At 66.3% G+C, this 57,671-nt stretch carries 47 protein-coding genes and 1 riboswitch (2 of these 48 cut by a window edge); of the genes, 23 read left to right on the top strand and 24 right to left on the bottom strand.

Annotated elements, in window-relative coordinates; translation table 11 throughout:
- Positions 1–739: the 5' portion of a DNA-binding transcriptional regulator gene (locus AB4Y40_RS02260; protein WP_069268209.1), read on the bottom strand. Its footprint begins 473 nt before the window's first position; the window shows 739 of its 1,212 coding nt (coding positions 1–739); its start codon is at positions 737–739; the stop codon falls past the left edge of the window.
- Between the two features lie 310 nt (positions 740–1,049).
- Between AB4Y40_RS02260 and xylA the strand changes: the two genes are divergently transcribed.
- The 6 genes from xylA (at position 1,050) to AB4Y40_RS02230 (ending at position 11,372) form a co-directional block, all read left to right on the top strand.
- Positions 1,050–2,372, top strand: coding sequence for a xylose isomerase (gene xylA / locus AB4Y40_RS02255; RefSeq protein WP_368686268.1), 1,323 nt, complete (start codon positions 1,050–1,052; stop codon positions 2,370–2,372).
- A gap of 104 nt (positions 2,373–2,476) precedes the next feature.
- Positions 2,477–3,967, top strand: coding sequence for a xylulokinase (gene xylB / locus AB4Y40_RS02250; protein WP_368686267.1), 1,491 nt, complete (start codon positions 2,477–2,479; stop codon positions 3,965–3,967).
- 195 nt (positions 3,968–4,162) lie between these two features.
- A complete protein-coding gene (gene xylF, locus AB4Y40_RS02245) occupies positions 4,163–5,191 on the top strand; it encodes a D-xylose ABC transporter substrate-binding protein (protein WP_368686266.1) in 1,029 nt (342 codons plus the stop codon).
- 93 nt (positions 5,192–5,284) lie between these two features.
- Complete coding sequence (xylG, locus tag AB4Y40_RS02240) at positions 5,285–6,838, top strand: D-xylose ABC transporter ATP-binding protein (RefSeq protein WP_368686265.1); 1,554 nt, start codon at positions 5,285–5,287, stop codon at positions 6,836–6,838.
- Positions 6,835–8,034: a sugar ABC transporter permease gene (locus tag AB4Y40_RS02235; protein ID WP_368686264.1), complete on the top strand. Its 1,200-nt coding sequence runs from the start codon at positions 6,835–6,837 to the stop codon at positions 8,032–8,034. The genes xylG and AB4Y40_RS02235 overlap by 4 nt, the downstream gene beginning before the upstream one ends.
- Positions 8,035–8,522: 488 nt before the next feature.
- Entirely contained in the window at positions 8,523–11,372 is a 2,850-nt protein-coding gene (locus AB4Y40_RS02230; protein WP_368686263.1) for an AAA family ATPase, read from the top strand.
- Between the two features lie 73 nt (positions 11,373–11,445).
- Here AB4Y40_RS02230 and AB4Y40_RS02225 read toward each other — a convergent pair whose 3' ends face one another.
- The gene (locus AB4Y40_RS02225) at positions 11,446–13,737 is read right to left on the bottom strand and encodes an ATP-dependent DNA helicase (RefSeq protein ID WP_368686262.1); all 2,292 of its coding nucleotides are present in this window, start codon (positions 13,735–13,737) and stop codon (positions 11,446–11,448) included.
- Positions 13,734–15,476, bottom strand: a complete 1,743-nt coding sequence (locus AB4Y40_RS02220; protein WP_368686261.1) for a VRR-NUC domain-containing protein — start codon at positions 15,474–15,476, stop codon at positions 13,734–13,736. The genes AB4Y40_RS02225 and AB4Y40_RS02220 overlap by 4 nt, the downstream gene beginning before the upstream one ends.
- 120 nt (positions 15,477–15,596) lie before the next feature.
- On the opposite strand from AB4Y40_RS02220, the gene AB4Y40_RS02215 reads away from it, so the two are divergent.
- Positions 15,597–16,175 (top strand): hypothetical protein, encoded by a 579-nt coding sequence (locus tag AB4Y40_RS02215; RefSeq protein WP_368686260.1) that lies wholly within the window; start codon positions 15,597–15,599, stop codon positions 16,173–16,175.
- A gap of 131 nt (positions 16,176–16,306) precedes the next feature.
- Here the strand turns inward: AB4Y40_RS02215 and AB4Y40_RS02210 are convergent, their stop codons facing one another.
- Together AB4Y40_RS02210 and AB4Y40_RS02205 are read right to left on the bottom strand one after the other, a co-directional pair.
- On the bottom strand, positions 16,307–17,596 hold the full coding sequence (locus tag AB4Y40_RS02210) for a DUF3443 domain-containing protein (protein WP_368686259.1): 1,290 nt from the start codon (positions 17,594–17,596) through the stop codon (positions 16,307–16,309).
- Entirely contained in the window at positions 17,593–18,069 is a 477-nt protein-coding gene (locus AB4Y40_RS02205) for a DUF2844 domain-containing protein (protein WP_368686258.1), read from the bottom strand. Before AB4Y40_RS02205 ends, AB4Y40_RS02210 begins: the two co-directional genes overlap by 4 nt.
- A gap of 388 nt (positions 18,070–18,457) precedes the next feature.
- Between AB4Y40_RS02205 and bamC the strand changes: the two genes are divergently transcribed.
- Positions 18,458–19,696, top strand: a complete 1,239-nt coding sequence (gene bamC, locus AB4Y40_RS02200) for an outer membrane protein assembly factor BamC (RefSeq protein WP_368686257.1) — start codon at positions 18,458–18,460, stop codon at positions 19,694–19,696.
- 100 nt (positions 19,697–19,796) lie between these two features.
- Here bamC and AB4Y40_RS02195 read toward each other — a convergent pair whose 3' ends face one another.
- The 5 genes from AB4Y40_RS02195 to AB4Y40_RS02175 all read right to left on the bottom strand — a co-directional run bounded on the left by AB4Y40_RS02195 (position 19,797) and on the right by AB4Y40_RS02175 (position 25,438).
- On the bottom strand, positions 19,797–21,395 hold the full coding sequence (locus AB4Y40_RS02195) for an L-lactate permease (RefSeq protein WP_368686256.1): 1,599 nt from the start codon (positions 21,393–21,395) through the stop codon (positions 19,797–19,799).
- Between the two features lie 229 nt (positions 21,396–21,624).
- Entirely contained in the window at positions 21,625–21,990 is a 366-nt protein-coding gene (locus AB4Y40_RS02190) for a hypothetical protein (RefSeq protein WP_368686255.1), read from the bottom strand.
- A 343-nt stretch (positions 21,991–22,333) separates the two neighbouring features.
- Positions 22,334–22,555 (bottom strand): glycine zipper 2TM domain-containing protein, encoded by a 222-nt coding sequence (locus AB4Y40_RS02185; protein WP_042264685.1) that lies wholly within the window; start codon positions 22,553–22,555, stop codon positions 22,334–22,336.
- Between the two features lie 212 nt (positions 22,556–22,767).
- On the bottom strand, positions 22,768–24,699 hold the full coding sequence (thiC, locus tag AB4Y40_RS02180) for a phosphomethylpyrimidine synthase ThiC (protein ID WP_368686254.1): 1,932 nt from the start codon (positions 24,697–24,699) through the stop codon (positions 22,768–22,770).
- Positions 24,700–24,803: 104 nt separating this feature from the next.
- Positions 24,804–24,933, bottom strand: a riboswitch (TPP riboswitch).
- 97 nt (positions 24,934–25,030) lie between these two features.
- Entirely contained in the window at positions 25,031–25,438 is a 408-nt protein-coding gene (locus AB4Y40_RS02175; protein ID WP_368686253.1) for a GreA/GreB family elongation factor, read from the bottom strand.
- Between the two features lie 785 nt (positions 25,439–26,223).
- Between AB4Y40_RS02175 and AB4Y40_RS02170 the strand changes: the two genes are divergently transcribed.
- Positions 26,224–27,117: an EamA family transporter gene (locus tag AB4Y40_RS02170; RefSeq protein ID WP_368686252.1), complete on the top strand. Its 894-nt coding sequence runs from the start codon at positions 26,224–26,226 to the stop codon at positions 27,115–27,117.
- Between the two features lie 163 nt (positions 27,118–27,280).
- Here AB4Y40_RS02170 and AB4Y40_RS02165 read toward each other — a convergent pair whose 3' ends face one another.
- On the bottom strand, positions 27,281–27,418 hold the full coding sequence (locus tag AB4Y40_RS02165) for an entericidin A/B family lipoprotein (protein WP_368686251.1): 138 nt from the start codon (positions 27,416–27,418) through the stop codon (positions 27,281–27,283).
- 170 nt (positions 27,419–27,588) lie between these two features.
- Here AB4Y40_RS02165 and AB4Y40_RS02160 point away from each other — a divergent pair, with 170 nt between their 5' ends.
- Both AB4Y40_RS02160 and AB4Y40_RS02155 read left to right on the top strand, forming a co-directional pair.
- A complete protein-coding gene (locus tag AB4Y40_RS02160) occupies positions 27,589–27,750 on the top strand; it encodes a DUF1328 family protein (protein ID WP_028204224.1) in 162 nt (53 codons plus the stop codon).
- A 56-nt stretch (positions 27,751–27,806) separates the two neighbouring features.
- Positions 27,807–28,346, top strand: coding sequence for a bacterioferritin (locus AB4Y40_RS02155; protein WP_133181533.1), 540 nt, complete (start codon positions 27,807–27,809; stop codon positions 28,344–28,346).
- Between the two features lie 16 nt (positions 28,347–28,362).
- On the opposite strand, the gene AB4Y40_RS02150 is transcribed toward AB4Y40_RS02155, so the two are convergent.
- The 9 genes from AB4Y40_RS02150 to AB4Y40_RS02110 form a co-directional block, all read right to left on the bottom strand.
- On the bottom strand, positions 28,363–29,577 hold the full coding sequence (locus tag AB4Y40_RS02150; RefSeq protein ID WP_368686250.1) for an MFS transporter: 1,215 nt from the start codon (positions 29,575–29,577) through the stop codon (positions 28,363–28,365).
- Between the two features lie 113 nt (positions 29,578–29,690).
- Positions 29,691–30,518, bottom strand: a complete 828-nt coding sequence (locus AB4Y40_RS02145; protein WP_368686249.1) for a phosphodiesterase — start codon at positions 30,516–30,518, stop codon at positions 29,691–29,693.
- Between the two features lie 21 nt (positions 30,519–30,539).
- Complete coding sequence (locus AB4Y40_RS02140; RefSeq protein ID WP_368686248.1) at positions 30,540–31,580, bottom strand: ABC transporter ATP-binding protein; 1,041 nt, start codon at positions 31,578–31,580, stop codon at positions 30,540–30,542.
- A complete protein-coding gene (locus tag AB4Y40_RS02135; RefSeq protein ID WP_368686348.1) occupies positions 31,577–32,479 on the bottom strand; it encodes an ABC transporter permease in 903 nt (300 codons plus the stop codon). Before AB4Y40_RS02135 ends, AB4Y40_RS02140 begins: the two co-directional genes overlap by 4 nt.
- A 70-nt stretch (positions 32,480–32,549) precedes the next feature.
- Complete coding sequence (locus AB4Y40_RS02130; RefSeq protein WP_368686247.1) at positions 32,550–33,374, bottom strand: ABC transporter permease; 825 nt, start codon at positions 33,372–33,374, stop codon at positions 32,550–32,552.
- Positions 33,375–33,394: 20 nt separating this feature from the next.
- Entirely contained in the window at positions 33,395–34,399 is a 1,005-nt protein-coding gene (locus AB4Y40_RS02125; protein ID WP_368686347.1) for an ABC transporter substrate-binding protein, read from the bottom strand.
- A 235-nt stretch (positions 34,400–34,634) separates the two neighbouring features.
- Positions 34,635–35,702 carry a LacI family DNA-binding transcriptional regulator gene (locus AB4Y40_RS02120; RefSeq protein ID WP_368686246.1) on the bottom strand — a complete coding sequence of 356 codons (1,068 nt, stop codon included), beginning with the start codon at positions 35,700–35,702 and terminating at the stop codon, positions 34,635–34,637.
- Positions 35,703–36,714: 1,012 nt separating this feature from the next.
- A complete protein-coding gene (locus AB4Y40_RS02115) occupies positions 36,715–36,987 on the bottom strand; it encodes a hypothetical protein (RefSeq protein ID WP_028204216.1) in 273 nt (90 codons plus the stop codon).
- Positions 36,988–37,457: 470 nt separating this feature from the next.
- Complete coding sequence (locus AB4Y40_RS02110; RefSeq protein WP_042264780.1) at positions 37,458–37,706, bottom strand: hypothetical protein; 249 nt, start codon at positions 37,704–37,706, stop codon at positions 37,458–37,460.
- 433 nt (positions 37,707–38,139) lie between these two features.
- Here AB4Y40_RS02110 and AB4Y40_RS02105 point away from each other — a divergent pair, with 433 nt between their 5' ends.
- From AB4Y40_RS02105 to AB4Y40_RS02085, 5 genes are all read left to right on the top strand, one after another.
- A complete protein-coding gene (locus AB4Y40_RS02105; protein WP_110388677.1) occupies positions 38,140–38,754 on the top strand; it encodes a glutathione S-transferase family protein in 615 nt (204 codons plus the stop codon).
- 240 nt (positions 38,755–38,994) lie between these two features.
- Positions 38,995–39,204: a hypothetical protein gene (locus AB4Y40_RS02100; protein ID WP_133181516.1), complete on the top strand. Its 210-nt coding sequence runs from the start codon at positions 38,995–38,997 to the stop codon at positions 39,202–39,204.
- A gap of 327 nt (positions 39,205–39,531) precedes the next feature.
- Complete coding sequence (locus tag AB4Y40_RS02095; RefSeq protein WP_368686245.1) at positions 39,532–40,935, top strand: FAD-containing oxidoreductase; 1,404 nt, start codon at positions 39,532–39,534, stop codon at positions 40,933–40,935.
- A gap of 10 nt (positions 40,936–40,945) precedes the next feature.
- Positions 40,946–41,320, top strand: a complete 375-nt coding sequence (locus AB4Y40_RS02090) for a cupin domain-containing protein (RefSeq protein ID WP_368686244.1) — start codon at positions 40,946–40,948, stop codon at positions 41,318–41,320.
- Positions 41,321–41,361: 41 nt separating this feature from the next.
- The gene (locus tag AB4Y40_RS02085; protein ID WP_368686243.1) at positions 41,362–41,850 is read left to right on the top strand and encodes a metallophosphoesterase family protein; all 489 of its coding nucleotides are present in this window, start codon (positions 41,362–41,364) and stop codon (positions 41,848–41,850) included.
- A 68-nt stretch (positions 41,851–41,918) separates the two neighbouring features.
- On the opposite strand, the gene proP is transcribed toward AB4Y40_RS02085, so the two are convergent.
- The 3 genes from proP to argA all read right to left on the bottom strand — a co-directional run bounded on the left by proP (position 41,919) and on the right by argA (position 45,746).
- A complete protein-coding gene (proP, locus tag AB4Y40_RS02080; RefSeq protein WP_342923664.1) occupies positions 41,919–43,376 on the bottom strand; it encodes a glycine betaine/L-proline transporter ProP in 1,458 nt (485 codons plus the stop codon).
- 654 nt (positions 43,377–44,030) lie between these two features.
- Complete coding sequence (locus AB4Y40_RS02075; protein ID WP_028204208.1) at positions 44,031–44,306, bottom strand: oxidative damage protection protein; 276 nt, start codon at positions 44,304–44,306, stop codon at positions 44,031–44,033.
- Between the two features lie 42 nt (positions 44,307–44,348).
- Positions 44,349–45,746 (bottom strand): amino-acid N-acetyltransferase, encoded by a 1,398-nt coding sequence (argA, locus tag AB4Y40_RS02070; RefSeq protein ID WP_368686242.1) that lies wholly within the window; start codon positions 45,744–45,746, stop codon positions 44,349–44,351.
- A gap of 23 nt (positions 45,747–45,769) precedes the next feature.
- Here argA and hrpA point away from each other — a divergent pair, with 23 nt between their 5' ends.
- From hrpA to AB4Y40_RS02045, 5 genes are all read left to right on the top strand, one after another.
- Positions 45,770–50,383 (top strand): ATP-dependent RNA helicase HrpA, encoded by a 4,614-nt coding sequence (gene hrpA / locus AB4Y40_RS02065; RefSeq protein ID WP_368686241.1) that lies wholly within the window; start codon positions 45,770–45,772, stop codon positions 50,381–50,383.
- Positions 50,384–50,527: 144 nt separating this feature from the next.
- Positions 50,528–51,553 (top strand): beta-propeller fold lactonase family protein, encoded by a 1,026-nt coding sequence (locus AB4Y40_RS02060; RefSeq protein ID WP_368686240.1) that lies wholly within the window; start codon positions 50,528–50,530, stop codon positions 51,551–51,553.
- Positions 51,554–51,570: 17 nt separating this feature from the next.
- Positions 51,571–52,629 (top strand): sterol desaturase family protein, encoded by a 1,059-nt coding sequence (locus AB4Y40_RS02055; RefSeq protein WP_368686239.1) that lies wholly within the window; start codon positions 51,571–51,573, stop codon positions 52,627–52,629.
- A 136-nt stretch (positions 52,630–52,765) separates the two neighbouring features.
- On the top strand, positions 52,766–53,599 hold the full coding sequence (locus AB4Y40_RS02050) for an EI24 domain-containing protein (RefSeq protein WP_368686238.1): 834 nt from the start codon (positions 52,766–52,768) through the stop codon (positions 53,597–53,599).
- 35 nt (positions 53,600–53,634) lie between these two features.
- Positions 53,635–54,492 (top strand): competence/damage-inducible protein A, encoded by an 858-nt coding sequence (locus AB4Y40_RS02045; protein WP_368686237.1) that lies wholly within the window; start codon positions 53,635–53,637, stop codon positions 54,490–54,492.
- 114 nt (positions 54,493–54,606) lie between these two features.
- Here the strand turns inward: AB4Y40_RS02045 and AB4Y40_RS02040 are convergent, their stop codons facing one another.
- Positions 54,607–55,071: a rhodanese-like domain-containing protein gene (locus AB4Y40_RS02040; RefSeq protein WP_368686236.1), complete on the bottom strand. Its 465-nt coding sequence runs from the start codon at positions 55,069–55,071 to the stop codon at positions 54,607–54,609.
- Between the two features lie 466 nt (positions 55,072–55,537).
- On the opposite strand from AB4Y40_RS02040, the gene glnA reads away from it, so the two are divergent.
- Both glnA and glnL read left to right on the top strand, forming a co-directional pair.
- Complete coding sequence (gene glnA / locus AB4Y40_RS02035) at positions 55,538–56,953, top strand: type I glutamate--ammonia ligase (RefSeq protein WP_042264808.1); 1,416 nt, start codon at positions 55,538–55,540, stop codon at positions 56,951–56,953.
- 231 nt (positions 56,954–57,184) lie between these two features.
- Positions 57,185–57,671 carry the start of a nitrogen regulation protein NR(II) gene (gene glnL / locus AB4Y40_RS02030; protein ID WP_368686235.1) on the top strand. The gene runs 656 nt beyond the window's last position, so only the first 487 of its 1,143 coding nucleotides appear in the window; its start codon is at positions 57,185–57,187; its stop codon lies off the right edge, out of view.

The raw sequence follows: 57,671 nt of genomic DNA, 5'->3' as shown, positions 1-57,671 counted from the left end.
CCTCCGTGCCCTGGATGACCGACGAGAGCGGAATGCGCGTGAGCGTGCGGGTGAGCGGATCGTTGTCGATGCCGATGATCGCCACCTGCTCGGGCACGGCAATGCCGTGAATCAGACACGCCTGCAGCAAATGCCGCGCCCGTGCGTCGGTCACGGCGATCACGCCCACGGGCTTGGGCAGGCTGTGCAGCCAGACGCTCAACTGCTCGATGGCCTGGTTCCAGGCGCTGGCGCTGGTGGCCTGGCCCCGGTAGATCGGCGCCTGTACGCCTTCTTCGCGGGCGAGCGCCTGGAACGCCAGTTCGCGCTCCTGGGCCCAGCGGTTTTCCTGCGCGACAGGCAGGCTGTACATCGCGAGATTCGGCAGGCCCGCGCCGATCAGGTGCGTCCACGCGAGCGAGACCAGTTTGCGGTTGTCGGTCGCGATATAGGGCACGTCGGCCGGGTACTGGGCCGCGTCTTCGAATGACGAGCCCACGGCAACCACCGGCAGCGGGCAGCCGCGCAGGGCGTCGGCCACGTCGGGGTCGTCGAAGTCGGCGATGATGCCGTCCCCGTCGAAGCGCTCGATGCCCGCGAGGCGGCAGCGGAAGTCCTCCTCGAGAAAGAGGTCCCACGCGACGCGCGTGGAGCGCAGATAGTGGCCAATCCCCGCAATGATCTCGCGGTCGTACACCTTATTCGCGTTGAACAGCAGCGCGATGCGGTGGGGCGTCTGGGAAGCGGGGGCACGGGTCATGTCGTGTCGGCGGCTGGTCGCCCGGCGTGCAGCGCCGGCGGAAAACCGCCATGTCTCCAGTTCGGGGGCGGTGCGCGTCAAGGTGCACCGCGCTACGATGTCTCTGGCGCCTGCGGCGCGTCGTTTTAAGCGTCCGGTTATTTTAGGCCCACATTCGGGTTCGCGGGCACACCGGCCGCGTCCGTCGGCAGGAAACGTTAAGGGTCTCACGCAATTTCGCAATTGCCGCGCTTTGCGCGTCGCGGGCAGTATGGCGTCACACAGAGGGATGCACGCTGCGCCGCTGCGCTGCAACAACATTGGAGACATCATGTCGTATTTCGAACATATCCCCGCCATTCGATACGAAGGCCCGCAGTCGGACAACCCGCTTGCGTACCATCACTACGACCGTACCAAAAAGGTGCTCGGCAAGACGCTCGAAGAGCATCTGCGCATCGCCGTGTGCTACTGGCATTCGTTCGTCTGGCCCGGCAACGATATCTTCGGGCAGGGCGCGTTTCACCGCCCGTGGCAGCAGCCCGGCGACGCCATGGAGCGCGCGCACCAGAAGGCCGACGCGGCGTTCGAGTTTTTCTCGAAGCTAGGCACCCCCTATTACACGTTCCACGACACCGATGTCGCTCCGGAAGGCAAGGACCTGAAGGACTACACGGAAAACTTCAAGCGCATGGTCGATTACCTCGGCGAGCGCCAGCAGGCGAGCGGTGTGAAGCTGCTCTGGGGCACCGCCAACCTGTTTTCGAATCCGCGCTACGCCGGCGGCGCCGCCACCAACCCCAACCCCGAAGTCTTCGCCTACGCGGCCACGCAGGTTTGTCATGCGCTCGACGCGACGCGCAAGCTGGGCGGCGAGAACTACGTGCTGTGGGGCGGGCGCGAAGGCTATGACACGCTGCTCAATACCGACCTCAAGCGCGAGCGCGAGCAGTTCGCACGCTTCCTTTCGATGGTGGTCGAGCACAAGCACCGCATCGGCTTCACCGGCACGCTGCTGATCGAGCCGAAGCCGCAGGAGCCGACCAAGCACCAGTACGACTACGACGTTGCGACGGTGCACGGCTTCCTCACGCAATACGGGCTGCAAAACGAAATCCGCGTGAATATCGAGGCGAATCACGCGACGCTCGCGGGCCACTCGTTCCATCACGAAATCGCCACGGCGTTCGCGCTGGGCGTGTTCGGCAGCGTCGACGCGAATCGCGGCGACCCGCAAAACGGCTGGGATACGGACCAGTTCCCGAACAGCGTCGAAGAACTGACGCTCGCGTTCTACGAGATCCTGCGCCACGGCGGCTTCAGCACGGGCGGCATGAACTTCGATGCGAAGGTGCGCCGCGCGAGCAGCGATCCGGAAGACATGTTCTATGGCCACGTGGGCGCGATCGACGTGCTCGCGCTGGCGCTCGAGCGCGGTGCGGCGCTCGTCGAGAACGACCGGCTCGAGCAGTTCCGCAGTCAGCGTTACGCGGGCTGGGACAGCGAGTTTGGCCGCAAGATTCTCGCGGGGGGCTATTCGCTCTCGTCGCTCGCCGCCGACGCACTCTCGCACGGCATGAATCCGCAGCACGCGAGCGGCCAGCAGGAGCGACTCGAGAATGTCGTGAACCAGGCCGTCTACGGCCAGCGCTAGCGGTGCCACGGCGCGCGCGAAAAAACATTAGCGCGCGCCGTCAAATTCGCAATTGCGCCGTTTGCCGTTGAAGGCAAACTGACGAAAAAAATCAGGACGGAGACATGTTCATCGGTATCGACCTCGGCACGTCGGGAGTGAAGGCCGTGCTGCTCGACCGCGCGGGCGATGTGCTCGGCAGCGCGAGCGCGCCGCTCACCGTGAGCCGGCCGCAGCCGCGCTGGTCCGAACAGGCGCCGCAAGACTGGTGGCTCGCCACGCAGAGCGCATTGCGCGCACTCGTCGACGAGGCGCGCGGGCGCGGTATCGACGCGGCGCGCATCGAGGCGCTCGGCCTGACCGGCCAGATGCACGGCGCGACGCTGCTCGACGCGCAGGGCGAGGTGCTGCGTCCCGCCATTCTATGGAACGACGGTCGTTCGGATACCGAATGTATCGAACTGGAACGCGCCGTGCCGCAGTTGCACGCCATTGCGGGCAATCTCGCGATGCCGGGCTTCACGGCGCCGAAGCTGCTGTGGGTGCGCAAGCACGAGCCGGAGATCTTCGCGCGCATCGCGCACGTGCTGTTGCCGAAGGACTATTTGCGCTGGCTGCTCACGGGCGTGTTCGCCACCGATCCGTCCGATGCCGCCGGTACGCTGTGGCTCGACATTGCGAAGCGCGACTATAGCGACACGCTGCTTTCAGCCTGCGGCCTCACGCGTGCGCACATGCCGGACGTGTTCGAAGGCAACCAGGCGACCGGCACACTGCGGCCCGAACTCGCACGCCAGTTCGGCCTGCGCGAAATTCCGGTGGTGGCGGGCGGCGGCGACAACGCGGCGGGCGCCGTGGGCGTGGGTATCGTGCGGCCCGGCGACGCGATGCTGTCGCTCGGCACGTCGGGCGTCTATTTCGCGGTCTCGGACGGCTTTCTCGCCAATCCCGATTCCGCGGTGCACAGCTTCTGCCATGCGTTGCCGCATACGTGGCACCTGATGTCCGTGATGCTCAACGCGGCCAGCTGCCTCGACTTCACGGCGCAACTGACGGGTTACGAAAGCGTTGCCGCGTTGCTCGCCGACGCCGAGGCGAACTCGACCGCCGAGCGCGACGCGCGCCGGCCGTGGTTCCTGCCGTATCTCAGCGGCGAGCGCACGCCGCACAACAACGTCAACGCGAAGGGCGTGTTCTACGGCATGACCCCGCAGACCGCGCGCGCCGATCTCGCCAACGCAACGCTGGAAGGCGTGGGTTTCGCGCTGCTCGACGGCATGGACGCGCTGCATGCGGCGGGGCTCGTGCCGGACACGATCACCGTAATCGGCGGCGGCTCGCGCAGCGCCTGGTGGACGCAGATGCTCGCCGACATTAGCGGCCGCGCGCTCACGCTGCGCGCAGGCGGCGAGGTGGGGCCGGCGCTGGGCGCCGCGCGCCTCGCGCATCTCGCGCTGGAACCCGGCGCGACGCTCGACGAAGTGTGCCCACAGCCGCCCGTGCTGGCGGTTCGCGAACCTGACGCCGCACGCCACGCCTGGTATCGCGAGGCGCGCCGTCCAACCTTTAGCGCGCTGTATCGCGCGCTCGAACCGGTTTTCTTCGCCGGCGCCTGACTAGCGGCGCCGGCGAAGAAAAAACTGCACGGCCAGTGTAGTCGTGCAGCTGATTAGTCGTCCTACGGTTATACCGCACGCTGTGCCGTTTCGCGTGTGTTCCGCAATGATATCGGCAACACCCTGATAACCATCGCCGCGGCGGCGACGCGTTCGCGCGCGCCTGTGCACCGGCATCAAGAGGAGTATGGAGACATGAATTTCGCCAAACGTCGTTCGGTTCTGAGTTCGCTCGTATGCGGGGCCGTGCTCGCAAGCCTGTCGCTTGCCGCACCGCTCGCGCACGCGAGCAAGGATCATCCCGAGATCGGCTTCTGTATCGACGACCTGCGTGTCGAGCGCTGGTCGCGCGACCGCGACTACTTCGTCGCGGCCGCGGAGAAAATGGGCGCGAAGGTGTCGGTGCAGTCGGCCGATGCGAGCGAAGAGCGTCAGGTCTCGCAGATCGAAAACCTCATCTCGCGCGGCGTGGATGTGATCGTGATCGTGCCGTTCAACTCGAAGGCGCTCACCAACGTCGTGGCCGAAGCGAAGAAGGCCGGCATCAAGGTCGTTTCGTATGACCGTCTGATTCTCGACGCCGATATCGATGCGTACATCTCGTTCGACAACGAGAAGGTGGGCGAGCTCCAGGCGAAGGGTGTCTACGACGCGCAGCCCAAGGGTAACTACTTCCTGCTAGGCGGCGCGCCCACCGACAACAACGCGAAGATGCTGCGTGAAGGACAACTGAAGGTCCTCAAGCCCGCCATCGACCGCGGCGACATCAAGGTGGTCGGCCAGCAGTGGGTGCCGGAGTGGAGCGCTTCGACGGCGCTGCGCATCATGGAAGACGCGCTCACCGCGAACAACAACAAGATCGACGCAGTCGTCGCCTCGAATGACGGCACGGCGGGCGGCGCGATCCAGGCGCTCGCCGCGCAGCATCTCGCGGGCAAGGTGCCGGTGTCGGGCCAGGACGCGGACCTCGCGGCGGTCAAGCGCGTGGTGGCGGGCACGCAGACCATGACGGTCTACAAGCCGCTCAAGCTCATCGCGGGCGAAGCCGCGAAGCTCGCCGTCGATCTCGCGAAGGGCCAGAAACCGGCGTACAACGCGCAGTACGACAACGGCAAGAAGAAGGTCGATACGGTGCTGCTGCAGCCGACGCTGCTCACGAAGAGCAACGTGGACGTCGTCGTGAAGGACGGCTTCTACACGCAGGCGCAACTGGCAAGCCAGTAACGCTTATGGCCTGACGGCCCGCGCGCGCCAGGAGTATGGCCACGAATGTGGCCACCGCGGCGCGCGCGGGCCATCGCAGCGAGTAACCAGCGTATGACCGAACCCTTGCTGACGATGCGCGGCATCGTCAAGTCCTTTGCGGGCGTGAAAGCGCTCGACGGCATCGACCTCACGGTGCGGCCCGGCGAATGTGTGGGCCTGTGCGGCGAGAACGGCGCCGGCAAATCCACGCTCATGAAAGTGCTCTCGGGCGTGTACCCGCACGGCACCTGGAGCGGCGAGATCCGTTGGGAAGGCGCGCCGCTCGAAGCGCAAAGCGTGCGCGACACCGAACGCGCGGGCATCGTCATCATCCACCAGGAGCTGATGCTCGTGCCCGAGCTGTCGGTGGCCGAGAACATCTTTCTCGGCAACGAAATCACGCTGCCGGGCGGGCGCATGAATTACGCGGCGATGTACCAGCGCGCCGACGAATTGCTGCGCGAGCTGAACATCGACGCCATCAACGTGGCGCAGCCGGTGATGAACTACGGCGGCGGCCATCAGCAGCTCATCGAGATCGCGAAGGCGCTGAACAAGCGCGCGAAGCTCCTGATTCTCGACGAGCCGTCGTCTTCGCTGACGGCGGCCGAAACGAAGATCCTGCTCGACATCGTGCGCGACCTGAAGCGCCGCGGCGTGGCGTGCGTCTACATCTCGCACAAGCTCGACGAAGTCGAAGCCGTGTGCGACACGGTGAGTGTGATTCGCGACGGCCGTCACGTGGCCACCGAGCCGATGGCGACGCTCACCACCGACCGCATCATTGCGCAGATGGTGGGGCGCGAGATCCGCAATCTCTTTCCGCGCGAGCCGCATGACATTGGCGAGGTCGTGTTCGAGGCCCACAACGTGACCTGCTACGACGTGACGAACCCGCGCCGCAAGCGCGTGGACGACGTCTCGTTCTCGGTGCGTCGCGGTGAGATTCTGGGCGTGGCCGGGCTCGTCGGCGCCGGCCGCACGGAAACCATGCAGGCGATCTTCGGTGCGTATGCGGGCACCTGCACGGCAACGGTCCTGCTCGAAGGCAAGCCGCTGAAAATCCGTTCGCCGCTCGACGCGATCAACGCGGGCATCGCCATGGTGCCCGAGGACCGCAAGCGCCACGGCATCGTGCCGCAACTGGGCGTGGGCCACAACATCACGCTCTCGGTGCTGCAACGCTTTTCGCGGCGCGGACGCATCGACACGGCCGCCGAACTCGATACGATCCGCACGGAGATGCAGCGCCTGTCGGTGCGCGCAGCGAACCCCATGCTGTCGATTGCGAGCCTCTCGGGCGGCAACCAGCAGAAGGCGGTGCTCACCAAGATGCTGCTCACCGACCCGAAGGTCCTGATCCTCGACGAGCCGACGCGCGGCGTGGACGTCGGCGCGAAGTACGAGATCTACAAGCTGATCTTCCAGTTGGCCAAACGCGGCGTGGCGATCGTGATGGTGTCGTCCGAACTGCCCGAAGTGCTGGGCATCAGCGACCGCGTGCTCGTGATCGGCGAGGGCGAGTTGCGCGGCGACTTCGTCAATGACGACCTCACGCAGGAAGACATTCTTGGCGCGGCGATCCAGAGCGTGCGCGCCCAACCCGATACAGCGAGTGCAGTATGACCCCCGACGTCACGACCCCAGGCGCACGCGAAGACCTGCCGCAAGGCGGCAATGGCTTCGCCATGCGTTTTCAGCAACTCTTCGCGCGCTACAAGATCCTCGCGCTTCTGCTCGCAGTGGCCGTAATCTGGCTGTTCTTTTCGCTGCTCACGCATGGCGCGTTCGTCACGCCGCGCAACGTGTCGAACCTGCTGCGGCAGATGTCGATCACCGGCATGCTCGCGTGCGGCATGGTGTTCGTCATCATCGCGGGCGAGATCGATCTTTCGGTCGGCTCGCTGCTGGGCCTGCTCGGCGGCGTCGCGGCGATTCTCGACGTGAATCGCGGCTGGCCCATCGGCGTGACCGTGCCGGCGGTGCTCGCGCTTGGCGTGCTCGTCGGACTCTTCAACGGCTGGTGGTCGACGTACCGCCGCGTGCCGTCGTTCATCGTGGGTCTCGGCGGCATGCTCGCGTTTCGCGGCGTGCTGCTCGGCATCACGGGCGGCTCGACCATTGCGCCGGTGTCCGATCATTTCGTGTTTCTCGGCCAGGGCTACTTGCCGCGCGTAGCGGGCGACGTGCTGGCGCTCGCGCTCTTCGTGCTGCTCGCCGTGCTCACGGTACGCCAGCGTGGGAACCGCAGGCGCTATCAGCTGAGCGTCGTGCCGCTCTGGCAAGACGGCGTGAAGATCGTCGGTGCGGGCGCGATCCTGCTTGCCTTCGTGCTGATGCTCGACAGCTATGGCGGCATTCCTGTGCCCGTGCTGCTGCTGCTCGCGCTGCTCGGTATCTTCACATGGATCGCCACGCAGACCGTGTTCGGCCGCCGCATCTACGCGGTGGGTTCGAACCTCGAAGCTACGCGTCTTTCGGGCGTCAATACGAACCGCGTGAAGCTCGTCATCTTCGCGCTGATGGGCCTCATGTGTGCGTTCGCGGGCATCGTCAATACAGCGCGTCTCGCGGCGGGTTCGCCCTCGGCGGGCACGATGGGCGAACTCGACGCGATCGCGGCCTGCTTTATCGGCGGCACGTCGATGCGCGGCGGTTCCGGCACCGTGTATGGTGCGCTGATCGGCGCGCTCGTGATGGCGAGCCTAGACAACGGCATGTCGATGCTCGACGTGGACGCGTATTGGCAGATGATTGTGAAGGGCGGCATTCTCGTGCTCGCCGTGTGGATCGATGTGGTGTCGGGCTCGAACCGCCGCTGAGAAACGCACAGCAGACACGATTGCAAACCTGCCGGCGCCATGAAATTTTTGACCGTATTCTTGCATCGCGCGTGACACCGCGACGGATCTCTCGCGGATGACTGCCACGTGCAGTTGCTCTCCTCGCGCGCCCCGAGCGCGCTCTCAGGGCGGGACGCATGTCCCGCCCTTTTTCTTTGCTGTGGCCGATCGAAAACCTCGCGCTGAACGGCGCAGGTTCGACGCGCCGGCAATCGTTTCCTGCCACAATCGTTCGCACCCGTGCAGGGCGGCGTACGCACGCGATGCGCGCGAATCATGCCCTCTGCAAGGTCATCGTCAGCCACAGCACCGCGTCGTCATGCTCCGGCGCGTGCTCGCCGATTTGTCGCTTTGCTGGTGCAACCGCCGCGTGAGCGCTCGCGTTGCACCGAATCAGGCCGCGAGGTTGTGCCAGCGTTTTGCCAGCTTCGGCGGCGCGATTCCGATCCTCCGGAGACAAGCCGACCATGCCCACTCTTTGCGAAATCTGTAATTCCCGGCCTGCAGTCGCGCGCGTGACTGTCGTGCAAAACGGGCAGCGCAAGTCCATGTCGATCTGCGACTACGACTACCGCCAATTGATGCGTCACCAAAGCATGCTCAACCCGTTCGATTCGCTGCTGGGCGGCAGCGGCCTGTCGCGCTTTTTCGGCGGGCAAGGCGGAGAGGACGAGCACGACGACGAGGGGCACGACCTCGCCGCCGAGGTGCCGCGCGAATCCGTCGATGCGACCGATGCGTTCAGCGAGCAGACGCTCGAAATCCTGCAGCGCGCCGCGGAAAAAGCCCATGAACTGCAGCGCAATGAACTCGATACGGAACACCTGCTGTACGTACTGGCGGACACCGATGTTTGCGCAGCACTCCTGAAGGAGCTGAAGCTCTCGCCGCAGGACATCAAAGGCTATATCGATCAGCATGCGCAAAAGGGCACGGCTTCGCCCGACGCGCCTATCGACAAGATGACGATCTCGCCGCGCCTGAAAAAAGCGTTTCAATATGCGTTTCAGGCATCGCGCGATCTCGGCCACTCGTACGTCGGCCCCGAGCATCTGCTGATCGGTCTCGCCGCGGTGCCCGACAGCATTGCGGGCGCGCTGCTCAAGAAGTACGGCGTGACGCCCGAGGCGCTGCGTCAGAAGGTCGTGAAGGTAGTGGGCAAGGGCGCGGAAGACGGCCGCGTGGATGCGCCCACGGGCACGCCCACGCTCGACAAGTTCGGCCGCGACCTGACGGCCATGGCGCGGCAAGGCAAGCTCGATCCGGTGCTGGGCCGCGCGCAGGAAATCGAGAGCACGATCGAGGTGCTCGCGCGGCGCAAGAAGAACAACCCGGTGCTGATCGGCGAGCCGGGCGTGGGCAAGACCGCCATCGTGGAAGGGCTCGCACAGCGCATCGTCAATGGCGACGTGCCTGAGGTGCTGCGCGGCAAGCGGCTCGTGGAGGTGAACATCAATTCGATGGTCGCGGGCGCGAAATACCGCGGCGAGTTCGAGGAACGCGCGAAGCAGCTGATCGACGAAGTGAGCGCGAAGCACGACGAGTTGATTCTCTTCATCGACGAATTGCACACGATCGTCGGCGCGGGTCAGGGCGGCGGCGAAGGCGGGCTCGACATTGCGAACGTGCTGAAGCCCGCGCTGGCGCGCGGCGAGTTGAGTCTCATCGGCGCGACGACGCTGAACGAGTATCAAAAGTACATCGAGAAGGACGCGGCGCTCGAACGTCGCTTTCAGCCCGTGCTCGTGCCGGAGCCCACGGTCGAGCAAACCATCGTGATCCTGCGCGGCCTGCGCGACAAGCTCGAAGCGCACCATCAGGTGACCTTCGCCGACGACGCCTTCGTGGCCGCCGCCGAGCTGTCGGATCGCTACATCACGTCGCGCTTCTTGCCCGACAAGGCGATCGATCTCATCGATCAGGCGGCCGCGCGCGTGCGCATCGGTTCGACCTCGCGTCCCGCCGAGATGCAGGAACTCGAAGCGGAGATCGCCCAGCTCAAGCGCGAGCAGGACTACGCGGCGTCGCGCAAGCGCTTTGACGAGGCCAAGGGTTTCGAGGAGCGTATCAACGAAAAGCAGGAAAAGCTCGAAGAGCTGACCGAGGCGTGGCAGCGCAAGACGGGCTCGGAAACGCTCGAAGTCACCGTGGCGTCGATCGCCGAAGTCGTGTCGCGGCTCACCGGCATTCCGGTCGCGGATCTCACCCAGGAAGAGCGCCAGAAGCTGCTCAAGATGGAAGAGACGCTGCGCGAGCGCGTGGTAGGCCAGGAGGACGCCGTGGTCGCCGTGAGCGACGCCGTGCGCCTGTCGCGCGCGGGTCTCGGCCAGTCGAACCGGCCGATCGCGACTTTCCTGTTCCTCGGGCCGACCGGCGTGGGCAAGACCGAGCTCGCCAAGGCACTGGCGGAAACCGTGTTCGGCGACGAGCAGGCCATCATCCGCATCGACATGAGCGAGTATATGGAGCGTCATGCGGTGGCGCGGCTCATCGGCGCGCCGCCGGGCTACGTGGGCTACGACGAGGGCGGCCAGCTTACCGAGCGCGTGCGGCGCCGCCCGTACAGCGTGATTCTGCTCGACGAGATCGAGAAGGCGCACGCCGACGTCTACAACGTGCTGCTGCAGGTGTTCGACGACGGGCGGTTAACCGACGGCAAAGGTCGCGTGGTCGATTTCAGCAACACGATCCTGATCGCGACGAGCAACCTCGGCGCGTCGATCATCATGGACAACCTCGAGCGCCCCGAGAAGTCGCGTCTCGACGACAAGACGATCCGCGCCGAACTCATGAAGGTGCTCAAGGGCCATTTCCGGCCCGAGTTCCTCAATCGCATCGATGAAATCATCGTGTTTCATGCGCTTTCGCGCGACAACATCCGCGCGATCGTGCAGATCCAGCTCGAGCGCGTCACACGCACGGCGGCCGCGCAGGGCATCACGCTCTATATGGGCCAGACGCTTGTCGATCATCTAGTGGAGGCCGGCTATCAGCCGGAGTTCGGCGCGCGCGAACTCAAGCGGCAGATTCGCCAGGAAGTGGAAACGCGTCTGGCCAAAGAGATACTCGGCGACGCGCTGCAGTCCGGCGATACCGTCGAGATCGGCTACGACAAGACGAACGAAGAAGTCACGATCAGCAAGGTCGCCGTGCCGCCCGACGTGAAGGAGGACAAGCCGGCGAAGAAGGCGAAGAAAACGGCGACGCCGCCGGTCGACGAAATCGCGAGCGAAATGGCCGCGGACGACATGGAAGGCGATCCACCGCCGCCGCCGAAGAAGAGCGGCAAGGGCGGGGGCAAGGCGAAGCCTGCTTGATTGAGTGGAGCGACGGCTGGCGCACCGGAACGTGCGCCAGCTTTTTTCCCTTCTGATTGATATGGAATCCAGATTAACTGGCGGCGATACGCCACCATGTGGGCAGCAGCGCGCGCACGCCGGGCTGCGCGAAGCGGTCGTCCAGCAGGTGCACGACGCCGCGATCGTGCTCGGTGCGGATCACGCGCCCGGCGGCCTGCACCACCTTGCGCAGGCCAGGGATCAGGTAGGTGTAGTCGAAGCCGTCGCCGTAGAGCGTATCCATGCGTGCGCGCATCGCCTCGTTCACGGCGTTCACCTGCGGCATGCCGAGCGTCGCGATGAACGTGCCGATGAGGCGCGTGCCCGGCAGATCGATGCCTTCGCCGAACGCGCCGCCCAGCACGGCGAAACCGATGCCGCAGCCGCCTTCCACGAAGCGTGCGACGAAGGCCTGCTGGCCCGCCTCGTCCATGGCGCGCGACTGAATCCAGACGTCGACCTCTGGATGGCGCGCCGCAAACGCGTCGACGGCTTGCTGCAGATAGTCGTAGCTGCTGAAAAAGCACAGATAGTTGCCCGGGCGTTCGGCAAATTGCGCGGCCACGCGCTCAACCAGCCCTTCGAGCGAACGTTCGCGGTCCTTATAACGCGTCGAGATATGGCGGGCGATGTGGACGTCGAGCTGCTCGGCGCGAAACGGCGTGTCGATGTCGATGCTCACCGTGTTGGCGGGCAGGCCGAGCATGTCGCTGTAGTAATGCGTGGGCGAGAGCGTCGCTGAAAAAAGCGTAATGCTGTGTGCCGTGGCGATGCGCGGGCGCAATGCATCCGCCGGCACGATGTTGCGAATGGCGAGCGTGGAACGCGGGCAGCGCGCGTTCTGATGCGCCAGCGGCGTGACGTCGAAGAGCGAATGCGTATCGAAGCGTTCGGCAATGCGCGTGAAGTGCAGGGCGTCGAAATAGAAGCGCTCGAGTTCGGGGTCGCGCACGAGCGCGGGTTCGGCGAGCTGGTCGCCGATCGCCGCGATCACGTCGCCGAGCGCGGCAACGAGGCCTTCGGGCAAGGTGTCGCTCGCGCGCCAGGCGCCCGGCTGGACGGCGTTCTGTGCGTTCCAGTGCTTCTGCAGGCGCGCGAGCGCGCGCTTGAGCGGTGCGCTCGCGGCGCGGCGCACGGCGTCGATGCGCGTTTGCACGAGTTCCGCCGAATACATCGCGCGGGCGCGCTCGGGGAGGTTGTGGGCTTCGTCCACGAGCACGCTCGCGCGCCACTGGTTGTGCGCGGCGAGCATGAACAGCATGGCGCTCACGTCGAACCAGTAGTTGTAGTCGCCGACGATCACGTCGCTCCAGCGCGCGAGTTCCTGGCCAAGGTAGTAGGGGCACACGGCATGCTCGCTCGCCACCTCGCGCAGTGCCGCGCGATCGAGCCGCACGCGTTCGAGCGCCGCGGCACGCGCGGCCGGCAGACGGTCGTAGAAGCCGCGCGCGAGCGGGCACGATTCGCCATGACATGCCGCTTCGGGATGCTCGCAAGACTTCTCGCGCGCAACGAGTTCGAGCACGCGCACGGGCACGTGCGTTCGTTGCGCATCGGCGCTTGCTTCGTCTTGTGTGCTTGTCAGCTTAGCTAGCGCATCGAGCGCCAACTGACGCCCTGAGCTTTTCGCGCTCAGAAACACGACCTTGTCGATCGCCGCGCGCGGGCAAGCCTTCAACTGCGGAAAGAGCGTGCCGATGGTCTTGCCGATACCGGTGGGGGCCTGCGCGAGCAGACAGCGCCCCTGTGTCGCCGCGCGCCAGACGGCTTCGGCAAGATCGCGCTGGCCGTGCCGAAACTGCGGATGCGGCAGGCGCAGTGTGGCAAGCGCGGCGTCGCGCGCGGCGCGGTGTGCGCTTTCCTGCTCGGCCCATGCAACGAAGCGACGGCATTGCGTTTCGAACGCGGCGCGCAATTCCGAGGCGCTCGCCTGCTCGACGAGCGCCGTCTCGCGGCCCGAACCGATGTCGTAGTACACCAAAGCGAGTTCGAGCGCGTCGAGACCGAGTTTGTCGCACAGGAGGGCGCCGTAGACGCGCAACTGCGCCCAGTGCAGCGCGCGCTGATTCTCGCGCATCGCATCGAGGTCGCCGCGATAGGTCTTGAATTCTTCGAGCCTGCGGCGTGCCGGATCGTAGCCGTCGGCGCGGCCGCGCACGGTGAGCGACTCGAACGTGCCGGAAAGCGCGATCTCGGTCTCGTAGCCGGGCGGGCGTCGCGCGGCGATGGCCGTGTGGCCGGCGCGGCCATCGCTTGCGTCGGGCGAGGGCGTGAAGCGCAAGTCGAGGTCGCCGCGCTTCGCGGTGAACTCGCACAGCGTGCGGACGGCGACGGTGTAGCTCATGGCGCGCGCGGCGCCTGGGCGACGCCGTCGCCGGTTTCGTCGGCTGCGTCGGGCAGGTTGGGCCAGCGCACCTGTAACACGGAAACCGGCATGCCGTGCTGCACGCAATAGGCAAGCCAACGGCGCTGGTTGTCCTGCAAACGGTCGCCGGGGCCTTTCACCTCGATCAGTTCGTAGCGCCGCTCGTGCGGCCAGAAGCGCACGAGATCGGGCAGCCCCGAACGGTTGGCAACGGGTTCGCGCAGCAGCCGCTCGAACCACAGGCGCAGATGGGCGGCGGGGAAGCAGTCGAGGGCGAGCGTGAGCAGTTCGTCGCTCAACGCGGGCCACGCGACGAACGGTGACTGGGTGCCGGATTTTTCCGCGTAGCGCCGCAGAATCGAGTCGCGGTAGGCATGCGTTTCGAGTTCGGCGAGACAGGCTGCGAACTGCGAGGCACGGCGTGCGACGAAGTCGGCGGCGTGCAGGTCGGCGGGGCCGCGCTGGAACTGGTGGAAGAACGCGCCCGGCAGCGGCGCGAACAGCGCGGGCCAGCAGAGCAGGCCGAAGAGCGCGTTGATCAGCGTGTTCTCGACATAGAACACGGGCGCTTGCGGCGTGGCGAGCGCGATGCGGGCGGCTTCCTCGACGCGCAGCGCGCCGGGCGCCGCGGGCAGCGTGAGTTCGAGCTGCGCGAACCCCGGCTCCGCGCTCGTCTTCGACTTTGCCCGCGTGCGCGCGAGACGCCCGAGTGTGCGTGCCGCGCGCTGCGCTTCTTCTTCGTTCGCGGGCGCATCGGCAAGGGTCTGCGCGAGCGCCAGCGCTTCCTCGCGGCGGTTCAGCTGTTCGAGCACGCGCACGCGGCGATAGCGCGATTCAGGATGACCGCAGTCGAGATAAGCGCGCCACGCGAGTTCGGCTTCGCCCGCGCGCTCGGCTGCGAGCCCCGCGGCGTGACGCAGCTTGTCGTGGCGAGCGCGCAGCCACGCGTTGGCTTGCGTGCGCGGCGCCAGCGTGTCGAGCGCTTCGAGGGTTGCGCCGATGGCAGCGGCAGCGTCGAAGTCCTGGGTCCCCGCGCCGCTCTCGAGTCCGTCGCGGCAATCGCGCAGCGCCAGATACGCGTCGATGTCCTCGCGGCGCTGGAACGCGCGCGAGGCGCGATCGAAGGGCACGCTTTCGTAGCGAAAGACGCCGAGGTCGGCGAGCACGAACTCCGACCAGTCCTGATGCAGGTTGCCGAAGAACATCAGGCGCAGGCGCTCGCAGAGCGGGGCGCTCGCGAACCGCAGCACGGTGTCGGGCGAGGCCGGGAACCAAGCATGCCAGTCGCGCGGCTCGGGTGCGGCGGCATAGTGTGCATCGAGCGCCTCGAGCGTCGCCGAGCGTGTGGCGCGCGCTTCGAGCGCGATGCCGAGGCGCGGGGCGAGCGTCTGCAGTTCGGCTTTCGTGACCAGCGCGGCGAGCGCGTCGAGATCGAGCGCGGGTGCGTCGTCGAGCCAGCCCGCCGCGACGAGCGGTGCCGCCGCCGCGCGGGGGCAGCCGATCTCGTCGTACGCGAGACGGCTCGCGCGGAAATGGGGTCCCTTGCGCATCAGCATGCGCACGAAGAGCGCGCGCGACGCCTGCGGCATCTGGGCGAAATCGTCGGCGAAGCGGCGCTCGGCGTCGTCGAACAGGTCGGCGCAGCGCGTGTCGAGCCACGCTAGCGCACGCTCGAAGTTGGCGAGGTAGTAGAACGGATCGGGAGAGTCGGGAAGCACGCGCGGCACTGTATGGATATACAGCGGCGATGATAGCAGGGTCGCGCGTGAGCGCGAGCGCCGTCAGGGATTCCCCGCCCCGTACGCTACAATTGCCGCAGCCTGAAAATCGGATGAGCGATGAACACACGTAACGCATGCTTAGCCGGCCTCGCGGCCGCCGTCACCCTGCTCGCGGGATGCGCGGCGCAGTACCGCAACACCAGCGCTTGCGAAGAGGCGATGCGTAGCCGCCTTGCCGAGACGACGCTCGGCGACCTCAAAGTCACGCATAGCGCGACGACGTATCGCGGCGCGCGCGTGGTGGTCGAAGGGCGCCTCGAGAACGGCGCGGCGTCGGCCGTCGTGGCAGCATCGGCGCCGTCTGCCTCGGCGGCTTCGGCCGCATCGGCAGCGTCGTCCACCGCGGCGCAGGGCGCCAACGAGGCGACCACGGTTACGGCGCCGACGGTGCAGGCGGCAGCGCTGCCCGGCACGATTTCGGTTCCCACCGCTCCGGTCGCCCAGGGCGGCGCGGCGGAGGGCAAGCCGACTACGCCGGTCGCGCTGCTGGCCGCAAAGCTCGGCATCAAGAAGGCCGCGGTCACGCCGGCGGCTGCGGAGTGCACCTTCAACGAATCGGGCCTCGCGACGTTCCGCTGGCTCGCGCCGCCGAAGCTCGCGAAGACCACGCCCGACCCGAACGCCGCGAACGACTAAATCGAACGCACGCGGCTCGCCGTGGCGCGGCTGCGGCGGCACCCGTCGCTGGCGCAATCTGCGCTCATGAAGGCCTCCCAGGAGGCCTTCGTCGTTTGTGACTGATGAGACGTAGGCGGCCGCCGGCGCGCTCAGAACGCGAAGAAAGGTCCGCTGCCGGCTGGCGTGGCCTGCGAGGCGATCGCCGTGAACACGCGCCTCCCGAAGAAGAACGGCAGTCCCCAGCCGAACGCGCGACCGTTGTAGCCCGCGAGATTGCTGAAGGCCCAGTTGCCGGTGGCGAGCAGCGTCGTCGAGCTCGCGACCGCGAAGGTCACGGGAGCGCCCACGCCGTCGATGCCGGCTATCGTCGCGCTGAGGCTGACAGGCGAACTCGGGCAATACCAGAAGCCGCAGCGCGTCATCGTCGGGCTGTTGAAGTACAGCGCGTTCGAGCCCGTGTCGAGATAGCTCAGCGAGTAGACGGTGCCGTCCGATGTCGTCGTCTTCACATAGCCCGTGCCCGAGTTCGCGCGCAGCACGGTTGCACTGCCGAGCGCGTTGTTCGCCTGCGTGCCGATGCCGAAGATCATCGACCCGCGCAGCCCGGACGCGCCGCTGTCGGCCAGCGCCGGCAAGTCGATGATCACGCCGTTGTTGTCGGTGGCGAAGCCCGCCACCGGGTTGCTGACCTGTTGCGCAAGCGGTTGCGTGCTCGCCGTGCAGCCGCTCGCGGGGCACGCGTAGTACCACGGCGTGACTGCCGCCCTGACGCAGGACACGCCGCAATCGGCGCTGAACGGCCCTACGCCGAGGATGCCGTTCGAGCGCAGCGTGGCGGCGCTGTTCATCGCGAGGCCGCTGCCGGCGCAGCCGGCCGGCGCCGTGGCGGGCACGGCCGGGTCGGCGATCACCTGGATCGGCAGCGCGGCGGCGATTTCGCCCGCGAGCTTCACGTCGGCGCTGCGCACCGCGCCCCACGTGTAGCCCGTGCCGAACACGGCGCATTCGCCGGCGATGTCGGCCCCCGCGCCGGCTGGCACGGCGGGCAGCGCGAGGCCCGCCGGCAGCGCCGAACCGAGCAGGCGCAGGCCCTGCGAGCCGGTATCGACCTGGACGTGGTCGACGCTCGCGCAGTCCGCGGTGCCCGGCACGCAGACCGTGACGCTCGTCATCAGCATGTTGCGCGTCGAGGTGGGCGTCGGGCCGACCGTGACGGCCACGACATTGGGCGTGGTCGATTGCGGCACGGTGCCGCTCGTGCCGGTGGTCGGCGGCGCGCTTGCGACACCCGGGACGCTGGCGGGCGCCGTGGCGCCTGTGGTCGCGGACGCTGTTCCGGCATCGCCGCCACCGCAAGCCGTGAGCGCGGCGCAAAGCGGGAGGAGCGCGAGGAGGGCGTGGGGGGCGTGGGGGGCGAGGCGCCGAGGGCGGGCTTTCATTGGAGATCCCCGGCGCTCACGCCCGCGGGCAGCGCGGCGGGCAGCCATGCCCGTCCCGCGTAGGCGCGCATATGGCCGCCGGCCGTCTCGACCACGACCTGCGCGCCGTCCACGCGCGCGGCATGCAGGCCGTTGCGGCCTGTGGCGTGAAGCGCCGCGGCGGCGCTGCGCCAGTCGGCTGCGTAACGGCCCAGCAGCGCCTCCACGTTGGGCTGAGCCGGCCCCTGCCACGTGTACGCGAAGACCGTCCCGGTCGCGCTGCCCACATAGGCGTTGATGGTCGTGCCGTTGTCGTCGACGTAACTGACGACGCGGCCGGCGCCGCCACCGACGCTGCGCAGGGCGGCGCCGGCTGGCACGGCTGCGGTGTCGCCGAGCGCGGCGCGGGCCGGCACGGCGGTGAAGCCGAGGCAACTGAGCGCGCAGGCGAAGGCTGCGGCGCGGCCCGCCTGGGTGAGATTACAGGTTTTCATGACGCTCTCCGGTCCTGCTTTTTATGAATCTCTTTTTTGAGATTTCGAAATGAAATTAGCACCAGGGTCGTTCTTGCGAGCGTCCCGGAGTGGAAGGGCGGCATAGCGCAAAGCAACGTTTTGGCGTGGAGCGGAGTTAATGCATTGATCCAAAAGGAAATTGGCGGCTTTTCAGCAGGCTGGCTGCGCCGGATCGAATGTCGATGAATGTTACGGCGCGGGCGGTTTGGGGAGCCGAGCTCGCGTTTCGGCGCGCGTCGCCGCGGCGGATACCGGGCCTGGATCGCGTGCCACCCCGTGGTTTTTGCACAGCGGGCCGCCGGACCGGTAAAATGTTTGGTTGATCCACGGAAACTGGCCGTGGCGTAGCCGAAGGGATTACCCGAACATGAGTGATTTTCATCAACGTCTTGCCGCACGCGCACTCGCGCTTCTGATGGCGGGCGGGCTGGTCGCCGGCTGCAGCTCGCCGACGCCGGGCAAGATCGATTACCGTAGTGACGCCAAGGCGAAGCAGTCCTCGCTCGCTGTGCCGCCGAACATGCTCGACGAAGCGTCCGACCAGCGCTCGCTCGCGCCGCAGGGCGGCGAAACCTCGCTGTCTTCCCTCAAGCAGACCCAGGCCGCCGCGCCGCAGTCCGACGAAGCCCAGGTGGTTCCGCAGGTGCCGGGCATGCATATCCAGCGTGACGGCACGGAGAGCTGGCTCGTGATCGACAGCCGCACGCCCGACCAGGTCTGGGCGCAAGTGCGCCGCTTCTGGCAGGAACAGGGCTTCCTGCTCGTGGTCGACCAGCGCGACAAGGGCGTGATGGAAACGGACTGGAACGAAACCCATCCGAAGATCAGCGACGGCCTCATCCGCAACACGCTCTCGTGGGCCACGGGCAACTCGTACGTGACCGCCGAGCGTAACAAGTACCGCACGCGCCTCGAAACGTCGCCCACTGGCGGCACCTATGTGTTCATCAGCCAGAAGGGTCTGAGCGAACAGCTCTCGGGCACCAACAACGACACCAGCAAGTGGGTGCCGAAACCCAACGATCCCGCGCTCGAAGCCGAATACCTCAAGCGCCTCATGATGACGCTCGCGAACGCGAAGCCGGGTGTGCCCGACGCGCAGGTCGCGGCCGAAGCCGACGCCAAGGCCAACAGCAAGGGCACCGACGCGAAGTCGAAGGCTCCGGACGCCGCTGCGGCCGCCATGGCCGCGCAGAACGTCGCAGCCGTGGGCCAGCAATCGGGCAGCGGCTCGTCGAACGCGCAGGGCACGTCTGGCCAGTACGCCTCGTCGGAGCTCACGCTCGGCGAGCCGTACGACCGCGCGTGGGTGCGCGTGGGCATCGCGCTCGATCGCGCCAACTTCACGGTGGACGATCGCGACCGCACGAAGGGCATCTACTACGTGCGCTACGTCGATCCGAAGGACCACAGCTCGGACGAGCAGGGGTTCTGGAACCAGATCTTCCACGGCCGCAAGGAAAAGACCGCGAAGCAGTACAAGCTCAACGTGCGCGCCGTGACCGACAACCAGACGCGCGTCGCGATCGTGGACGACAGCGGCCAGATCGACTCGTCGCGCCCGGCGCAGGAGATCATGAGCCTCGTGGTCGACGAACTGCACTAAGCATTGCGCCTGAGCCAGCGTAGTCTGGCTCAAGACTGCAAAAGAAAAACCCGCCTGCGCTTGCCCGCGCAGGCGGGTTTTTCATGCCCGCGCGCCGTACTCAGTGCGGAATCATCCAGGTGAGCACGTTCTGCTGCAGCCACACGAGAATGCCGAGCAGCACCGTCAACAGGATCGAGTGCTTGAAGGTCTTCGCGAACACAATGCCTTCCTGCCCCTTGAGGTCCGTAGTGGCGACGCCCGTCGCGATGTTCTGCGGCGAGATCATCTTGCCCATGACGCCGCCCGACGAGTTGGTCGCCGCCATCAGGATCGGGTTGAGGTTGAGCTGTTTCGCGGCCACCACCTGCAGGTTGCCGAACAGCGCATTGCCCGAGGTGTCGCTGCCTGAGAGGAACACCGCGACCCAGCCGAGGAAGGCCGAAACGAGCGGGAAGAACGCGCCGACCGACGACACCGCGAGACCCAGCGTATACGTGAGCCCCGAGTAGTTCATCAGGAACGCGAGCCCGACGATCGTCGCGACCGTGAGGATGGCGATGCGCGTCTGCACCCAGGTATCGACGATCGCGACGCCGAAATCGGCGGGCTTCAGGCGCACGACGAATGCGGTGATGATCGCCGCGACGAGAATCGCCGTGCCGGTGGCGAGCGGCTGGAAGTCCCAGATCGCGCCATAGGGCGTGTTGTAGAGCGTGATGTAGACGGCCTTGTCGAGGCCCGGCCACGGCACTTTCACCTCGCCGATCGTGAAGACCTTCGCGACGGTCCAGATGATCACGACGGCCGCGACGATGATCCACGGATACCAGCCCTGAGCGCCCGGCACGGCGCCGCGCGCTTCCTTCGCGCGATCGACCTTGATGGCGAAGCGCGGATCGGACGCGGGCTTCCACACGCGCAGGAACAGGATGGTGAGGATCAGCGAGACGAGCGACGAGAGCACGTCGGTGAGGCTGTAGTTGATGAAGTTGGCGGTGACGAACTGCGTGAGGGCGAAGCTGCCGCCCGAGACGAGCAGCACCGGCCAGATGCGCAGCATGCCGCCCATGCCCGCGTAGATCGCGATGACATAGAACGGCAGCAGCAACGCGAAGAACGGCAACTGGCGGCCGACCATCTGGCCGAGCAGATCGGAGGGCAGGTGCGTGACTGCGCCGAGCACGGTGATCGGCACGCCGAGCGCGCCGAACGCTACCGGCGCCGTGTTGAAGATCAGCGTGAAGGTCAGCGCCTCGAGCGTCGGAAAGCCGAGCATGATGAGCAGCGAACTTGTGATAGCGATCGGCGTGCCGAAGCCGGAAATCCCTTCGAACAGGGCGCCGAACGAGAAGCCGACCACGACGAGCACGATGCGCCGGTCGTTGGGCAGATTGTCGAGCAGCCACATGCGAAAGGCCGCGAAGCGGCCTGAGCGCAGCGCGATGTTGTAGAGCAGGATCGCGGTGACGACGATCCACATCACCGGCCAGAGCGCGAACACCACGCCCGCGAGCACCGAGCTGATCGCGAGATTGACCGGAAACTGCCAGCCGCCGATCGCGACGATCAGACCGACTACGAGCCCCGCTAGCGAGGCTTGCCATGCGGGCCGCCGCGCCCAGCCGAGCAGGGCGAGCACGGTGAGAATCGGCAGCACGGCGATCAGAAACGAAAACAGCAGCGAATTGCCGATGGGGGTCAACAGCTGGTGGAACATCACGTCTCCTTTATGCTGGTTCGTTATCGGCGCAGCAGTGACAGCGTGCGCCGGGGCGCGTCGTCGGCTGTGGAGTTCAGTGCGCGGCCAGGTGGCCGAGTTAAGGCGGTGCTTCAATCCCCGCTAGCCCACTTGGAGGATAGATAACGACACGGGAGCGTCAAGGAGGGAAAGTACGGTCCGGCACTGTTTTGCGGCGCATTTGCCGGCGTGGCGCGCAGCGTGAGCGTCAGTGATGCCAGTGCCCACCGCCGCCGCCCCAGTAGCCGAAGCCGAACGAGACGGCGGGCGCGCCCCAGCCCCAGCCGTACGCGGGGTAAGGGTAGTACGCGGGATACGCGGCGGGATAAGCGGGATAGGCCGGCCACGCGGGCACGGCGATCGCCACGGGCGGCGAAGGATAGAGCGGCCCCGGATACTGTGAGTCGGGCATGGCGGCCGGAGCCGGGTTCGGCGCCGTTTGCGCGACTACGGTTTCCTGCTGGGTGGCCGCGACGGGCACGGTGCCGTAGTAGTAGGGCGGGTAGCCGTAGGGGGCGTAGTAGTAGCAGCCGGAAAGCGCGGGGAGCGCGCTCGCGGCGGCGATCACAAACACAGACGGACGTTACATGGCGGGCTCCGCGAGTGGCGAACGGCCGCGCAGGATGATCGCCATCAGGCCCGAGCCGTCTGATCGCTTGAGCTTACGCCGTACGAACGCGCTTTGTGTTGTGCATCGTTAACCGAATATTTCGCGTAGCACGGTGGCTGCGATGGCATCGACCCAAGCAAACGCGGCGCAGCCCGTGAGGGTCTGCGCCGCGCATCCTTCCCTGATGCACGCCTGGGATGGCGTGTTGCCTGCCGTGTCGTTTCTGTTGCGTGCCGTCGCTTCGATCGTGCGGCCAGTCGTGCAGCCGCATCGTCGCTTCGTACTGGCGCTAATGCCTGTTTGCCACTTACTTGCCAACCTGATTGCCGATCACGCCACCCACCGCTGCGCCGCCCACGGTGGAGAGCGCATTGCCGCCGATCGCCGCGCCGGCCACGCCGCCCACGCCCGCGCCAATCACCGTATCGCGGTCGCGTCTCGACATGTTGTCGCAAGCGCCAAGACTGCCCAGCACGGCGACGAGTGTCGTCACCGTGAGTAGCGTGCGTGCACGTTTGAGCGTATTCATTGTTCGACTCCCCACGCATGATGCGTTCGAGTGGGCGGTCCGACGTGCGCTGGCGCGCACGCCACACCTTCGATATCCCCATCCTAGCCACGCGACCCGTATCCGGGTGTGTGCGCTTGTCAGAGAGTTGTGGGAGTCGTTAGAAAATGTTTCGGCGGACGGCGAGCGCCCGCCGGGGCGTAGTGAGCCCTGAGTCGGCCCGAAGTCAGCGCTTACTGGCGCTGATAGATTTCGGCGCCTTGCTTGATGAACTCGACCGCCTTCACTTCCATACCCTTCTTGAGGGCCTCGTCGTCGCTCACGCCTTGCTTGGCCGCGAAGTCGCGCACGTCCTGGGTGATCTTCATCGAGCAGAAGTGCGGGCCGCACATCGAGCAGAAGTGCGCGACCTTGGCCGAGTCCTTCGGCAGCGTTTCGTCGTGGAACTCGCGCGCCTTGTCCGGGTCGAGGCCGAGGTTGAACTGGTCTTCCCAGCGGAACTCGAAGCGCGCCTTCGACAAAGCGTTGTCGCGCACCTGGGCGCCCGGATGACCCTTCGCGAGATCGGCCGCATGCGCCGCGAGCTTGTACGTGATGATGCCTTCCTTCACGTCGTCCTTGTTCGGCAGGCCCAGGTGTTCCTTCGGCGTGACATAGCAGAGCATGGCCGTGCCGAACCAGCCGATCATCGCGGCGCCGATGCCGGAGGTGATGTGGTCGTAGCCCGGCGCGATGTCGGTGGTGAGCGGCCCGAGTGTGTAGAAGGGCGCTTCCTTGCACCAGTCGAGCTGGAGATCCATGTTCTCCTTGATGAGCTGCATCGGCACGTGGCCCGGGCCCTCGATCATCACCTGCACGTCGTGCTTCCACGCGATCTGCGTGAGCTCGCCAAGCGTCTTCAGTTCGCCGAGCTGCGCTTCGTCATTGGCGTCGTAGATCGAGCCGGGACGCAGACCGTCGCCGAGCGAGAAGCTCACGTCGTAGGCCTTCATGATTTCGCAGATCTCTTCGAAATGCTCGTAAATGAAGGACTCCTTGTGATGCGCGAGGCACCACTTGGCCATGATCGAGCCGCCGCGCGAGACGATGCCCGTCATGCGGTTCGCGGTGAGCGGCACGTACTGCAGGCGCACGCCCGCGTGGATCGTGAAGTAGTCCACGCCCTGCTCGGCCTGCTCGATGAGCGTGTCGCGGAACATTTCCCACGTGAGATCTTCGGCCTTGCCGTTGACCTTTTCGAGCGCCTGGTAGATCGGCACCGTGCCGATCGGCACCGGCGAGTTGCGGATGATCCACTCGCGCGTTTCGTGAATGTGCTTGCCGGTCGAGAGGTCCATGACCGTGTCGCCGCCCCAGCGGATCGCCCACGTCATCTTGTCGACTTCTTCGCCGATCGACGAGGTGACCGCCGAATTGCCGATGTTCGCGTTGATCTTCACGAGGAAGTTGCGGCCGATGATCATCGGCTCGCTTTCCGGGTGGTTGATGTTCGCGGGAATGATCGCGCGGCCGCGCGCGATTTCGTCGCGCACGAACTCGGGCGTGATTTCCTTGAGCGCGTTCTCGCCGAAGGCGGCTGCGCCGAACGCCTGGCCCGGATGCTGGCGGCCCATCATCGCGGCGAGCTTCGCGCCGTTCGGGCCGCTGGCCTTGAGACTTTCCAGATACTCGGCGCGGCGCTGGTTCTCGCGAATCGCGATGTATTCCATCTCCGGCGTGATGATGCCCTGACGCGCGTAGTGCATCTGCGTGACGTTCTTGCCGGCCGTCGCGCGGCGCGGCGTGCGGTGCAGGCCGGGGAAGCGCAGCTCGGCCGTCGCGGGGTCGGCGGCGCGCTCGCGGCCGTACTCGGAGGAGAGGCCCGGCAGCGCTTCGGTGTCGCCGCGCTTTTCGATCCAGTTCTGACGCAGCGCGGGCAGGCCCGCGCGAATGTCGATCTTCGCTTCAGGGTCGGTGTACGGACCCGAGGTGTCGTAGACGTAGATCGGCGGATTCTTCTCGCCGCCGAAGCCCGTGGGCGTATCCGCCTGCGTGATCTCGCGCATCGGCACGCGGATATCGGGCTGCGACCCGGTCACGTAGATCTTGCGGGAATTGGGCAGCGGCGCGATCGCGGCTTCGTCGACGTGCGCGTTGGCGGAAATGAACTTGGGATTCGCGTTCATGCGTCTCTCTCTCCATGCAAAGCAAAGTGGGAACAGCGGCTTAGCAGGAGACGAGACGGAACGTGGACGGACTTCGCTGTGATGAGATGAGGCACTGAGCGATGTTGCGAAGTCCGGACGCTTCCCTGCGCTGGCATTATCCAGATCAGGTTCAAAGGGTATTTCTCACCCGCGCAATACGCTGCACGACTTTCGTTCGATGCGGCGCATGACGCAGGACCCCCGCGTAAGCAAGGCCAAACGATACACCGCGCTGCGACGATCTGGCAAGTGTCATCTCGCGTGCGATGTGCCAGGCACGGTGTGGCGCGGTGTTTCGTGCCGGCGGAACTTACAGCGTGAAATCCTGCGAGGCTTCCGGCTGAAACAGGATGCGTTCGATCTTCAGCGTTTCGACCGCGCCGCCCGGCGTCGTGAAGCGCACGGCGTTGCCGCGCTTCGCGCCGAGGAGCGCGAGACCCGCGGGCGAGAACACGTTCAGGCGCCCGGCGTCGACGTTCGCCTCATGCGGATAGACGACGGTGTACGTGAGGGAGGCGCCGTTGCGCTCATCGACGAGCGTGACCTGCGAGTTCATCGTCACGACGTTGGCGGCCATGTCGCGCGCCTCCACGATCACGGCGTGTTCGAGCAGCTCGTCGAGCATGGCCTGGCGCGCGGGGGCGGCGCCGGGTTCGGCGGCGCATCTTTCGAGACGGGCAACATCGAGTTCGGTGAAGTAACGGATTTTCTTCGACATGGCAGTTTTCCTTGCGATCCAGAAAAGATTCGAGGTAACGGCGAGGGCCGGCGGGCGAAATCGCGCAATCGGGCGCGGGCCGCAGCGGGGCATAACGGGGCGTAACGGATCGGCCCGGAGCCCGACCGAACGGCTCCGATGGATTGGGGGAGACGGGTTCAGTGCGGGCGCCGGGCGGCGCAGAGCGGGGCGGAAAGGGGCGGCAGGGTGCGCGCTCGGGTGTCGAGAGGCCACGGCGCCGTTCGCTCGCGCCTTGCGCGTGCACGCGCTGGCGCGCCGCGCAAACGGCGCGGCGGCAAGGCGAATACGGGACGCGAAACGAGCGAAAGCATGGCGAGCGACGTGTACGAAACCTGATTAATGAAAGTTAAACGAAAGGTTGCGTCATGCTAGCACGATCCAACCGGCGTGGCGTGACCCGGTCGGCGAACGTCGATATGGTGCGCGATCGGCCGTGCTGCCTTGCGCCGCTGCCACTGTGACGCGCACGCAACGAATCGCCGCGCATAAAGCATCCTGAAAGCATCCGCAACGCCCGGCGTTGTTGCATAATGCGCTTCGCCCGTCCCGGGTGTCCTTCGTACTCCGTCTTTTTTCGCGTTCTTGCGCATCTGCACCATGCCGTCGAGCTTCACCCGTCCCGCCACCTTGCTGCCGGGGCGCCCGCGGTCCTGCCTTTCACCTGCCGCGGTGAAATGACGATGCCTCCCCGTTTGCCTTTCCACGTGAACACTCGAACTTTATTCGCCGGGGCCCGGCAGGTTGCAGCCGCGCTATGGCGTTTCGTGCGCGCCGTACGGCTGCCGCAATCGCGCACCGGACGCGTCGCGCTCTCGCTCGCCGTCGTCTACTTCGTCTGGGGCTCGACGTATCTCGGCGTGAAGGTCGCACTCGATTCGTTCCCGCCGCTCCTGCTCTCCGGCTTGCGTAATCTGCTCGCCGGGATCGGCCTGTTCGTCTTCGCCATGCGCAGGCGGCCCGTCATGCCTACGCTGCTCGAAGTGCGCAACGCGGGCGTGGTGGGCACGCTGCTCGTGGGCCTGTCGAGCGGCATGCTCGCCTACGGCATGCGTACGGTGGGCACCGGCAAGGCGGCCGTGATGGTCGCCACGGTGCCGCTGTTCGCGACTGTGATCTCGGCGGTCACCGGGCGGCGCGTGGCGAAGGCCGAATGGGCGGCGGTCGCGCTCGGCCTCGTCGGCATTGCCGTCCTTAGCCACGGCGGGGCCGCGTCCGGCTCGGCGGGCGGCAGCCTCGCGATTCTGTGCGGCGCGCTCTTCTGGGCAATCGGTGCGCATCTGGCGGGCAAGCTCACGTTGCCGACCGATCTCTTCCTCGCGACGGCGCTGCAGATCGGCCTCGGCGGCGCCATTTCGACGGCGGTCGCGTGGATCAGCGGCGAACGCATGGGCGAGCTGCATTTCCTGCCGCTCCTCGCGTTCCTCTACCTGCTTTTCATCGGCACGATGGCGGCCTATGTCGCGTATGGCTACCTGATCCGCCATACCAGCCCGCTCGTCGCGAGCAGCTGCATGTACGTGAATCCCGTCGTGGCCGTCGCGCTCGGCGCGCTGCTGCTCGGCGAGCCGGTCACGAGTGCAACCGTCGTCGCGACCGTGCTGATTCTCGGCAGCGTGGGTTTGTCGTTCCTGTTCGACGACCGCCGCCGCACGTCCTGAGTTCATCCTGACTTCGCGACGCGTTTCGCATCATCGCGCTGCGTTGCGCGCGCGGCCGCTGCGCACGTGAGGCAAGCAGCGGCCGCGACTTCATCGTTCACCGGTGACCGGCAGCCTTTCGGGCGTTAGCCGTCATCCCGGCGCCTTTACCGTCTGCCAGACACTATTTCGCCTTTTCCGCGGAGTTCGTGAGGGCGTGGCCGCCTGCGGAAACGTCCTCGCCGGCACCCGCCATCGTGTTGCAGGCCGAGAGCGCTGCCACAGAAGCGGTAACGAGAAAGAGGGCAATCAGGCGTTTCATGAGGAAGTCCTCCACGGTGTCAAAGGAGACGACTCACCAGCATGTCGCGTGCCCGGTCATTTGTGCCGCCATGCGTCGGCGTGGACGCATGCGTCGGGTCCGCTGCTTGCGCTAGCGCCGATGCAGGCGCGACATAGCGCAGCGCATCCGCCCACAAGGAGGACTACGCCATGCTTCACTACGCCATCGTGTTTTTCATCATTGCGATCATCGCCGCCGTGTTCGGCTTCACGGGCATCGCTGCGGGCGCGGCCGAAATCGCCAAGATTCTGTTCTACATCTTCCTCGTGGTCTTCGTGGTCACGCTGCTGCTAGGCGTGATGCACCGATGACGCGCGCAATGCAAAGCCCATCCCACTCATGCATGCCATGTTCGAAGGAGAGTCAGATGTCGAAGACACACGCTTCGTTTGAGTTCGATCTCAAGCGCGTGCGCGATGAGGCGCGCCGCAATCTCGATCAGGGTCCGGTCACGCCGGATTACCCCGCGAATCGCCAGACCGTGCTCAAGCTGCTCAACGATTCGCTCGCCACGGAGCTCGTGTGCGTGCTGCGCTACAAGCGGCACCATTTCATGGCGAAGGGCATCGAGTCCGAGTCGGTGGCCGCCGAGTTTCTCCAGCACGCGACCGAGGAGCAGCAGCACGCCGACATGCTCGCGGCCCGCATCGTGCAGCTCGGCGGCGAGCCCGACTTCTCGCCGGCAACGCTGGTCGAGCGCTCGCACTCGGAATACAAGGAAGGATCCGACCTGAAGGACATGATCCGCGAGAATCTGGTTGCGGAGCGCATCGCCATCGAGAGCTATCGCGCGATCATCAACTATCTCGGCCACGACGACACCACCACGCGGCGCATCTTCGAGCAGATCCTCGCGACGGAGGAAGAGCATGCCGACGATATGACGGACTTGCTGTTCCGCAAATAGCGCTTGCCGCTAGCGCTCAGGAAGAGGTCTGCGCGCCCGCGCCCATGCGCGGGCGCGTCGCATGGTGAATCCAGCCGGCGAGCGCCGTGAATGCGATGCCCGCCACGCACACGCCAATCCAGCCGAATGCGTGCCACGCGGTTACGCCCACGGCGGAACCGGTCGCGCCGCCGATGAAGTAGCAGACCATGAACACTGTGTTCACGCGGCTGCGCGCCTCGGGGCGCAGCGCGTAGATGCGCGATTGATTCGAGATCTGCGCGGCCTGCACGCCCACGTCGAGCACGATCACGCCGATCACGAGGCCGATCAGGCTCGTGCCGGAGAACGCGAAGATCACGAACGCGAGCGCCATCAGCACGATCGACATCGTGATGACCGCGCGCGGCCCGCGCTTGTCGGCGGAGCGGCCCGCCATCGGCGCGGCCAGCGCGCCCGCCGCGCCGACGATGCCGAACAGGCCCGCCGCCTGCGGCCCGAGATGGAACGGCTCGCCCGCGAGCAGCAGCGTGAGCACGGGCCAGAAGAGGCTGAACGCGGCGAAGAGGCAAGCGCCCGTCGCCGATGCTTCACGCAGTCCCGGCAATTCCAGCACGAGATGCCACATCGAGCCGAGCAGCTTGCCGTAGCCGAGCGTCGAGGTCGGCTGGCTCTTCGGCAGCTTCTTCACGATCACGAGCGCGAGCACGAGCAGCGCGACGATCGACGCGCCGAATACCGCGCGCCAGCCGAAGTACTGACCGACGAAACCGGCCGCCGTGCGCGCGAGCAGGATGCCGAGCAAGAGGCCGCTCATGACCGTGCCCACCGCGTGGCCGCGCGCCTCGGGCGGCGCGAGTTCCGCGGAAAACGGCACGGCCTGCTGCGCGATGGTGGAGAGGATGCCGATCGCGAGGCTCGCGCCGACCAGCACGGCAAGCGAGGGCGCCGTGGCCGCGACGAGCAGCGCCACGCACAGGCCGGCGGTTTGCAGCAGGATGATGCGGCGGCGGTCGTAGCGGTCGCCGAGCGGCGCAAGCAGCAGCATGCCCGCTGCGTAGCCGAGCTGGGTGCCGGCCGGTACGGCGCCGATCCACGCGGCGCCGGCCGGGAAGCTCTGGCGGAAATCGTCGAGCAGCGGCTGGTTGAAGTAGATGTTCGCGACCGTGACGCCCGCGATGGTCGCGAGCAGGAGCAGCAGGCCGCGCAGCGACTGGCCTGCGCCAGCGTTTGCGGAATCAGGTGTGGACATGTGCGAATGCGGGCGGCGCCCGGTGATACGAAAGGCAGGCTTCGAGCGTGCCGATCATACCGGAGCGCGCACAATCGCGCTGGCGGCCCGGGAGCGCGCCGCCAGTCGCGCTTTCAGGCAATCAGCTCGCCCGAGGGCTCGTAGAACGGATACGGTCCGTCGAATGTCTCCACGTATTCATGATGGGTTACGATCCCGCCCTGCGGATCGTAGCGATGCAGCGCGAAGGCGGGCGGCTCCAGCGTGAAGGTGGAGGGCGCATCGGGCGCGAGGTCGAGCGTGACCTGGTGGGCCGGCGCGGGCACCGCCGCAGCGATCGTGCCGCCGAAGCGCACGAACATGGGCCGGTGCACGTGACCGCACAGCACGCGCTCGACGTTGGGATGCTGCGCCACGAGCGCTTCGAGTGCCCGGGCGGCACTGTCGTCGAGCCGAATCGCATCCATATGGCCGATGCCGCAGTCGAACGGCGGGTGATGGAGTGCGACGATCACGGGCTTGCCGCGCGCCGCGTCGAGCTGCTGCGCGAGCCACGCGAGGCGCGCCGCGCAGAGTGTGCCCGCGCTTTGCCCCGGCTGCATCGAGTCGAGCGCGATCACGCGCAGCGCTCCGAGGTCCACGGCGTACTGGACGAACTCGCCGCCTTCGCGCAGTTCGGGCCGGTCGGCGAATACTTCGCGCAGCGGCTCGCGCGCGTCGTGGTTGCCGATCAGGAGCCAGTACGGAATCTCGAGCGTGTCGAGCAGCGTTTTGAGGTGCCGGTATTCCTCGACCGAGCCCTGGTCGACGAGGTCGCCGGTCATGAGCACGGCGTCGGGGCGTGGCGTGAGCGCGTTCAACCGCGCGATGGTACGCGCGAGGCTAGCGGCCGTATCGACGCGGCGATAGGCGAGCGCGCCCGGTGGCTTGATGTGCAGGTCGCTGATCTGGGCGAGCAGCATGGTAGTCCTCGTTAGTAAAAGTTACGCGAGCGCGATGAGCGCTTCGGGGGCGATCGAAATGCCGACCGGCGTGCCGCGCGCCAGCTCGACGCGGCCCGCCACGTCGACGAGCAGGGCATCGGGTGCCGCGCCGCCGATCGTGAGACGCGTGCGCTCGCCGAGAAAAGTCGCCTGCTCGATCACGCCGCGCAGTTGCGCGCCGACAGGGTCGGCGAGCGTGGCGTCTTCGGGCCGGAAATACAGCTCGGCGGCGCCGCTGGTCTGGGACGCGCTGGCCGGCACGGCGCCGCCGCTCGTGCGCAGCATGCCACCTTGCCATTCTCCGGCGATCCGGTTGAGCGTGCCGACGAACTGCGCGACCGCACGGCTCGCCGGCTGGAAGTAGATCTCGCGCGGCGTGCCGATCTGCTCGATGCGGCCCGCGCTCATCACGACGATGCGGTCGCCCAGCTCCATCGCCTCGGCCTGATCGTGCGTGACGTAGACCGTCGTCACGCCCAGCTCACGCAACAGCAGGTTCATCTCGCTGCGCAAGGTGTCGCGCAGGCGCGCATCGAGCGCGGTGAGCGGCTCGTCCAGCAGCAATACACGCGGGCGCGGCGCGAGTGCGCGTGCGAGCGCCACGCGCTGGCGCTGGCCGCCCGAAAGCTGGTTGATCGGCTTGGCCGCGTGCGCTTCGAGACGCATCATCGCGAGCAGCTCGTCGACGCGTGCGCGCACGTCGGCGGCGGGAACGCGCTGGATCTTCAGGCCATAGCCGATGTTGCCGCGCACGTCGAGGTTCGGAAAGAGCGCGTAGTTCTGGAACACCATGCCGACCTTGCGCCGCTCGATGGGCTGCGCGGTCACGTCTTCGTCGCCAAAGGCCACGCGGCCGCCGGCGTCGGGCGTTTCCAGACCCGCGATCATGCGCAGCGTGGTGGTCTTGCCGCAGCCCGAAGGGCCGAGCAGCACGAGCGTCTCGCCTGCGCCGATCGCGAGATCGAGCGGCTCGAGCACGCGCGTGCCGCGAAACGTCTTCGCGCAGCGCGTGAGTGTGATCGGGATCGGTTCGAGTTTCATTCGGAATCCTTGTTGTTATTTTGCCGGCCTGCGAGGCGCTGCTTGCCAGAGGGCTTTCCCGAGGAGCCGGGCACGTCCACGCCGAGCCATTGCATTGCCACGAGCAGCGGCATCGTCATGACGAAGAAGAGGATCGTGTAGGCGCTGCCCACTTCGATGCGCAGCGACGCGTAAGTGTCCGCGAGGCCGACTGGCAGCGTTTTGGTGTCGGGCGTGTGCAACATCCACGTGAGGTTGAATTCGCCGATCGAAAGCGTGAGCACCGCGAGCGCGCCCGCCACGATGCCGGGCCGCGCGTTGGGCAGCACGATGGTCGTGAAGCGCTGCCAGAAGCTCGCGCCGAGGCTCGCCGCGCCTTCCTCGAGCGTGCGCAGGTCTGCCGACGCGCACACGGCCGCCACGGGCCGCACCATGAACGGCAGTGTGAACACCACGTGGCCGACCACGATGAACGCCGCGCTCATGCGAAACGCGCTGAAGCCGCCGTACACCACGAGCAGGGCGAGCGCCGAAGCAAGGCCGGGCAGGGCCACGGGCAGCACGAGCAATTCCTCGATCAGGCGCGACAGGCGCGTGCGGCTGCGCGCGAGCGCATAGCCCGCGGGCACGCCGGTCACGAGCGTGATGACGAGCGTGGCGGCCGCCACTTCGAGCGAGAGAAAGACACTCGCGTGATACTGCGTCCAGACCTGGTCGAGCCAGCGCAGCGTGAGGCCGCTCGCCACGCCGCGAAAATAGTTGACGGTCAGGCCCGCGAGGATCGACATCACCACGGGCACGATGAGAAACGCGCAGGTGGCGAGCGTGACGAGCCATTGCGCGCACGTAATCCAGGCGCGCGCCGAGGGGAGCGCCAGGCGCCGCCGCGCGGCGGGCGGCTGGCCGGGCGCTTCGTGCATGTCTTGCGCAGCCGTTGCGGCGGGATTGACGACCGAATTCATTCTGGAGTCCTCGAAAACCACCGCGTGCTCATGCCGTGGCCGCGACGGCCGCGCCCGTCACACTGCGCGCGAGCGTGAGCACCGCCCACGTGACGAGTCCGAGCACGATCGAGAGGCCGGCCGCCGTGACCATGTTCGCGTTGAGCGTGAACTCGGTATAGATCGTCATCGGCAGGACGTCGATGTCGGTGGCGAGCGTGAAGGCCGTGCCGAACGCGCCCATCGCGGTCGCGAAGCAGATTGCTCCAGCGGCGACGAGGCCGGGCGCGAGCGCGGGCAGGATCACGTCGCAGAGCACGCGCCACGACGACGCGCCAAGCGATCGCGCAGCTTCTTCGAGCGAGCCGTCGAGCTGGCTTGCGCAGGCCATCACGGTCACGATCACGCGCGGGATCGAAAAGTACAGATAGCCCGCGAAGAGTCCCGCCATCGAGTACGCGAACACCCAGCGTTCGCCGGTGAGCCGCAGCGAAAGCGCGCCGATGAGCCCCTGGCGGCCGGCGAGCATGATCACCATGAAGCCGACCACTACGCCGGGAAACGCCAGCGGAAACGTGAGCAGCGCGACGAGTGCGCGGCGCCCCGCAAACGTGCGCCGTGCGAGCAGAAGGCCGCAGATCGTCGAGATCACGAGCGTTGCCGCGGTCACGGCGGCCGAGAGCGCGATAGTCGCGCCAAGGCTCCTCATGTAGCGGCCATTCGTCAGCAGTGCGCGATAAGTTTCGATGAAGTGCCCGTCGGCGCTCACCTGCACGAGTGCGATCATCGGCAGCAGCCAGAAGGCGAGGAACACCGCGAGCGCGGGCGCGATGAGCGCCACACGCCAGCGCAGCGGAAAAGTGAGGTCATGCATGGAAGTGATCGGCCGGGGTATCAGTGCATGATCTGCAGATAGTGCTCGCCGAACGCCTGCTGCTGCGCCGCCATCTTCGCGAAGTCCACGGGTTTTGCGCGTGCATAATCGCTCGCGGGCAGGAACTTCGAAGCCGCTTCCGGCGAGAGCGCGCTTGCGCGCACCGGGCGCAGGTAGGCATTGGCCCAGAGCTTCTGGCCTTCGTCGGACAGCACGAAGTCGAGCACCTTCTTGCCGTTCGCTTCGTGCGGGCCGTTCTTCACGAGGCTCATCACGTAGGGCACCGAAATCGTGCCTTCCTTCGGGATCACGAACTCGACGTTCGCGTGGTCCTTGTACCTGGCGCGGTAGGCGTCGAAGTCGTAGTCGAGCAGGATCGGAATCTCGCCCGAAAGCACGCGCGCGTAGGCGGTTTGCTTCGGCACGATCGGCTGGTTGGCCTTGAGCTTGCCGAACCATTCGAAAGCGGGCTGGAAGTTGTCGAGCGTGCCGCCCAACGCGAGATTCACGGCTACCGCGCCCGCATAACCCACGAAGGCGCTCGACGGATCGAGGTAGCCGACCATGCCCTTGTACTCGGGCTTGAGGAGATCGGCCCACGAACGCGGCACCGGCTTGCCTTCGAGCGCGTCCTTGTTGACGAAGAAGCCGAGCGTGCCCGAATGGATGGCGAACCAGTAGCCTTGCGGGTCCTTGAGGTCGGCGGGAATGTCGTTCCAGTGCGCCGGCTTGTACGGCGTGATCACGCCCTTGTCCTTCGCCTGGAACGCGGAAGACACACCGAGGTAGACGACGTCGGCGACCGGGCTCTTCTGCTCGGCCATTAGTTGTGCGATGGATTGGCCGGAGTTTTTGTTGTCGAACGGCACGCGAATGCCTGTCTCTTTCTGGATCGCCTGGATCTGGCTCGCCCAGTCGGCCCATTCGGGCGGACAGTTGTAGCAGATGGCGGTCTGATCGGCCTGCGCCGTCAGCGGCGCGGCAAATCCGGCTACGAGGGCGGCGGCGCTCGCGGTGAGCGGCAGCGCGCGGGAGAAGCGGGAGAAGCGGGCGAAGCGGGTCAGGCGCCGCACGGGTGCGGCTAGCGTGCGCAGGACGGCGCGCACGGGCGCAAGCGAAAGCGGGCCGGCAAAGGCGAATCGGCTGGTCACGGCAGGTCTCCAGGTCGGTTGCGAGAGCGTTCTGGTGGATGGGGGCCGCGTGCGTGCACGGCCCGGATTGTCTGGTTGGTTTGGTTTGTTCTTCAGACGCGCGACGGACTCACGAGCGCGCGCCGCCGAGTTCGAGGTCGCGGTCGATCGGGCTCCCACGTGCGCCGAGCGGCGCGTGCGCGATCGCTGCGATGGTGCCGCCCGTGCGCAAGGTGTGCGCCAGCGTATTGGCGAGCGGCCCCGCGTACTGGCCGCCGATGCGCGCCATCAGGCATTGCCACGCTTCGCAGCCGATGTCGCGATTCGGCGTGCCGATGCTCGCGAGCGGCGGCGCGAGCAGTTCGCTCATCGCGAGGCCGTCGAAGCCGAGAATCGACATGTCCTGCGGCACGCGCAGGCGGGCGCGGCGCAGTCCGCGCATCACGACCATGGCCAGCAGGTCGTTACTGCAGAAGAGGGCCGTGGGGCGCGCGGGCCCGCTCGTCAGATGCGCGAGCACCGAAGGCGCGAGCTCTTGCGCGTTGAAATCGACTTCGAGGGCCGGCGCCGGCGTGAGGCCGGCTTGCTGCATCGCGAGGGCATAGCCGGCATGGCGCTGGCGCGCGCGGTCGGAGGCGGCCAGCGTGCCGGCCAGCATGAGGATGCGGCGATGACCGTGCGCGATGAGCATGCGCACGCCGTCGCAGGCGGCCTGATGGTTGTCCACCGACACCGAAGGGCGGCGCTTCGTGTCGTTGTGCATCAGCACGTAGAGTGGGCCGTCCGCGTCGAGTTCGTCGAGCAGCGGGTGGGTGTCGGCGTCGGCGACGGTCAGGATCAGACCCTCGACACGTTGCGCGCGCAACGTCTCGATCGCATGACGCTCGCGTTCCGCGTCGTACTGCGTGGTCATCAGCATGAGGCGAAAGCCCTGCGCCGCTGCCAGTTCGTCGATGCCCTGCAGGCACTCCGCGAACACCGGATTGGCGAGGGTGGGCAGCACCACGCCGATCAGGCGCGTGCGCTCGCCGCGCAACTGGCGGCCGAGCGGGTTCGGGCGGAACTTCAGCGCGTCGATCGCTTCGCGCACTCGCGCGAGCGTGATGGGGTTGACGGTGTGAGGCGCGTTGATTGCGCGCGACACGGTGGCAATCGAGAATCCGGCGTGTGCGGCGACATCCTTGATGGTTGGCGTCATGCGAGCGGCCCCGGCGTCGTATGTAAACGTTTTCGATGGGGCCGATTATGAAAAACGCGTATGACCGGCAGATGACGACTGCCTTCCCCCGTCGCGCCTTTGGGACGCGCGCCGGGCAATGGTAGAATCGCGTCCGCCCTGCCGGGGTGATGAAATTGGTAAACATAGCGGACTTAAGAAACGATTGAGTGCCCGACCGGAAACGGCCGGTGCAGAACCCCTCAAATTCGGCGAACCCCCTGGGCCTGGAAGCGCGTTGCGCGCGAGGCGCCGAGGCAACGCCGAGCCAAGCCGGCTGCTGCGCAAAGCGGCGATCAGGAAGGTGTAGAGACTAGACGGGGGGCGCCTAAGGCCAGGCGCGGCGTGAGATACGCTGCGCTGGGCGACGGCGAAGGCATAGTCCAGCGCACGAACGCGCGTCCAGGCGGGACGCGAGGCGTCGAAAGACGTGGTGTGACGAAAATCCGCCGCCTAACGGCTTGCCGGTTCGAGTCCGGTCCCCGGCACCAGATGTTGTTCCAGTGAATTGCACTGGATTCCGAGAACCCGCGATGGCTTGACGCTTCGCGGGTTTTTTATTGGCATGGCTAAATCCGTGCGGGGGCGCACGAAGAGATCTGGCTACGGCGAAGGGAAAAACAGGAGAGGGCGGGAAAAACCCGCAGCAGCCGCGCAGAATGGCGGCGCGAGGATCGGCCGGGCGCTGCGCCGCAACAAGGCGCTTGCGCACTCAACGATTACCGATCTTCCCCGTCAGCGGATTGATCAGCCTTGCGAATCCGAACAATGCCGCGATGCCAAACGGGCAAGCGATGAAGAATGCGGTCAACATGTGACTCGGCCCTAAACGTAACAAAATGTATCGTCAGTTTAGCGCTGTCATGCGTTTTGAGTATCAGGGTGAACGACAACAAACTATTGCGCTATCGCGAGCAATTTCGTCTGCAACAGCGCGCTAACGGGCTGCAACGCCCGTTTGGCGCGGATGAGCGAGAAGACAGTGCGGCCCCCATCAGATGCAGTCGAAGATGACTTCTACTGTCTGGGACGTCACGCCGCGCAGGCCTTCGCTGTGGATCTCGACCGTGTGCAACTGCTTCTTCTGTTTCTCGCAGTAGTCTTCGGCTTCGCTGAGCCCGGCTGCGCGCACGTGGTTCCACGAAACCAGATCCCAGCGCGCGCGGCTCGTGACGGTGAGATGGCCATCCTGTCTCGAATTGACGGCCGTCACCGATGTGCACGCCGCCAGCATGCTGACTCCAAACAACAGGATGCAACCTTTCATAGATTCTCCGTGGTCCGCGAGCATTCTCGCCGCCAACCCGGGACATTGGCAACCCGCGTCGGTGCGCCTTGGCGCTGGCGTCGTCGCGCGGGAGCGATCGAGCCGCACCAGCGCGGGTATCGATTTCGGGGAGTGTGGCGGCGAACTTCGCCCACCTGGCGGCCACGGGCGAGCCGGTTTCCGGCAGGCAGCGCGTGAATTTACTGGTACAGGCGCCCCGGGGCGACGCCCGAGTGTGACGCGCGGCGAGGCGTTCACTTCTGGCGGGTAATCGGGGCGGCCGCGGCCAGGGTGGTCCGCGGCGGCGGGCGTGTAGCCCGGTTCAGCCGGATGATGTACGGCGTTGCGGGTTCGTCACGAGCGCGCATCGGCGGTGGCGCCGCAAGCGACCCTGGGAGTACCACGCGCCGCGCCGTTGAACGGCGCCCGAACCGCGAAACGCGCCAGGGCGGTCGCGGCGCGCAGGGCGCTCAGTCGTGGGCGATCAGGTCGCCGACTTGACCCTGGCCCGAAACGAGACAGGAAGAGAGGAAGTTTTCGCTCTGGGCGCTCGCGCCGCGTTCGCCGAAACCGCGCACGAGTGCTTCGGCCTTGACGAGTGCGGAGCCCTGGGCACAGGTAAGCGAGCCAGCCTCGTGAGCCTGCACACGTGTCATGGCACGATTCGCGAGGAGGAGGGCGAGGACGATGACAACACCAACATTGAATGCCTGTCTCATGATTTCGTCTCCTTGTGCATTGAGACTATCTCAGCCGTTCGGCGTCCGAATCCAGGAGTTTCCCGGCGATGCACTGCAGCACATGTGGCGCGCAAAAACCCGCTTTCATGCGGTCTGCGTAATGCTTCGGCATCCTTCGCTTGCACCGCGCGCACCGCTGCGCCTTGAGCAGCGCGGCACGGTAAAAAAGCGCCGGTACGCAGGGCGGGGCGCTGCGTTGCAACAATGCCGCGCCGCGTCAGATTCGACGTCTGCTAACAAATGTAGCCCCGTTGTGCGGCGAGCCCGACGTGGCACATCGACACGGTGTGTTTTTGCACAACGCGCCGCGTCGACATGACGTCGATCCGGGTGGGCTCAACGTGTCTTGAAATGCGATGGGGCTTCCTGCAAGATCGACGTCCGATCCCTTTTTTCTGTGCGAGGTGAACCCATGCAGTTGATCGGCATGATGGACTCCCCCTATGTGCGTCGCGTCGCGATTTCGCTCCATGTGCTTGGGCTCGAGTTCGAGCATCGCAGCATTTCGGTATTTAGGCAGTACGACGAATTTGCCCAGATCAATCCCGTCGTGAAGGCGCCGACCTTCATCGACGACGACGGCACCCAGTTGATCGACTCGACGCTGATCCTCGACTACCTGGACCGCAAAGTGCCCGCCGCGCGGCGGCTGATGCCGGAGGAGACGCAGGAGCGGACTTTCGCGCTGCGCGTGAACGGCTTCGCGCTCGCGGCCATGGAAAAGACGGTGCAGCAGGTCTATGAGCGCCAGCTGCGACCCGCGGAGCGCCAGCACGAGCCGTGGTTCGAGCGCGTGAACGCCCAGATGCATGCCGCCTGGGCTGTGCTCGACCAGCTCGTCGCGGGCCGCGACGGCTGGCTGTGCGCGGGCCGCATCACGCAGGCCGACATCACCGCGGCCGTTGCGTGGCGTTTCAACCAGTACATGCTGCCTGGCTGCGCTGATCCCGCCCGATATCCGGCGATCGCCGCGCTTTCTGCGCGCGCCGAGACGCTGCCGGAATTCGTCGCGACACCCCTCGACTGAAGCGCGTCCGCGCGGCCAGCATTCGTGCAAAGCACCGTGTGGCGCGGCCGCGCGCGATGCCCGGCGGGCACGGCGGGCGCACCGCCGCGCCCTCCGCCTCCGCATCCGGGTCGATTGTTTGCAATTTTCGACAAGTGACTTCGCGGGCGGCCCATTTATCCGCGCACGCTGCATTCCTAGAATGACAACCATCGAATGACCTTGCGTCAGGAGGACGCGGGGCATGCAGCGGGAGCGGTCATGAAATCCTTTATCGAACGACAGTTATATCAGCCAGCATTGGTCCTGCCGATGGTGGACCTGATGCAGTTGATGGTGTCGCACGACTTCAACATGGGGCAAGTCGGACTGATGATGGCGACGCGCGGCGCGCGCGCCGCATTCCTGCGCTCGCGCGAACTTTGGAACGCGGGCCACGGAGAATGTGCGGCCACCGATTGCGTGCACTGATGGCACGCACTGAGTTTCCCCAAAACCTTAACGACTGAATTGCCCATCACACCGAACGCCTGACGCAAGCGCGCCGTGCGTTCGACGATCCCCCTGACGCGCAGCGGCTTCGCCCGTTTGCTGTTGTAGCGTCACCCTGTGAGCCGCCTCGACGTGCGAGGCGGCTCTTTTTTTGCGCGCTCGTTTCCCTCCGCAATACACACCGATGCGTACCCGATTCGCAGCATCACGCTGCGCGCGGTGGCCATTCGTCGCGCGTAAGATGGCGCGATCGGCCGCCTTTCGCGACTCGCGGCTCAACTCGCGTCAACGGCAAAGGAGAGCGGCATGGCACAACGTTTCGATGCGATCGTGATTGGCACGGGGCAGAGCGGCCCGCCTCTCGCGGTGCGGCTCGGCAAGAGCGGCCGCAAGACCGCGGTGATCGAGCGCGCGTCATTCGGTGGGACCTGCGTGAACGTGGGCTGCACGCCGACCAAGGCGTATGTCGCCTGCGCGCGTGCCGCGCACGTCGCGCGCCATGCGGCGGACTTCGGCGTGCAGATCGGCAAGGGCGCGCAGCCGGGCGACGTGCGCGTCGATCTCGCGTTCGTGAAGGCGCGCAAGGAGCGCATCATCGGGGCGTCGCGCGATGGCGTCGAGCAGTGGCTGCGCCATGCGCCGAACGTCAGCGTGTTCAAGGGGCACGCGCGCTTCACGGGCGCGCATGCGGTGCGCGTGGCGGCGCACGACGGCGCGCAGGTCGATCTCGAAGCGCCCGAGATCTTCATCAACACGGGCACGCGCGCGCTGATTCCTGCCATTCCCGGCGTCGAGACGATCCGCTACGAGACCAACTCGACGCTGCTCGCGCTGGAGCAGCTGCCCGAGCATCTGGCGATCTGCGGCGGCAGCTACGTGGCGCTCGAATTTGCGCAGATGTTCCGCCGCTTCGGCAGCCGCGTGACGGTGCTCGTGCGCGGGCAGCGCGTGCTCGCGCGCGAGGACGAGGATTATTCGCGCGCGGTCCAGGACGTGCTCGCGCGCGAAGGCGTGGAATTTCGCTTTGGCGCAGAACCGCGCAGCGTCGCGCCGCTCGATGGCCAGGCGGGCGTACGCATCGCGCTCGACACCGGCCCGCTCGATGTTTCGCATCTGCTCTTTGCGACCGGGCGCCTGCCGAACACGGACGATCTGGGGCTCGACGCCGCGGGTATCGAGCGCGACGCCCACGGGCTCATCGCCGTGGACGGCCAGTTGCGCACGCGCGTCGAGGGCGTCTGGGCGCTCGGCGACGTGAATGGCCGCGGCGCGTTCACGCACACTTCATACGACGACTTTCAGATCGTCGCGGCGAATCTGCTGGACGGGAAGGCGCGCAGCGCCGACACCCGCATTCCCGCCTACGCGGTGTTCGTCGATCCGCCGCTCGCGCGCGTCGGCATGAGCGAGCGCGAGGTGCGCGAGCGCGCCAAACCCGCGCTCATCGCCACCATGCCGATGTCGCGTGTGGGCCGCGCGCGCGAACGCGGCGAGACGGACGGCTTCATGAAGGCGCTGGTGGACCCGCAGACGCAACGGATTCTCGGCGCGGCGATTTTCGGCATCGAGGGCGACGAGGCGATCCATACGTTCATCGACACGATGACGGCCGACGCGCCGTATACGACGCTGCAATACGCGATGCACATCCACCCGACCGTGAGCGAGCTGGTGCCGACCTTGCTCGACGGCTTGAGGCCTCTCAAGTGAGCGCAATTGCATGAACGAACCGGACACGCTTGCATTTGGAAATCTCTTCACGCGCATCGATTGCAACGCCAACGAAGAGCGCTTCGATACGCTCGTTTCTCGCGACGGCGTGCTCATCGAGCGCATCGTCTCCACGGGCCAGGCGAGCCCGCCGGGTTTCTGGTACGACGACGCGCGCGAGGAATGGGTGGCGCTTCTCGCCGGCGCGGCGACGCTGGAATTCGAGGACCCGGCAGAGCCGCCGCGACGCCTGCTGCCCGGCGACTGTGTGCACATTCCGGCGCACTGCCGGCATCGCGTGTCGTGGACCGATCCGACGGTGCCGAGCGTGTGGCTCGCGGTGTATATCGGCGCAGCGCCTGGGGAAGGCGACGGCGAGGCGTGAGCGCGGCGATAATCGGCAGTATTCAACCGAAGCGCAACGTCATGTCCGCGAAACATCCGCTACCTCCGCTACGTATCGCCTTGGTGTCCGACACGCACAGTCTGCTGCGTCCGGAGCTGCTCGCCTTCGTCGAGGGCGCGGACGCCATCGTGCATGCGGGCGACATCTGCGATCAGCGCGTGCTCGACACGCTCGCCGCCATCGCGCCGCTCACCGCCGTGCGCGGCAACAACGATCATGGCGCGTGGGCCGAGGCGTTGCCGGTGCAGACCACCGTCGCGCTGGGTGGGGTCCGGCTTGCCGTGGTCCACGAACTGCCCGACCTGCAGGGGGATCCCGCCGCCGATGGCATTGCCGTGGTCGTGAGCGGCCATTCGCACAAGCCCGCGCTCGAAACGCGCGAGGGCGTGCTGTACGCGAACCCCGGCAGCGCCGGACCGCGCCGCTTCAAACTGCCGATCTCGGCGGCGATGCTGACTGTCGGCCGCGACGGCGCATTGGACGTGGAGCACGTCAAGCTCGTCGAATAGCCCCAAGCGGGCGCACAAGAAAAAAGGCCAGCACGAAGCTGGCCTTTTTGCGTTTCAGTGGTGCCGTATCAGGCACGCACGGCGTTGGCGACGGCGTATTCCTCGTCGAGTTCGCGCGCGAGACGCACGCCGCGCAGTACCGCGTGCGCTTCCGCCTTGGTGCTCACGCTCGGCGCCGAGCCCGGCAGCGGGCGGCGCGCCGTTTCATGCAGCGCCAGCACCGAGACGATGCCGATCACGGCCGCGCCCATCAGGTAGTACGCGGGCATCATGAGGTTCTGCGTGTGCTCGACGAGCCATGCCGCCACGAGCGGCGTGGTCCCGCCGAACAGCGACACCGATACGTTGAAGCCGATGGCGAGCGCGCCATAGCGGATCGCGGTCGGGAACAGCGCCGGCAGCGCCGAGGGCATCACGCCCGTGAAGCACGAGAGCAGCGCGCCGAGAATCAGGAGACCAAAGAACACCGGCACGAGCGCGCCCGTCTGGATCAGCGTGAGCGACGGGATCGACAGCAGGATCAGGCCCACGCAGCCCGCGAGCATCACGGGCTTGCGGCCCACGGCGTCGGACAGGCGGCCGAACGCGAGCGTCATCGGCATCATCAGCACCATCACGATCAGCACGAGGAAGAGGCCGTGCGTCTCGTTGAAGTGCAGCGTCGCCGAGAGGTAGCTCGGCAGGTACGAGAGCGCCATGTAGTCGGTCACGTTGAAGATCAGCACGAGACCCACGCACAGCAGGAACGGGCGCAGATGCTGCGTGAGGAGCGAATGCAGCGTGAGCTTCGGGCGCGTGTGCTCTTCGGCTTCGCGCAGTTCCGCTTCGCGCTTGAACGCGGGCGTTTCCTCGAGCTTCATGCGGATATAGAGACCCACGAGGCCGAGCGGACCCGCGATCATGAACGGCACGCGCCAGCCCCAGTCGAGCAGCTGCTGGTGCGAAAGCACGGCGGTCAGCACGGCAACGGTGCCCGCGCCGAACACATAGCCGATCAGCGTGCCGAACTCGAGGAAGCTGCCCATGAAGCCGCGGCGCTTGTCGGTGGCGAATTCGGCGATGAAGGTCGCCGCGCCGCCGTATTCGCCGCCGGTCGAGAAGCCCTGAACCAGACGCGCGACGAGCAGCAGCGCCGGCGCGGCAATGCCGATCGACTTGTACGAGGGAATCAGGCCGATGGCGAAGGTGCCGCAGGCCATCATGATCATCGTCATCGCGAGCACGCGCTGGCGGCCGATGCGGTCGCCGAGCGGTCCGAACACCATCCCGCCGATCGGGCGCACGAGGAACGCGGCCGCGAACGTGCCGAACGTGGCGATGAGCTGCGCCGAAGGGCTGCTCGACGGGAAGAACACCTGGCCGAGCGTGACGGCGATGTAGCTGTACACGCCGAAGTCGAACCATTCCATGGCATTGCCGAGCGCCATGGCGCCGACGGCGCGTTTGAGGAGGCTTTTATCGACGATCGTGATGTCGTCGAGGGTGAGGTCGGTCTGGGCCGACGCGCCGGAAGTGGAAGCGGTCAAGGTCTGCATCTCCAATGACTGCGACGAACCCACGTGGGCCCGCCACGGTTGCCGGAGAGTACCGTTTCGCGATAGCGGCGACATTTCGCGCACGGCACGCCACGGTGCGTCTGAGGCGAGGGCGGGCCGATGGTGCATCGCACAAGGCGAGCGGCGCACGAAAGCAATGCTGAAGTGTCGCGAAACGACACTCGGACAAATTGTGGTTAACGTTGCGCCTGCGTGGCCGTGGATGGGGGGCAGGTCGCATGAGGACGCTGGACCGGCACGAGGTGCCTGGGTTACCTGGTCAAAGCGCCGCTGAAACGAAAAAGAAGCCCGCGTGGCGGAGCGTTCCTTTTGTCATATGCGCATTCGGGATACTAGCGTTTTGGGGTGCCGTTCCAAATGCAGTTGATGGCTAATGCCTGTTGAACGAGGCCACATGTTAGCACGATAACGGAAGATCGCGCAAACCCCGGCATCTGCGGGGATTCGGGGCGCGGGCTGGAAGCCCCATGGGGCGGGGGATTGCGCCGTTTCGATGGAACCGTTTCCGCGGCCCGGAAAGCCCATGAAGCGCATAAAAAAACCGCGCCGGGGGCGCGGTTTTTGCAGGGCAATCTGCTCTGTTTGTGCGCCTCAGGGACAGATCCCGGCACGCAGCGGAAGGCGTTAGCCTTCGGTCGGCGGCACGTAGCCCGAAGCCTGGTCGGCGCCTTCGCCGAAGAAGAACTTCTCGGTCTGCTTCATCAGGTACTGGCGCGCGCGCGGATCGGCCATGTTTAGGCGGTTTTCGTTGATGAGCATGGTCTGCTGCTTGAGCCACTGCTGCCATGCTTCTTTCGAGACGTTTTCGTAGATGCGCTTGCCGAGCTCGCCCGGCAGCGGCGGAAAGTCGAGGCCTTCGGCTTCCTTGCCGAGCTTCGCGCATTGGATCATACGGGCCATGCTGTGCTTCTCCTGTAGTCGTATGTGTGGGTGGCGGCGCGCTCAGAGCTGTTTCATCAGCACGAGCGATTTGCGCTGCCAGTTATAGAGGCGGCGGCGGTCTTCGGGCAGGTCGTCGACCGTTGCCTTGACGAAGCCGCGCTTCAGGAACCAGTGTTCGGTGCGCGTGGTGAGCACAAAAATGCGCGTGAGGCCGCGTGCCCGTGCACGCTGCTCGATGCGGCGCAAGAGGCGTTCGCCGTCGCCGGAGCCCTGTGCTTCGGGCGAGACCGTGAGGCACGCCATTTCGCCGATGCGCTCCTGCGAGTACGCATAAAGCGCCGCGCAGCCGAACAGCACGCCATCGTGCTCGATCACCGAGAAGTGGTCGATGTCGCGCTCGATTTGGTGACGCCCGCGCCGCACGAGTGTGCCGTCGGATTCGAGCGGCTCGATCAGCGTGAGAATGCCGCCGACGTCGTCAGGCGTGGCTTCGCGCAGGCTTTCCAGATTCTCGTAAGAGATCATGGTGCCCACGCCGTCGTGCAGGAACAGTTCGAGCAGCAAGCCGCCGTCGAGCGCGTAGGGAATGATGTGCGCGCGGCCCACGCCGCCGCGGCAGGCGCGAATGGAGTGCTTCAGGTAGAAGCCCTCGTCGCCGAGCACGGTGCCGCCTTCCTGCAGCTTGTAGGCGTCGTCGAGCGACATTTCACGGATCAGCTCGCCTTCCTCGTCGATCAGGCCCTGCGTTTCCGTGAGGAAAATGATCTTGTCGGCGCGCAGCGCGATGGCCGCCGCCGAGGCGACGTCTTCCATCGACAGATTGAACGCCTCGCCTGTGGGCGAAAAACCGAGCGGCGAGAGCAGCACGAGCTTGCGGCTCGCGAGCGAGTGGCGGATCGAATCGGCGTCGATCTTGCGCACCACGCCCGTATGCTGGAAGTCCACGCCGTCGAGAATGCCGACCGGCCGTGCCGTGACGAAGTTGCCCGACACCACGCTGATGTGCGCGTGCGCCATCGGCGTGTTCGGCAGCCCCTGGCTGATTGCGGCCTCGATGTCGAGACGCACTTCACCGGCCGCTTCCTTCGCCGATTCGAGCGCGCGGGCATTGGTGATGCGCATGCCGTGCGAGAACTCGGACTCGACGCCGTGCAGGCTCATCTGCTCTTCGACCTGCGGGCGCGAACCGTGCACGAGCACGATCTGGATGCCCATGGCCTGCAGCAGCGCGATGTCGGCGACGAGCGCGTTGAGCAGGTTCTGGTGCACGACCTCGCCGCCGAAACCGACGACGAACGTCTTGCCCTGGAACGCGTGGATGTAGGGCGCGACCGATCGCATCCAGTCGACGAACTGCGCGTGCTGCGCCATGATCTGCGAGTCGGAATCCGCAGCGGCGGCGGAGGCCGGCGCGCTGGCGGTGGCGGTGGCGGGGACGAGGTCGGTTTGGGAATTCATGCCCGGGATTATAATGCGCCCCCATGTCGAATGTACCCAAAAGACCTGCCTCGGCGCAGGGCAGCAACACCCCGGCCGGGAAGGAAACGGCGCAGGACGGCGCGAAAGCGAAAAGCGCGTCGCAGAAGTATGGCGACGGGCAAAAGCTCGCGTCGACGGACAAGCTTGCCGCGCTGATGGGCGGCGGCGCGCTGGGCGGCGCGCGCGTGCAGGACAAGCGTGCGGAGCAGACGCAACCGCAACCGCAACCGCAGACGCAGACGCAGACGCAACCACAGCCTCAACCGCAGACGCCGCCGCACGCGGAGCAGCGCCCGGATCAACGCCCTGAGCAGCGAAGCGAAACGAAAGCCGCGCCGCCGTCACAATCGCCATCGCGAGGCGAAACGCGTACGGAGCGTGGCGCCGCGCAGCCGGCCAGGCCGCGCGAGGCGCGCGAAGATCGACGCCCGGTGCAGCGAAACGCGCCGCGAGATCGCTTCAACGAATCGCGCGAGGCGCGCGCCGAGGCGCCGCGCAATCAACCGCCGCGCGCGCAGCAGCCTCCGAAGCAGGCGAAAGTGCAGAACCCGCCGAATCCGCAGCGACCCGCAAAGCCGAAATCCGAACACGCGCCGCGCGCCGGCAACGAAGGCGAGCATGAACGTCCGCCGCGCGCCGAACGCCAGGAGCGTCCGCCGCGTGCGCCACGCACGAACGTCGAGCCGAACAAGGTGCCGCCCATCACGTTCCCCGAAGCGCTGCCGGTCTCCGGCCGCCGCGAAGAAATCGCGCGTGCGATCGCGCAGCATCAGGTCGTGATCGTGAGCGGCGAAACGGGCTCGGGCAAGACCACGCAGTTGCCGAAGATCGCGCTCGCGCTGGGCCGCGGCCTCGGCGCGGGCGGCACGGGTTTGATCGGTCATACGCAGCCGCGCCGGATCGCGGCTTCGGCCACGGCGCGGCGCATCGCCGACGAACTCAATACCCCGTTCGGCGAAGTGGTCGGCTACAAGGTGCGCTTCACCGACAATCTCTCGCCGGGCGCTTCGGTCAAGCTCATGACCGACGGCATTCTGCTCGCGGAGACGCAAACCGATCCCCTGCTCAAGGCCTACGACACGATCATCATCGACGAGGCGCACGAGCGCAGCCTGAACATCGACTTCCTGCTCGGCTATCTGAAGGAGATTCTGCCGCGCCGGCCCGACCTCAAGCTGATCGTGACGTCGGCGACCATCGACGCCGATCGCTTCGCGCGCCACTTCGGCAGCGAGGAGCAGCCCGCGCCCGTGATCGAGGTGAGCGGGCGGCTGTATCCCGTCGAGGTGCGCTATCGCCCGGTGCAGGAAGACAGCCCGGCGGTGAAGGCCGCGCAGGGCACGACCGGCCGTGAAAAAGGCGCGAAGTCGCAACGCGACACCGACCGCGACCTGATGGAAGCCATCGTCGATGCCGTCGACGAACTCTGCCGCGAAGGCTCGGGCGACGTGCTCGTGTTCCTGCCCGGCGAGCGCGAGATTCGCGACGCCGCGCAAGCGCTGCGCAAGCATCATCCGCCGCACACGGAAATCCTGCCGCTGTTCGCGCGGCTGTCCGCGCAGGAGCAGGAGCGCGTCTTCAAGCCGTCGAACGCGCGCCGCATCGTGCTCGCGACCAATGTGGCCGAAACGTCGCTCACGGTGCCGGGTATCCGCTACGTGGTCGATACGGGCCTCGCGCGCGTGAAGCGCTATTCGTATCGCAACAAGGTCGAGCAGTTGCAGATCGAGTCGATTGCGCAGGCGGCGGCGAACCAGCGCGCGGGCCGTTGCGGGCGCGTCGCGGACGGCATCTGCATCCGGCTCTATGAGGAAGCGGATTTCATCGCGCGGCCGCGCTTTTCCGATCCGGAAATCCTGCGCTCGTCGCTCGCCGCCGTGATTCTGCGCATGAAGTCGCTGCATCTCACGGCGATCGAGACGTTCCCGTTCATCGAGCCGCCGCCGGGCCGCGCGATCGCCGACGGCTACCAGCTGCTCAATGAACTCGGCGCCGTGGACGACGACAACGCGCTCACGCCGCTCGGCCGCGAACTCGCGCGCTTGCCGCTCGATCCGCGCGTGGGCCGCATGATTCTCGGCGCACGCGACGAGCAGGCGCTGCGCGAAGTGCTGATCATCGCGAGCGCGCTTTCGGTGCAGGATCCGCGCGACCGGCCGATCGAAGCGCAGGAGCAGGCGGACCAGGCGCATCGCCGTTTTGCCGACGAGCGCTCCGAGTTTCTCCAGTGGCTCAAGATCTGGGCCTGGTTCGAAGAGGCCGTTGCGCACAAGAAGTCCAACCGGCAGCTGCTCGATGCGTGCCGCGCGAATTTCCTGTCCCACTTGCGTCTGCGCGAATGGCGCGACGTGCATTCGCAATTGCTGACGGTGGTGCGCGAGCATGGCTGGCGCATCAACGAAGCGGATGCGACCTACGAGCAGATCCATCACGCGCTGCTCACGGGCCTGCTCGGCAATATCGGCCTGAAGGCCGACGACGAGCCGCATTATCTCGGCGCGCGCGGCATCAAGTTCCATCTGTGGCCGGGCTCGGCACTCGTGAAGAAGGCGGGGCGCTGGGTGGTGGCCGCGGAACTCGTCGAGACGAGCCGCCTCTACGCGCGCTGCATCGCGAAGATCGAACCCGAGTGGCTGGAGAAGGTCGGCGCGCATCTGCTGAAGACGTCGCTCTCCGAGCCGCATTGGGAAAAACGCGCGGCGCAGGTGAGCGCGTTCGAGCGCGGCGTGCTGTATGGCCTGCCGGTCTATCAGCGCCGGCGCGTGGCGTTCGGCAAGCAGGACCCGGCGCGTGCGCGCGAACTCTTCATTCGCGGCGCGCTCGTGGAAGGCGAATTCGACACGAAGCTCGCGTTCTTCGCGCACAACCGCAAGCTGCTCGCCGATATCGAGCAACTGGAACACAAGTCGCGCCGCCAGGACGTGCTGGTCGACGATGAGCTGATCTACGGCTTCTACGATCAGGCGATTCCCGAAGGCATTTACTCGGGCGCGTCGTTCGAGCGCTGGTATCGCGACGAGGTGAGGAAGGGCGGCGAGCCCGAGGACAAGCTGCGTCTGTTGTACCTCTCTCGCGACGACCTGATGCGCCACGAGGCGGCGGGCGTGACGACCGAACTGTTCCCGAAGCGCATGACGATGTCGGGCGTGGCGATGGCGCTCACGTATCACTTCGAGCCGGGCTCGCCGCGCGACGGCGTGACGCTCGCGGTGCCGCTCTACGCGCTCAACCAGGTCGATGCGCGCCGCTGCGAATGGCTCGTGCCGGGCATGCTCAAGGAGAAGGCGCAACTGCTGCTGAAGTCGCTGCCGCAGAAGCTGCGCCGCCACTGCGTGCCGCTGCCCGAATACGCGGCCGGCTTCGCGGAGCGCGTGGGCGGCGAGCGCTTCGGCGCGGGCGGCCTGCTGGACGCGCTGATCGCCGACGTGCGCGAGCAAAAGCAGATCGCCCTGAAGTCAGCCGACTTCAAGCTGGAGACGCTGCCCGCGCACCTCTTCATGAACTTCAAGGTGATCGACGAGCACGGTCGCCAGCTCGCGATGGGCCGCAACCTCGCGCAGCTGCGCGCCGAGCTCGGCGCGCAGGCGCAGCAGCAATTCCAGAAGCTCGCGAGCGCGACGGCGCTCGCGGCGCTGGAAACGCACGCGCAGGGCGGTGAGGCACCGCAGAACGCTCAGATCGGGCGCGATGCGACCGGCAACGCGCCGCAGAAGAGCAATGCGCCGCACACGGCCTCGCCGGGCGACGCCGCGCCTGCCACGGCGCTCTACGAAAACCTCACGACGTGGAATTTCGGCAAGCTGCCCGAGCTGCTGGAAATCCGCCGCGGCGGACAGACGCTGTTCGGCTATCCGGCGCTCGTCGATCGCGGCACGCATTGCGACGTCGAAGTGTTCGATTCGCCGGAGGAGGCTGCGCGCATCCATCGCGCCGGGCTGCGGCGGCTCTTCGCGCTGCAGCTGCGCGAGCCGATCCGCTACCTGGAGAAGAACCTGCCGGGTCTGCGCGAGATGGCGATGCAGTTCATGGCGCGCGCCACGCAGGAGGAGCTGCGCGACCAGCTGGTCGAACTCGCGCTCGATCGCGCCTGCCTGCAAGACCCGCTGCCCGACGACGACGCGAGCTTCCACGCACGCAAGGACGAAGGCCGCGGACGTCTCTCGCTGCTCGCGCAGGAAATCGCGCGTCTGGTGGGGCAGATCCTTGCCGAATATGCGTCGCTGGCGAAGAAGCTCGTGCAGGCCAAGGCCTTCGGCGCGCCAGCCGCGGACATGCAGGCGCAGGTCGACGCGCTCATCAGCAAGCGCTTCATTCTGGAGACGCCCTATGCACAGCTCGTGCATTTCCCGCGCTATCTGAAGGGCGTCGCGCTGCGCATCGACAAGCTGCGCGCCGACCCCGCGCGCGACGCGCGCCAGGCCGCCGAATTCCAGCCGCTCGCGCAGCAGTATCAGCGTGCGCTCTCGCAGCGCGGCGGCGTGTTCGATCCGCGTCTCTCCGAATTCCGCTGGCTGCTCGAAGAGCTGCGCATCTCGCTCTTCGCGCAGGAATTGCGCACGCCGATGCCGGTCTCGGTCAAGCGTCTCCACAAGGTATGGGAATCAATGCAGCGATAAAGCGCATTGCGGGCCATAACAGTGGTTCGAATGGTTCGAAAAAGGGGCGCTTGATTGCCCCCTTGCATATTTCAAGGGCCCTACGTCAACCTTGCGTGCGGGTAGACGTTCTACAATCACGAATCTGCCCGGGAACGATTCTTCATGTCGAACAACAATACTTTTAGCCGCGTCGCCTCCAAGGCCGCAATATTTGCGCTCGCCTGCGCAGCGACGGTTGCCACCTTCGCCTCCACGGCCGCTTACGCGAACAACATCATCGTCCTGAATTCGGGCGAAGCCACGCTGAGCCTCATCGACGACAAGACGCACGAAGTCGTCGGCACCGTGCCCACGGGCAAGGAACCGCATCACCTCTTTCCCACGCCGGACAACACCTCGCTGATCGTCGCGAACTCGGTGTCGAACAACCTCCTGTTCGTCGATCCGAAAACCGGCAAGCCGCAGCGCTGGGTCGAAAACGTCGAAGACCCGTACCAGCTCGGCTTCTCGCCCGACCGCAAGTGGTTCGTGACCACGGGCCTGCGCCTCGACCGCCTCGACATCTACAACTACGCGGGCGGCAGCAACATCACGCTCGCCAAGCGCCTGCCGCTCTCGGCCATGCCGAGCCACCTGGCGTTCACGAACGACAGCCGCACCGTGTTCGTTTCGCTGCAGGTGTCGGGCGAAATCGCTGCGGTCGATTTGCCGACGCAGAAGGTGCTCTGGAAGATGAAGGTCGGCGCCGCGCCGGCTGGCCTGTGGCTCACGCCCGGCGACAAGTACCTGCTGATCGGCATGACGGGCGCCGACTACGTGGCGGTGGTGGACTGGCGCAACCAGAAGATCGTCAAGACGATCCAGGTGGGCAAGGCCGCGCACAACTTCCGCTCGCTCGTCGACGGCCACCACGTGCTGGTGTCGAGCCGCGTGGCGAACGTCATCAGCATCATCGACGAGGACACGCTCGAAAAGACCGGCGAGATCAGCGGCCTGATGCCCGGCCCCGACGACATGGAGTTGACCGCCGACAAGCGCTACCTGTGGGTGACGTTCCGTTTCGCGAAGCACATCGGCCTCATCGACATGCAAACGAGGAAGCTCATCAAGACCATCGCCGTGGGCCGCTCGCCGCATGGCATCTACTTCTACGATCGCGCGCCCGTCACGGCGCCGAACGGGGCTTAAGGCAGCGGGGGGCGCGCATGGATATGGTGGCGTCGCTGCTGGCCGTCGTCGCGCACGCGGGGCAGTCCGTAGTCGCGTCGGCAGACGACCTCGTCTCCTGGCTGCAAACGCTCCTCTACATCGACGTCATTCAGCCGCTGCTCTTCCGCATCGGCATGATGAACGTGGACGAAGACACCTACGACGCGCTGTACTGGGTGATCGTGGGCCTGCTCGAAGTGGGCCTGATGTACGCGCTGCTGCGCCCGCTCGAAGCGCTCGTGCCTGCGGAGAAGTGGCGCGACCGCAAGGGCGTGGGCGTCGATGCGCTCTACACGTGGATCACGCGTCTCGGCATTCTGAACCTGCTGTTCTTCTTCACGATGCAGCCGTTCTTCGACCGTGCGCAGGGCGCGCTGCGGCTCATGGGCGTGAAGACGGTGGACCTCGACAATCTCTGGCCGGGCGTGACCACGCAGCCGCTCGTGGCGTTCGCGATCTACCTCGTGGTGCTCGACTTCTTCAGCTACTGGTATCACCGGCTTTCGCATCGGTACGGCGTCTGGTGGGAGCTGCACGCCGTGCATCACAGCCAGCGCAAGATGTCGCTCTGGTGCGATGACCGCAACCACCTGCTCGACGTGATCGGCCAGTCGTGCATGTTCGCCGCCGTGGCGCTCGTCGTCGGCGTGCCGCCCGCGCAATTCGTGGTGCTCGTCGCGCTCACGAACTTCGTGCAGAGCGTGCAGCATGCCAATATTCGCGTGCATTTCGGCTGGCTCGGCGAGCGGCTGCTGGTGAGCCCGCGCTTTCACCGCCGCCATCACGCCATCGGCTATGGCCACGAAGGCACCCACTATGGCTGCAACTTCGGCGTGCTGTTCCCCTGGTGGGACATGCTGTTCGGCAGCGCGTCGTTCAATCGCGAGATCGAGCCCACGGGCATTCGCGACCAGCTCGAAGGCGTGAGCTATGGCGAGGGCTTCTGGGCGCAGCAGGGTTATGCGTTCGGCCGCATCGCGCGGCGCCTGCGTTCGCGCGCCCACGCCGCCACCGCCGCGCCGGCCGAGGCGCGCGACGACGCCACCGTGACCTGAGCGCCGCCACGGCCCTTGCACTTCCTCGCACCCGTCTTACCCGCCATGCGCGCGGTGGTTTATGCTGTCGGCTTGGTCGCACCGATTTCGCCGACACCGTGTTCTCCACCCGTTCTTTTCGCCGTATTCCGCTCGCATGAATGACCTGTTGCGCTCGTTCGGACGCGCGCTCGCGAGCGTGTTCCATCCCGCCATGCTGCTGCTCACCTTCGTGCCATTTCTCGTGGCGGCGGCGGTGTGGGGCGCCGTGCTTTATGTGTTCTGGCAGCCGCTGCTCGACCTGATGCGCGGCGCGCTCGCGAACTGGTCGTCGACGGCCTACCTCTATCATCTGTTCGACGCGCTCGGTTTCGGCTGGCTGCGCGCGACGATCGCGCCGTTTCTGGTCATCATCCTGACGATTCCGCTCATCGTGATTACGGTGCTGCTGCTGATCGTCGCGATTTCGATGCCGCGCGTGATCGGCCATCTGTCGAAGCGCCAGTATGGGATGCTCGAGATGCGGCACGGCGGCAGTTGGTACGGCAGCCTGTTCTATTCGCTCGTCACCACCCTGGTCTGCCTGATCGTGATGATCGTGACGCTGCCGCTGTGGCTCATTCCGCCGTTCTTCGCGCTGATTCCGCCGCTATTGTGGGGCTGGCTCACGTATCGGGTGATGACCTACGATGCGCTCGCGCTGCACGCAACCGTCGAAGAGCGCCGCACGCTGGTGCGCAGCCACCGGCTGCCGCTGCTCGTGATCGGCGTGGTGAGCGGACTGCTCGGCTCGCTGCCCACGGCCATCTGGGCCGTGTCCGCGTGGCTGCTGCTGTTCTTCCCGGTGCTGGCGGCGGTGACCATCTGGATCTATGCGTTCATTCTGGTGTTCACGGCGCTCTGGTTCGGGCACTACTGCCTGCGGGCGCTGCAGCGCATGCGTGCCCACGATGTGCAGCAGGCGTCCGGCGACGTGACGATCGTGCACTAACGCTCAATCATCAAGACAATCCAACGAGGCGGCCCATGGCATTTGGCGTCATCATCATCGGCGACGAGATTCTCTCGGGGCGCCGCTCCGACAAGCATCTGCCCAAGGTCATCGAACTGCTAGGCGCGCGCGGCCTCTCGCTCGAGTGGGCCCAGTACGTGGGCGACGACCCCGAGCGCATCACCGAGACGCTGCGGCGCTCGTTCGCTTCGGGCGACATCGTGTTCTCGACGGGCGGCATCGGCGCGACGCCGGACGACCACACGCGCCAGTGCGCGGCGGCGGCGCTGGGCGTGCCGCTCGCGTTGCACCCTGACGCCGAGGTGGCGATCCGCGAGCGCATCCGTGACATGCACACGGGCGCCGATCCCGTGAACTACCAGTCGCCCGAGAATCTGCACCGCTTCCAGATGGGCACGTTCCCGCAGGGCTGCGAGATCATCCCGAACGGCTACAACAAGATTCCGGGCTTTTCGATTCGCGATCATTACTTCGTGCCCGGTTTCCCCGTGATGGCCTGGCCGATGATCGAGTGGGTGCTCGACACGAAGTACGCGCATCTGCATCACCAGACGCCGCACGCCGAGAAGTCGCTGCTCGTGTTCGAGCTGCCGGAGTCGACGCTCACGCCGCTCATGGAGCGCATCGAGCGCGATTTTCCGGGCGTGCGGGTGTTCAGCCTGCCGAGCGTGGGCGATACGGAGCGCGGCGGCATTTATGCGCGCCGGCACATCGATCTGGGCGTGAAGGGCGAGCCCGAGGCCGTGGCGGCCGCCTTCGTGAAGCTGCGCGAAGGCGTGCACGAATTGGGCGGCGATGTGGTCGAGCCGACGGCGCCGGGCGACGGGTCGCCCGATCGCGAGCGCCGCAGCGGGCCGCGCGCCGGTTTTTGATTCAGCGAGTGAAGGGGCGCCGCGTGCGGCGGTAGGGCTGGCGGCGCATCATCTGCATGTCACACGCGGCGCTCAGAGTGGCCCGTTGGGTTGGAGCGGGGCGTTTTCAGGGTGTCAGGCGCCGATCCACGGCAGGCCCCGGAAGCACCAGCCGGTGACGGTCTTGCGATGCCCCTGGCCGTCCTTCTCGCCTTCGAAGCCTTCGAGCAGGTCATAGGCCTTCGTGAAGCCGGCCTTGGCGGCCTCGATGGCGGCGAGCTTGGAGCGCGCGGCGCTGCGGCACAGGAACAGCACTGGCGCGTCGGCTTCCACGGCGCTCTTGAGCTGGGTGAGGAACTCGGCGTTGGGCACGCCGCCCGGATAGCGGGTCCATTCGACATGCGAATACTGGCCGTCGCCCACGACGGGACGGCCGACCCAGTCGAGTTCGGCGCGTGTGCGCACGTCGACGAGGCGCGCACGCGGGTCGAGCTGCAGAAGCTCGAATGCCTCTGCGGGCGACACCGCGCCCGCGTAGGGCAGCTGGTTCTCGACGCGGCGTTTCTCGGCCTGGGCGTACAACTGTTCGAGCGTACTCATGACAACGGATCTCCTGTTTCGCGTTGGACCAAAAAACCATTCTAGCGCGTGGGGACGGAGCGGGCAGGACGATCCCGGCACTGTGAAACCGGGCGCAAGCGATGCTCTGCGCGGTACAAAGGGCGGGACGCATTGAAATGGTGCATGCGAGGTGTTTTGCACCATAATGAAGAGAGATTCGCGCGCCAAATTCGGGATTGCACGAATTTGGTGCCGATGAGCCGCCACGCTGGCGGCTCCATAAAAGCGCGGCGCACGATTTTTGACTCCAAGTGTGTGTCGCGAAAGGGATTTGCGCCACGTTGGCGCATGCATGGCACGGAAGCTGCTTTATACGTCTCGATCGATTCGCAGCCGGCCAACCGGGGTCAGCAGGACAGACCCGGGACGGAGGCGGCCGGCGGGGGATCAACAAGATTGGGACGGCGGCAGCGTTCGCCGAAATCGTTAATCAGGAGAATAGGTTATGAGTAAATCCGTGGCCGACGTCATGCAACTCGTCAAGGACGAAGACGTCAAGTTTGTCGACTTCCGCTTCACGGACACGCGCGGCAAGGAGCAGCACGTTTCGGTTCCGCTGTCGGCATTCGACGAAGACAAGTTCGAGTCGGGTCATGCGTTTGACGGTTCGTCGATCGCCGGCTGGAAGGGCATCGAAGCCTCGGACATGCTGCTCGTGCCGGACCCGAACACGGCCTTCATCGACCCGTTCTACGAAGAATCGACGCTAGTGCTGACCTGCGACGTGGTCGAGCCGGCCGACGGCAAGGGCTACGAGCGCGACCCGCGTTCGCTCGCCAAGCGCGCTGAAGCGTACCTGAAGAGCACGGGCCTCGGCGACACCGCCTTCTTCGGTCCGGAGCCGGAATTCTTCATTTTCGATTCGGTCCAGTGGAACACGGATCAGTCGGGCTGCTTCGTGAAGATCGGCTCGGATGAAGCACCGTGGTCGTCGGGCCGCGAAATCGAAGGCGGCAACACGGGTCACCGTCCGGGCACGAAGGGCGGCTACTTCCCGGTCGCGCCGGTCGACACGTTCCAGGACATCCGCTCGGAAATGTGTCTGCTGCTCGAGCAGATCGGCATTCCGGTCGAAGTGCACCACCACGAAGTGGCGGGCCAGGGCCAGAACGAAATCGGCACGAAGTTCTCGACGCTGGTTCAGCGCGCGGACTGGACGCAGCAGCTGAAGTACATCGTCCACAACGTCGCGCACACGTACGGCAAGACGGCGACGTTCATGCCGAAGCCGGTCGTCGGCGACAACGGTTCGGGCATGCACGTTCACCAGTCGATCTGGAAGGACGGCCAGAACCTGTTCGCGGGTAACGGCTACGCCGGCCTGTCGGAATTCGCGCTGTTCTACATCGGCGGCATCATCAAGCACGCTCGCGCGCTGAACGCCATCACGAACCCGGGTACGAACTCGTACAAGCGTCTCGTGCCGCACTTCGAAGCGCCGGTCAAGCTCGCTTACTCGGCACGCAACCGTTCGGCATCGATCCGTATTCCGCACGTGTCGAACCCGAAGGGCCGCCGTATCGAAACGCGCTTCCCGGATCCGCTCGCCAACCCGTACCTGTGCTTCTCGGCACTGATGATGGCAGGTCTGGACGGCGTGCAGAACAAGATCCACCCGGGCGAAGCCGCCGACAAGAACCTGTACGACCTGCCGCCGGAAGAGGATGCAAAGATCCCGACCGTTTGCGCCGGCCTCGACCAGGCTCTCGAAGCGCTCGACAAGGATCGCGAGTTCCTGACGCGCGGTGGCGTGTTCACCGACGGCATGATCGACGCGTACCTCGCGCTGAAGGAAAGCGAACTGCAACGCGTGCGTATGACCACGCACCCGGTCGAATTCGAACTGTACTACTCGCTGTAATTGGCGATGGCGCTTCGCTGCCTGCTACACAGCGAAGCGCCGGTTCAGTGTCTTCGACTCGCAGGACGCGTGCGCGTTGGGTCTCCAAGGGACGGCGGTGCCGTCCCTTTTTCGTTGGGACGCCTTGTCGCTCGTCGACGAGGCGTATCGACCCGCTTGTTGACCAGCGTATTGACCAGAATTAACGACCAGGACCGTTGCTGGCGCGCCGTATGGCGGCCGGCCTGAAACATGGTGCTCAAGAATCTGATCAGGGCAAGAAAGGGCCACGCCGAACCGCTCTCCGACGACGCGCCGCTCGTCGAGTCGGGCCTGTTGCCCGGCTTCGAGGCGCTGCCTACGGTCGTGCTCGTGCTCGACAAGCGCACACTGCGCGTGGCCTTCGCGAATCCTTCGGCGGAGGCGATGCTCGATCTCTCGCGCCGTCAGCTCGCGCAGATGGCGTGGTCCGATCTTTTTTCGAACGCGGACGAACTGCTCTCGACGATCGCGTCGATCGCCGAGCATCGCTTTCACGCGACGCGGCTCGACGCTTCGCTGGAACGCCCCGGACGCGAACCGCTGAACGTGCATGTGGTCGTGGGCTTTCTCGAAAGCACACCCGATTACGTGCTGCTCGAACTCTTCGAGAACGAGCGGCATCTGCGCAGCGACCGCGAGGAGCGCATTCACGACCTCACGGCCGTGAACAAGCATCTGATCCGCAATCTCGCGCACG

It is taken from the genome of Paraburkholderia sp. EG287B (assembly GCF_040965595.1).
Classification (GTDB): Bacteria; Pseudomonadota; Gammaproteobacteria; order Burkholderiales; family Burkholderiaceae; genus Paraburkholderia.
This window is presented reverse-complemented; position numbering and strand designations above follow the sequence as displayed.

What these genes read in the sequence shown, in the direction of transcription:
- AB4Y40_RS02120 (WP_368686246.1), bottom strand. Translation starts at nt 35,702, where the DNA reads ATGACGCCAACCATCAAGGATGTCGCCGCACACGCCGGATTCTCGATT.
- AB4Y40_RS02090 (WP_368686244.1), top strand. Translation starts at nt 40,946, where the DNA reads ATGAACGAACCGGACACGCTTGCATTTGGAAATCTCTTCACGCGCATC.
- AB4Y40_RS02135 (WP_368686348.1), bottom strand. Translation starts at nt 32,479, where the DNA reads ATGCACGAAGCGCCCGGCCAGCCGCCCGCCGCGCGGCGGCGCCTGGCG.
- xylB (WP_368686267.1), top strand. Translation starts at nt 2,477, where the DNA reads ATGTTCATCGGTATCGACCTCGGCACGTCGGGAGTGAAGGCCGTGCTG.
- AB4Y40_RS02075 (WP_028204208.1), bottom strand. Translation starts at nt 44,306, where the DNA reads ATGGCCCGTATGATCCAATGCGCGAAGCTCGGCAAGGAAGCCGAAGGC.
- AB4Y40_RS02060 (WP_368686240.1), top strand. Translation starts at nt 50,528, where the DNA reads ATGTCGAACAACAATACTTTTAGCCGCGTCGCCTCCAAGGCCGCAATA.
- AB4Y40_RS02185 (WP_042264685.1), bottom strand. Translation starts at nt 22,555, where the DNA reads ATGAATACGCTCAAACGTGCACGCACGCTACTCACGGTGACGACACTC.
- AB4Y40_RS02115 (WP_028204216.1), bottom strand. Translation starts at nt 36,987, where the DNA reads ATGAAAGGTTGCATCCTGTTGTTTGGAGTCAGCATGCTGGCGGCGTGC.
- glnA (WP_042264808.1), top strand. Translation starts at nt 55,538, where the DNA reads ATGAGTAAATCCGTGGCCGACGTCATGCAACTCGTCAAGGACGAAGAC.
- bamC (WP_368686257.1), top strand. Translation starts at nt 18,458, where the DNA reads ATGAGTGATTTTCATCAACGTCTTGCCGCACGCGCACTCGCGCTTCTG.
- AB4Y40_RS02140 (WP_368686248.1), bottom strand. Translation starts at nt 31,580, where the DNA reads ATGAAACTCGAACCGATCCCGATCACACTCACGCGCTGCGCGAAGACG.
- AB4Y40_RS02105 (WP_110388677.1), top strand. Translation starts at nt 38,140, where the DNA reads ATGCAGTTGATCGGCATGATGGACTCCCCCTATGTGCGTCGCGTCGCG.
- AB4Y40_RS02150 (WP_368686250.1), bottom strand. Translation starts at nt 29,577, where the DNA reads ATGTCCACACCTGATTCCGCAAACGCTGGCGCAGGCCAGTCGCTGCGC.
- AB4Y40_RS02230 (WP_368686263.1), top strand. Translation starts at nt 8,523, where the DNA reads ATGCCCACTCTTTGCGAAATCTGTAATTCCCGGCCTGCAGTCGCGCGC.
- AB4Y40_RS02145 (WP_368686249.1), bottom strand. Translation starts at nt 30,518, where the DNA reads ATGCTGCTCGCCCAGATCAGCGACCTGCACATCAAGCCACCGGGCGCG.
- thiC (WP_368686254.1), bottom strand. Translation starts at nt 24,699, where the DNA reads ATGAACGCGAATCCCAAGTTCATTTCCGCCAACGCGCACGTCGACGAA.
- AB4Y40_RS02040 (WP_368686236.1), bottom strand. Translation starts at nt 55,071, where the DNA reads ATGAGTACGCTCGAACAGTTGTACGCCCAGGCCGAGAAACGCCGCGTC.
- AB4Y40_RS02130 (WP_368686247.1), bottom strand. Translation starts at nt 33,374, where the DNA reads ATGCATGACCTCACTTTTCCGCTGCGCTGGCGTGTGGCGCTCATCGCG.
- AB4Y40_RS02095 (WP_368686245.1), top strand. Translation starts at nt 39,532, where the DNA reads ATGGCACAACGTTTCGATGCGATCGTGATTGGCACGGGGCAGAGCGGC.
- xylA (WP_368686268.1), top strand. Translation starts at nt 1,050, where the DNA reads ATGTCGTATTTCGAACATATCCCCGCCATTCGATACGAAGGCCCGCAG.
- AB4Y40_RS02165 (WP_368686251.1), bottom strand. Translation starts at nt 27,418, where the DNA reads ATGAAACGCCTGATTGCCCTCTTTCTCGTTACCGCTTCTGTGGCAGCG.
- AB4Y40_RS02110 (WP_042264780.1), bottom strand. Translation starts at nt 37,706, where the DNA reads ATGAGACAGGCATTCAATGTTGGTGTTGTCATCGTCCTCGCCCTCCTC.
- AB4Y40_RS02100 (WP_133181516.1), top strand. Translation starts at nt 38,995, where the DNA reads ATGAAATCCTTTATCGAACGACAGTTATATCAGCCAGCATTGGTCCTG.
- AB4Y40_RS02045 (WP_368686237.1), top strand. Translation starts at nt 53,635, where the DNA reads ATGGCATTTGGCGTCATCATCATCGGCGACGAGATTCTCTCGGGGCGC.
- hrpA (WP_368686241.1), top strand. Translation starts at nt 45,770, where the DNA reads ATGTCGAATGTACCCAAAAGACCTGCCTCGGCGCAGGGCAGCAACACC.
- AB4Y40_RS02235 (WP_368686264.1), top strand. Translation starts at nt 6,835, where the DNA reads ATGACCCCCGACGTCACGACCCCAGGCGCACGCGAAGACCTGCCGCAA.
- AB4Y40_RS02205 (WP_368686258.1), bottom strand. Translation starts at nt 18,069, where the DNA reads ATGAAAACCTGTAATCTCACCCAGGCGGGCCGCGCCGCAGCCTTCGCC.
- AB4Y40_RS02225 (WP_368686262.1), bottom strand. Translation starts at nt 13,737, where the DNA reads ATGAGCTACACCGTCGCCGTCCGCACGCTGTGCGAGTTCACCGCGAAG.
- AB4Y40_RS02160 (WP_028204224.1), top strand. Translation starts at nt 27,589, where the DNA reads ATGCTTCACTACGCCATCGTGTTTTTCATCATTGCGATCATCGCCGCC.
- AB4Y40_RS02195 (WP_368686256.1), bottom strand. Translation starts at nt 21,395, where the DNA reads ATGTTCCACCAGCTGTTGACCCCCATCGGCAATTCGCTGCTGTTTTCG.
- AB4Y40_RS02210 (WP_368686259.1), bottom strand. Translation starts at nt 17,596, where the DNA reads ATGAAAGCCCGCCCTCGGCGCCTCGCCCCCCACGCCCCCCACGCCCTC.
- AB4Y40_RS02050 (WP_368686238.1), top strand. Translation starts at nt 52,766, where the DNA reads ATGAATGACCTGTTGCGCTCGTTCGGACGCGCGCTCGCGAGCGTGTTC.
- AB4Y40_RS02155 (WP_133181533.1), top strand. Translation starts at nt 27,807, where the DNA reads ATGTCGAAGACACACGCTTCGTTTGAGTTCGATCTCAAGCGCGTGCGC.
- xylF (WP_368686266.1), top strand. Translation starts at nt 4,163, where the DNA reads ATGAATTTCGCCAAACGTCGTTCGGTTCTGAGTTCGCTCGTATGCGGG.
- AB4Y40_RS02215 (WP_368686260.1), top strand. Translation starts at nt 15,597, where the DNA reads ATGAACACACGTAACGCATGCTTAGCCGGCCTCGCGGCCGCCGTCACC.
- xylG (WP_368686265.1), top strand. Translation starts at nt 5,285, where the DNA reads ATGACCGAACCCTTGCTGACGATGCGCGGCATCGTCAAGTCCTTTGCG.
- AB4Y40_RS02055 (WP_368686239.1), top strand. Translation starts at nt 51,571, where the DNA reads ATGGATATGGTGGCGTCGCTGCTGGCCGTCGTCGCGCACGCGGGGCAG.
- AB4Y40_RS02085 (WP_368686243.1), top strand. Translation starts at nt 41,362, where the DNA reads ATGTCCGCGAAACATCCGCTACCTCCGCTACGTATCGCCTTGGTGTCC.
- argA (WP_368686242.1), bottom strand. Translation starts at nt 45,746, where the DNA reads ATGAATTCCCAAACCGACCTCGTCCCCGCCACCGCCACCGCCAGCGCG.
- AB4Y40_RS02175 (WP_368686253.1), bottom strand. Translation starts at nt 25,438, where the DNA reads ATGTCGAAGAAAATCCGTTACTTCACCGAACTCGATGTTGCCCGTCTC.